This window comes from Bartonella queenslandensis (genome assembly GCF_018155095.1).
Taxonomy (GTDB): domain Bacteria; phylum Pseudomonadota; class Alphaproteobacteria; order Rhizobiales; family Rhizobiaceae; genus Bartonella; species Bartonella queenslandensis_B.
Genome location: NZ_NAAI01000010.1, coordinates 1 through 57,671, shown reverse-complemented (window position 1 = coordinate 57,671; position 57,671 = coordinate 1). Strand labels below are relative to the sequence as shown.

At 37.8% G+C, this 57,671-nt stretch carries 43 protein-coding genes, 1 tRNA gene and 3 pseudogenes (1 of these 47 running past the window's edge); 33 read left to right on the top strand and 14 right to left on the bottom strand.

The window, feature by feature from the left end; translation table 11 throughout:
• Both rpoB and rpoC read left to right on the top strand, forming a co-directional pair.
• Window positions 1–3,294, top strand: the 3' portion of a protein-coding gene (rpoB, locus tag B5V81_RS07135; protein ID WP_212112854.1) for a DNA-directed RNA polymerase subunit beta. 858 nt of this gene lie to the left of the window's left edge; 3,294 of the gene's 4,152 nt are visible here — the last part of the coding sequence; its start codon lies beyond the left edge, outside the window; it ends in the stop codon at window positions 3,292–3,294.
• A gap of 171 nt (window positions 3,295–3,465) precedes the next feature.
• Window positions 3,466–7,677, top strand: a complete 4,212-nt coding sequence (gene rpoC, locus B5V81_RS07130; RefSeq protein ID WP_212112853.1) for a DNA-directed RNA polymerase subunit beta' — start codon at window positions 3,466–3,468, stop codon at window positions 7,675–7,677.
• A 369-nt stretch (window positions 7,678–8,046) separates the two neighbouring features.
• On the opposite strand, the pseudogene B5V81_RS07125 reads toward rpoC, so the two are convergent.
• Window positions 8,047–8,308 (bottom strand): annotated as a pseudogene (locus B5V81_RS07125) (Arm DNA-binding domain-containing protein); the annotation flags it as partial.
• A 327-nt stretch (window positions 8,309–8,635) separates the two neighbouring features.
• Here B5V81_RS07125 and B5V81_RS08935 point away from each other — a divergent pair.
• The 3 genes from B5V81_RS08935 (at window position 8,636) to B5V81_RS07110 (ending at window position 11,632) form a co-directional block, all read left to right on the top strand.
• Window positions 8,636–8,869 (top strand): MerR family transcriptional regulator, encoded by a 234-nt coding sequence (locus B5V81_RS08935; RefSeq protein ID WP_244979432.1) that lies wholly within the window; start codon window positions 8,636–8,638, stop codon window positions 8,867–8,869.
• 342 nt (window positions 8,870–9,211) lie between these two features.
• Window positions 9,212–9,901, top strand: coding sequence for a nitroreductase (locus B5V81_RS07115; protein WP_212112852.1), 690 nt, complete (start codon window positions 9,212–9,214; stop codon window positions 9,899–9,901).
• 339 nt (window positions 9,902–10,240) lie between these two features.
• Window positions 10,241–11,632 (top strand): L-serine ammonia-lyase, encoded by a 1,392-nt coding sequence (locus B5V81_RS07110; protein WP_212112851.1) that lies wholly within the window; start codon window positions 10,241–10,243, stop codon window positions 11,630–11,632.
• A 1,709-nt stretch (window positions 11,633–13,341) separates the two neighbouring features.
• Here the strand turns inward: B5V81_RS07110 and B5V81_RS07105 are convergent.
• Both B5V81_RS07105 and B5V81_RS07100 read right to left on the bottom strand, forming a co-directional pair.
• The gene (locus B5V81_RS07105; RefSeq protein ID WP_212112850.1) at window positions 13,342–13,620 is read right to left on the bottom strand and encodes a hypothetical protein; all 279 of its coding nucleotides are present in this window, start codon (window positions 13,618–13,620) and stop codon (window positions 13,342–13,344) included.
• Between the two features lie 32 nt (window positions 13,621–13,652).
• Entirely contained in the window at window positions 13,653–15,002 is a 1,350-nt protein-coding gene (locus B5V81_RS07100) for an SPOR domain-containing protein (protein ID WP_212112849.1), read from the bottom strand.
• 232 nt (window positions 15,003–15,234) lie between these two features.
• Between B5V81_RS07100 and clpS the strand changes: the two genes are divergently transcribed.
• Window positions 15,235–15,624: an ATP-dependent Clp protease adapter ClpS gene (clpS, locus tag B5V81_RS07095; protein ID WP_212112860.1), complete on the top strand. Its 390-nt coding sequence runs from the start codon at window positions 15,235–15,237 to the stop codon at window positions 15,622–15,624.
• A 6-nt stretch (window positions 15,625–15,630) separates the two neighbouring features.
• Window positions 15,631–17,982 carry an ATP-dependent Clp protease ATP-binding subunit ClpA gene (clpA, locus tag B5V81_RS07090; RefSeq protein ID WP_212112848.1) on the top strand — a complete coding sequence of 784 codons (2,352 nt, stop codon included), beginning with the start codon at window positions 15,631–15,633 and terminating at the stop codon, window positions 17,980–17,982.
• A 7-nt stretch (window positions 17,983–17,989) separates the two neighbouring features.
• Here the strand turns inward: clpA and B5V81_RS07085 are convergent, their stop codons facing one another.
• Window positions 17,990–18,412, bottom strand: a complete 423-nt coding sequence (locus B5V81_RS07085; protein ID WP_212112847.1) for an HIT family protein — start codon at window positions 18,410–18,412, stop codon at window positions 17,990–17,992.
• A 128-nt stretch (window positions 18,413–18,540) separates the two neighbouring features.
• Window positions 18,541–19,002: a RidA family protein gene (locus B5V81_RS07080; RefSeq protein ID WP_212112846.1), complete on the bottom strand. Its 462-nt coding sequence runs from the start codon at window positions 19,000–19,002 to the stop codon at window positions 18,541–18,543.
• A gap of 142 nt (window positions 19,003–19,144) precedes the next feature.
• Here B5V81_RS07080 and B5V81_RS07075 point away from each other — a divergent pair, with 142 nt between their 5' ends.
• The 13 genes from B5V81_RS07075 to lpxB all read left to right on the top strand — a co-directional run bounded on the left by B5V81_RS07075 (window position 19,145) and on the right by lpxB (window position 33,162).
• Window positions 19,145–19,981, top strand: a complete 837-nt coding sequence (locus B5V81_RS07075) for an EipB family protein (RefSeq protein ID WP_212112845.1) — start codon at window positions 19,145–19,147, stop codon at window positions 19,979–19,981.
• Between the two features lie 167 nt (window positions 19,982–20,148).
• Window positions 20,149–20,928 carry a 30S ribosomal protein S2 gene (gene rpsB, locus B5V81_RS07070; protein ID WP_212112844.1) on the top strand — a complete coding sequence of 260 codons (780 nt, stop codon included), beginning with the start codon at window positions 20,149–20,151 and terminating at the stop codon, window positions 20,926–20,928.
• A 103-nt stretch (window positions 20,929–21,031) separates the two neighbouring features.
• Window positions 21,032–21,955, top strand: a complete 924-nt coding sequence (tsf, locus tag B5V81_RS07065; RefSeq protein WP_039760036.1) for a translation elongation factor Ts — start codon at window positions 21,032–21,034, stop codon at window positions 21,953–21,955.
• Between the two features lie 157 nt (window positions 21,956–22,112).
• Window positions 22,113–22,832, top strand: a complete 720-nt coding sequence (gene pyrH / locus B5V81_RS07060; RefSeq protein ID WP_212112843.1) for a UMP kinase — start codon at window positions 22,113–22,115, stop codon at window positions 22,830–22,832.
• Window positions 22,833–22,869: 37 nt separating this feature from the next.
• Entirely contained in the window at window positions 22,870–23,430 is a 561-nt protein-coding gene (frr, locus tag B5V81_RS07055) for a ribosome recycling factor (RefSeq protein ID WP_212112842.1), read from the top strand.
• Between the two features lie 653 nt (window positions 23,431–24,083).
• On the top strand, window positions 24,084–24,899 hold the full coding sequence (locus B5V81_RS07050; protein ID WP_212112841.1) for a phosphatidate cytidylyltransferase: 816 nt from the start codon (window positions 24,084–24,086) through the stop codon (window positions 24,897–24,899).
• 15 nt (window positions 24,900–24,914) lie between these two features.
• Window positions 24,915–26,063: an RIP metalloprotease RseP gene (rseP, locus tag B5V81_RS07045; protein WP_212112840.1), complete on the top strand. Its 1,149-nt coding sequence runs from the start codon at window positions 24,915–24,917 to the stop codon at window positions 26,061–26,063.
• Between the two features lie 206 nt (window positions 26,064–26,269).
• A complete protein-coding gene (gene bamA / locus B5V81_RS07040) occupies window positions 26,270–28,666 on the top strand; it encodes an outer membrane protein assembly factor BamA (protein WP_212112839.1) in 2,397 nt (798 codons plus the stop codon).
• Between the two features lie 67 nt (window positions 28,667–28,733).
• A complete protein-coding gene (lpxD, locus tag B5V81_RS07035; protein ID WP_212112859.1) occupies window positions 28,734–29,780 on the top strand; it encodes a UDP-3-O-(3-hydroxymyristoyl)glucosamine N-acyltransferase in 1,047 nt (348 codons plus the stop codon).
• A 1-nt stretch (window position 29,781) separates the two neighbouring features.
• Window positions 29,782–30,249, top strand: a complete 468-nt coding sequence (gene fabZ / locus B5V81_RS07030) for a 3-hydroxyacyl-ACP dehydratase FabZ (protein ID WP_212112838.1) — start codon at window positions 29,782–29,784, stop codon at window positions 30,247–30,249.
• Between the two features lie 24 nt (window positions 30,250–30,273).
• Window positions 30,274–31,098 carry an acyl-ACP--UDP-N-acetylglucosamine O-acyltransferase gene (lpxA, locus tag B5V81_RS07025; RefSeq protein WP_212112837.1) on the top strand — a complete coding sequence of 275 codons (825 nt, stop codon included), beginning with the start codon at window positions 30,274–30,276 and terminating at the stop codon, window positions 31,096–31,098.
• Window positions 31,099–31,100: 2 nt separating this feature from the next.
• Window positions 31,101–31,973, top strand: coding sequence for an LpxI family protein (locus B5V81_RS07020; RefSeq protein ID WP_212112836.1), 873 nt, complete (start codon window positions 31,101–31,103; stop codon window positions 31,971–31,973).
• Window positions 31,966–33,162: a lipid-A-disaccharide synthase gene (gene lpxB, locus B5V81_RS07015; protein WP_212112835.1), complete on the top strand. Its 1,197-nt coding sequence runs from the start codon at window positions 31,966–31,968 to the stop codon at window positions 33,160–33,162. Before B5V81_RS07020 ends, lpxB begins: the two co-directional genes overlap by 8 nt.
• Window positions 33,163–33,182: 20 nt before the next feature.
• On the opposite strand, the gene B5V81_RS07010 is transcribed toward lpxB, so the two are convergent.
• From B5V81_RS07010 to gltX (B5V81_RS06980), 7 genes are all read right to left on the bottom strand, one after another.
• Window positions 33,183–33,956 carry an amino acid ABC transporter ATP-binding protein gene (locus B5V81_RS07010; protein WP_244979431.1) on the bottom strand — a complete coding sequence of 258 codons (774 nt, stop codon included), beginning with the start codon at window positions 33,954–33,956 and terminating at the stop codon, window positions 33,183–33,185.
• An 80-nt stretch (window positions 33,957–34,036) separates the two neighbouring features.
• On the bottom strand, window positions 34,037–34,744 hold the full coding sequence (locus B5V81_RS07005; protein ID WP_212112834.1) for an ABC transporter permease: 708 nt from the start codon (window positions 34,742–34,744) through the stop codon (window positions 34,037–34,039).
• Window positions 34,741–35,463, bottom strand: coding sequence for an ABC transporter permease (locus B5V81_RS07000; RefSeq protein ID WP_212112833.1), 723 nt, complete (start codon window positions 35,461–35,463; stop codon window positions 34,741–34,743). The genes B5V81_RS07005 and B5V81_RS07000 overlap by 4 nt, the downstream gene beginning before the upstream one ends.
• A 78-nt stretch (window positions 35,464–35,541) precedes the next feature.
• A complete protein-coding gene (locus tag B5V81_RS06995) occupies window positions 35,542–36,294 on the bottom strand; it encodes a transporter substrate-binding domain-containing protein (RefSeq protein ID WP_212112832.1) in 753 nt (250 codons plus the stop codon).
• Window positions 36,295–36,796: 502 nt separating this feature from the next.
• Window positions 36,797–37,549, bottom strand: a complete 753-nt coding sequence (locus B5V81_RS06990) for a transporter substrate-binding domain-containing protein (protein ID WP_212112831.1) — start codon at window positions 37,547–37,549, stop codon at window positions 36,797–36,799.
• 799 nt (window positions 37,550–38,348) lie between these two features.
• Window positions 38,349–39,644: a citrate synthase gene (gltA, locus tag B5V81_RS06985; RefSeq protein ID WP_212112830.1), complete on the bottom strand. Its 1,296-nt coding sequence runs from the start codon at window positions 39,642–39,644 to the stop codon at window positions 38,349–38,351.
• 268 nt (window positions 39,645–39,912) lie between these two features.
• Complete coding sequence (gene gltX / locus B5V81_RS06980) at window positions 39,913–41,343, bottom strand: glutamate--tRNA ligase (RefSeq protein ID WP_212112829.1); 1,431 nt, start codon at window positions 41,341–41,343, stop codon at window positions 39,913–39,915.
• 115 nt (window positions 41,344–41,458) lie between these two features.
• Between gltX (B5V81_RS06980) and B5V81_RS06975 the strand changes: the two genes are divergently transcribed.
• The 7 genes from B5V81_RS06975 (at window position 41,459) to gltX (B5V81_RS06945) (ending at window position 51,685) form a co-directional block, all read left to right on the top strand.
• On the top strand, window positions 41,459–43,738 hold the full coding sequence (locus B5V81_RS06975; RefSeq protein WP_212112828.1) for a ComEC/Rec2 family competence protein: 2,280 nt from the start codon (window positions 41,459–41,461) through the stop codon (window positions 43,736–43,738).
• Window positions 43,739–44,071: 333 nt separating this feature from the next.
• Complete coding sequence (gene rpiA, locus B5V81_RS06970) at window positions 44,072–44,776, top strand: ribose-5-phosphate isomerase RpiA (RefSeq protein ID WP_212112827.1); 705 nt, start codon at window positions 44,072–44,074, stop codon at window positions 44,774–44,776.
• A gap of 96 nt (window positions 44,777–44,872) precedes the next feature.
• Window positions 44,873–45,451, top strand: a complete 579-nt coding sequence (locus B5V81_RS06965) for a DUF2059 domain-containing protein (protein WP_212112826.1) — start codon at window positions 44,873–44,875, stop codon at window positions 45,449–45,451.
• Window positions 45,452–45,668: 217 nt separating this feature from the next.
• Window positions 45,669–47,060 (top strand): glutathione-disulfide reductase, encoded by a 1,392-nt coding sequence (gene gor / locus B5V81_RS06960; RefSeq protein ID WP_212112825.1) that lies wholly within the window; start codon window positions 45,669–45,671, stop codon window positions 47,058–47,060.
• A 72-nt stretch (window positions 47,061–47,132) separates the two neighbouring features.
• On the top strand, window positions 47,133–48,512 hold the full coding sequence (locus B5V81_RS06955) for a class II 3-deoxy-7-phosphoheptulonate synthase (protein WP_212112824.1): 1,380 nt from the start codon (window positions 47,133–47,135) through the stop codon (window positions 48,510–48,512).
• A 127-nt stretch (window positions 48,513–48,639) separates the two neighbouring features.
• Window positions 48,640–50,301, top strand: coding sequence for an NAD+ synthase (locus B5V81_RS06950; RefSeq protein WP_212112823.1), 1,662 nt, complete (start codon window positions 48,640–48,642; stop codon window positions 50,299–50,301).
• Window positions 50,302–50,311: 10 nt separating this feature from the next.
• Entirely contained in the window at window positions 50,312–51,685 is a 1,374-nt protein-coding gene (gltX, locus tag B5V81_RS06945; protein ID WP_212112822.1) for a glutamate--tRNA ligase, read from the top strand.
• A 60-nt stretch (window positions 51,686–51,745) separates the two neighbouring features.
• Here gltX (B5V81_RS06945) and B5V81_RS06940 read toward each other — a convergent pair whose 3' ends face one another.
• Window positions 51,746–53,149 carry a DEAD/DEAH box helicase gene (locus B5V81_RS06940; RefSeq protein ID WP_212112821.1) on the bottom strand — a complete coding sequence of 468 codons (1,404 nt, stop codon included), beginning with the start codon at window positions 53,147–53,149 and terminating at the stop codon, window positions 51,746–51,748.
• 143 nt (window positions 53,150–53,292) lie between these two features.
• On the bottom strand, window positions 53,293–54,066 hold the full coding sequence (locus B5V81_RS06935) for an NAD kinase (RefSeq protein ID WP_212112820.1): 774 nt from the start codon (window positions 54,064–54,066) through the stop codon (window positions 53,293–53,295).
• Window positions 54,067–54,336: 270 nt separating this feature from the next.
• Here B5V81_RS06935 and B5V81_RS06930 point away from each other — a divergent pair.
• The 6 genes and pseudogenes from B5V81_RS06930 to B5V81_RS06905 all read left to right on the top strand — a co-directional run.
• A tRNA-Arg gene (locus B5V81_RS06930) sits at window positions 54,337–54,413 on the top strand.
• Between the two features lie 685 nt (window positions 54,414–55,098).
• Complete coding sequence (locus B5V81_RS08930) at window positions 55,099–55,311, top strand: YbfB/YjiJ family MFS transporter (protein ID WP_342356087.1); 213 nt, start codon at window positions 55,099–55,101, stop codon at window positions 55,309–55,311.
• Window positions 55,312–55,357: 46 nt separating this feature from the next.
• Window positions 55,358–55,801 (top strand): annotated as a pseudogene (locus tag B5V81_RS06920) (phage major tail tube protein); the annotation flags it as partial.
• A 9-nt stretch (window positions 55,802–55,810) separates the two neighbouring features.
• Window positions 55,811–56,185: a hypothetical protein gene (locus tag B5V81_RS06915; protein ID WP_212112819.1), complete on the top strand. Its 375-nt coding sequence runs from the start codon at window positions 55,811–55,813 to the stop codon at window positions 56,183–56,185.
• A 472-nt stretch (window positions 56,186–56,657) separates the two neighbouring features.
• Window positions 56,658–57,290, top strand: a complete 633-nt coding sequence (locus B5V81_RS06910; RefSeq protein ID WP_212112818.1) for a hypothetical protein — start codon at window positions 56,658–56,660, stop codon at window positions 57,288–57,290.
• Window positions 57,291–57,414: 124 nt separating this feature from the next.
• Window positions 57,415–57,671: pseudogene (locus B5V81_RS06905) on the top strand (phage tail tape measure protein); the annotation flags it as partial.

The following is a 57,671-nucleotide window of genomic DNA, read 5'->3' as shown; positions in this document are numbered from 1 at the left end:
ACCGCAAAATCTTTAGCAGAAAAGGGGCTCAAGGCGGTTAAAGTTAGTGAAGATGATTTATTAGGATGTTATCTTGCCGAAGATATCGTCAATTATGAGACAGGTGAGATTTACCTTGAAGCTGGCGATGAAATTGACGAAAAAGTATTAAAAATTTTGCTTGATGTTAGTGCTGATCAAATCAATATTCTTGATATTGATCACATGAATGTTGGTGCTTATATCCGCAATACTTTAAAGGTGGATAAAAATGAAAGTCGACAGGATGCATTGTTTGATATTTACCGAGTGATGCGTCCAGGTGAGCCTCCAACAATCGATACAGCAGAAGCAATGTTCCATTCATTGTTTTTTGATCCAGAGCGTTATGATCTTTCAGCTGTTGGACGTGTTAAGATGAATTTGCGTATGGATCTTGATTGTCCAGATACAGTTCGCGTTTTACGTCAAGAAGATATTCTTGCTGTTGTTAAGATGTTGGTTGAATTACGTGATGGCCGTGGTGAAATTGATGATATTGATAATCTTGGCAATCGTCGTGTTCGTTCCGTTGGGGAATTGATGGAGAATCAATATCGCATTGGTCTCCTTCGTATGGAGCGTGCGATAAAAGAACGTATGTCATCGGTTGAAATTGATACAGTTATGCCGCAGGATTTAATCAATGCAAAGCCTGCTGCAGCAGCAGTTCGTGAGTTTTTTGGGTCTTCACAATTGTCGCAGTTTATGGATCAAACCAATCCATTGTCGGAAATCACCCATAAGCGCCGTCTTTCTGCTCTTGGTCCAGGAGGATTGACTCGTGAACGTGCGGGTTTTGAAGTTCGTGACGTCCATCCTACCCATTATGGTCGTATTTGTCCAATTGAAACACCGGAAGGTCCCAATATTGGTCTCATTAACTCCTTAGCAACATTTGCTCGGGTTAACAAATATGGCTTTATTGAAAGTCCCTATCGTAAAATTATTGATGGTAAAGTCACCAAAGAAGTTATTTATCTTTCAGCAATGGAAGAAGCAAAGCATTATGTTGCTCAAGCAAATTCTTCATTAGATAGTGAAGGCCGTTTTATAGAAGAGTTTGTTGTTTGCCGTCATGCTGGTGAAGTTTTGATGGCGCCGCGCGATCATGTTGATTTGATGGATGTTTCACCAAAACAGTTGGTTTCAGTTGCAGCTGCGCTTATTCCCTTTTTGGAAAATGATGATGCGAATCGTGCGTTGATGGGATCGAACATGCAGCGTCAGGCAGTTCCTCTTGTACGGGCTGAAGCACCATTTGTTGGCACGGGAATGGAGGCCGTTGTTGCACGAGATTCAGGAGCTGCTGTAAGCGCAAAACGGAGTGGTATTGTTGATCAAGTTGATGCTACCCGTATTGTTATCCGTGCAACAGAAGATTTAGATCCTTCAAAATCAGGCGTTGATATTTATCGCTTACAAAAATTTCAGCGTTCTAATCAATCCACTTGTATTAATCAGCGCCCTCTTGTGCATGTCGGTGATCGGGTAGAGAAGGGTGATATCATTGCAGATGGTCCATCTACGGATCTTGGTGATTTGGCTCTTGGGCGAAATGTTCTTGTCGCCTTTATGCCTTGGAATGGATACAACTACGAAGATTCTATTTTGTTATCTGAGCGCATTGTTGCGGATGATGTGTTTACGTCAATTCATATCGAGGAATTTGAAGTTGCAGCACGTGATACAAAACTTGGGCCTGAGGAGATTACGCGCGATATTCCTAATGTTGCGGAAGAAGCATTAAGGAATCTTGACGAAGCTGGCATTATTTATATTGGTGCTGAAGTTCAACCGGGTGATATTTTGGTTGGAAAGATTACACCAAAGGGTGAAAGTCCCATGACGCCGGAAGAAAAGCTTCTGCGTGCAATTTTTGGTGAAAAGGCATCTGATGTTCGTGATACTTCTATGCGTATGCCGCCTGGGACATTTGGTACTGTTGTTGAAGTTCGCGTTTTTAATCGCCATGGTGTGGAAAAAGATGAGCGCGCTATGGCAATTGAGCGTGAAGAAATTGAGCGTTTAGCAAAAGACCGTGATGATGAACAGTCGATTCTTGATCGCAATGTTTACGCACGTCTTACCGATATGTTGACAGGTAAAGTCGCTGTAGAAGGTCCGAAAGGCTTTTCCGAGAGTAAAAAGCTTGATAGTACGGTAATGGGGCGTTATCCACGTTCGCAGTGGTGGCAATTTGCTGTTGAGGATGAAAAGCTTCAAAATGAAATTGAAGCTTTACGCAAACAATATGATGAATCAAAAGAAGCATTACAACGTCGCTTTATGGATAAAGTTGAAAAGGTCCAAAGAGGCGATGAAATGCCTCCTGGAGTCATGAAAATGGTAAAGGTTTTTGTGGCCGTGAAGCGCAAAATCCAACCAGGTGATAAGATGGCGGGACGTCACGGGAATAAGGGTGTTGTCTCACGTATTCTTCCCATAGAAGATATGCCATTTCTTGAAGATGGAACGCATGCTGATATCGTCTTAAATCCGCTTGGTGTGCCTAGTCGTATGAATGTTGGGCAAATTCTTGAGACGCATCTTGGTTGGGCATGTGCGGGGATGGGCAAAAAGATTGGTGATTTGTTGGAATTATATCAAGAGACTGGTGATATCCTTCCTTTACGTCAACGTATTGAAAATCTTATGCCTGATGATAATCATAATGAGCCAGTGCGTCAGTATGATAACGAAAGCCTTTATAAATTAGCACTTCAGATGAAGAAAGGGGTTTCAATTGCGACGCCTGTTTTTGATGGAGCACATGAATCTGATATCAACATGATGCTGGAAGATGCGGGCCTAGATAGTTCAGGGCAGGTTACGCTTTATGATGGTCGCACAGGAGAGCCTTTTGATCGTCCAGTAACGGTGGGGTATATTTACATGTTGAAATTGCATCACCTTGTTGATGATAAGATTCATGCACGTTCTATAGGTCCTTATTCACTTGTTACCCAGCAGCCATTGGGAGGTAAGGCACAGTTTGGTGGGCAGCGTTTTGGTGAAATGGAGGTGTGGGCCCTTGAAGCTTATGGTGCAGCATACACTTTGCAGGAGATGTTGACAGTAAAATCGGATGATGTTGCTGGTCGGACGAAAGTCTATGAAGCGATTGTGCGTGGTGATGATACATTTGAAGCCGGTATACCTGAGAGCTTTAATGTATTGGTGAAAGAAATGCGTTCACTCGCTCTTAATGTAGAGCTTGATGATGCGCGTGAACTTATTGCGCAGCGCGTTTTATCTGATACGGCAGAACAATAATTCAAGGAGCGCACTAGAAAAAAGTTGCGCTCTGATTACTTTAAGAAGCTCAATAACTTTATTCGAATCGTACAGATCATTTTTAAAGGTAAATGTATTTTAAAGAAGATCTGTTATGAAATAAAAAAGAGATATTACAACAGGTTCTAAGAATCTTTGAAGGAGAACAGCATGAACCACGAGGTCATGAATCTTTTCAATCCTCAAGCGCCAGCGCAAACATTTGACTCTATTCGTATTTCCATTGCGAGTCCTGAGAAAATTTTGTCTTGGTCGTATGGTGAGATTAAGAAGCCTGAGACTATTAATTATCGGACTTTTAAACCAGAGCGGGATGGTCTTTTTTGTGCACGTATATTTGGCCCTATTAAGGACTATGAATGTCTATGCGGCAAATATAAACGCATGAAATATAAGGGTATTATTTGTGAAAAATGTGGTGTAGAAGTTACTCTTTCACGTGTGCGTCGTGAGCGTATGGGGCATATTGAGCTTGCAGCACCTGTTGCGCATATATGGTTTCTTAAATCGTTACCAGGCCGTATTTCTACACTTTTAGATTTGACTTTAAAAGATATTGAGCGTGTTCTTTATTTTGAGAATTACATTGTAACCGAACCAGGGTTGACATCTCTTAAGCTCCACCAGCTTCTTTCTGAAGAAGAATATATGCTTGCTATTGATGAGTTTGGAGAAGATCAGTTCACAGCTATGATTGGTGCTGAGGCTATTTACGAGCTTTTAGCTGGTATGGAGTTAGATAAAATCGCCAATGATTTGCGTCTCGAATTAGCTGAAACAACTTCAGAGTTAAAGCAGAAAAAATTGATTAAACGACTTAAGATCGTTGAAAATTTTCTTGAATCTGGGAACAAACCAGAGTGGATGATTATGAAAACAATTCCGGTTATTCCACCGGATTTACGTCCATTGGTTCCGCTTGATGGTGGACGTTTTGCAACATCAGATCTCAATGATCTTTATCGACGTGTTATTAATCGTAATAACCGCCTAAAACGGTTGATTGAATTGCGTGCTCCTGGAATTATCGTGCGCAATGAAAAGCGTATGGTACAAGAAGCTGTTGACGCATTGTTTGATAATGGACGGCGTGGACGTGTGATTACGGGGGCCAATAAACGTCCGCTCAAGTCTCTTTCAGATATGTTGAAGGGGAAGCAAGGCCGTTTTCGTCAAAATCTTCTTGGAAAGCGTGTTGATTACTCAGGGCGTTCTGTTATCGTGACAGGTCCTGAATTAAAATTACATCAATGTGGTCTTCCCAAAAAAATGGCCCTTGAATTATTTAAGCCCTTTATTTATGCACGGCTTGATGCGAAAGGATATTCCTCAACTGTAAAACAAGCAAAAAAGCTTGTTGAGAAAGAGCATCCAGAGGTTTGGGATATCTTAGATGAGGTTATTCGTGAACATCCTGTTTTACTCAATCGTGCGCCAACATTGCACCGTTTAGGGATTCAGGCGTTTGAACCTATCTTAATTGAAGGGAAGGCTATCCAACTTCATCCTTTGGTATGTACTGCTTTTAATGCGGATTTTGATGGAGATCAGATGGCAGTTCACGTTCCACTTTCTCTTGAAGCGCAGCTTGAAGCCCGTGTTTTGATGATGTCAACCAATAATATTCTTCATCCAGCTAATGGTGCCCCTATTATTGTTCCATCACAGGATATGGTTCTTGGACTTTATTATCTCTCGATTGTCTCTGAAAAAGAACCAGGTGAGGGAATGGCTTTTGCCGATATAGGTGAGCTTCATTATGCCTTGGAAAATAAGGTCGTAACGCTTCACACGAAGATTAAAGGCCGTGTTAAGAATATGGGCAAGGATGGAAAAGAAGTTGCTAAACTTTATGATACAACACCTGGTCGTTTGATTATCGGTGAGCTTTTGCCTAAAAATCCGAATATCTCATTTGATATTGTCAATCAAGAAATGACAAAAAAGAATATTTCTAAAATGATTGATCATGTTTATCGCCACTGTGGTCAAAAAGAGACGGTTATTTTTTGTGATCGTATTATGCAGCTTGGTTTTTCTTATGCTTGTCGTGCAGGGATTTCATTCGGTAAGGATGATATGGTTATTCCCGATAGCAAGTCACGTTTGGTTGCAGAAACAGAAGCTTTGGCTAAGGAATACGAACAGCAATATAATGATGGTTTGATTACACAAGGTGAAAAATACAATAAGGTTGTAGATGCTTGGGGTAAATGTACGGACCGTGTTGCGGATGAAATGATGAAACGCATTCAAGCCGTTGATTTTGATCCTAAAACCGGTCGTCAACGGCCTATGAATTCGATCTATATGATGTCGCATTCTGGTGCCCGTGGCTCTGCTAACCAGATGAGACAATTAGCTGGTATGCGTGGGTTAATGGCAAAACCATCGGGTGAAATTATTGAAACACCTATTATTTCAAATTTTAAGGAAGGTCTAACTGTTAACGAATACTTCAACTCCACACATGGTGCGCGTAAAGGACTTGCTGATACTGCGTTAAAGACAGCGAACTCTGGTTATCTCACACGGCGTCTTGTTGATGTTGCACAGGATGCTATTATTTCAGCCGTTGATTGTGGTACGGCAAAAGGGCTTACCATGCAGCCAATTGTTGATGCAGGACAAATTGTTGCCTCCCTTGGGCAAAGAATTCTTGGTCGTACAGCCCTTGTTGATATTTTACATCCTATCTCTGGAGAGGTTATTCTTGAAGGTGGTGCGATGATTGAGGAGGCTGATGTCGTTAAGATTGAAGAAGCCGGAATTCAATCTGTTCAAATTCGTTCTGCTTTAACGTGTGAAACACGTCTTGGGGTTTGTGCAAAATGCTATGGTCGTGATTTGGCGCGTGGAACACCGGTTAATCAGGGAGAAGCCGTTGGTGTTATTGCTGCTCAGTCAATTGGTGAGCCAGGAACGCAGCTTACTATGCGTACTTTCCACTTAGGAGGAACTGCGCAGGTTGTTGATTCATCGTATTTAGAAGCCTCTTATGAGGGTACGGTGGAGATTCGTAATCGTAATGTGGCGCGTAACTCTGAAGGACATTTGGTTGTCATGGGGCGTAATATGGCTATCCTTATCAAAGATGAGTTAGGAAAAGAGCGCGTTGTGCATCGTATTAGCTATGGAGCACATATTTTTGTTGATGATGGTGATGTAGTTAAACGTGGCCAACGTATAGCAGAATGGGATCCTTATACACGTCCAATTTTAACGGAAGTTGAAGGTTATGTGGGTTTTGAAGATATGATTGATGGTTTATCGGTCACTGAAACAGCTGATGAATCGACGGGGATTACAAAGCGTTTGGTGATTGATTGGCGTGCCAATCCACGTGGTGCGGAGCTCAAACCAGCTATTATTATCCACGCGGATAAAGAAGGTAAATCCATTGCTAAATTGTATAAGGGAGGTGAAGCCCGTTATATGATGTCAGTGGAAACTATTCTTTCTGTTGAGCTTGGTGCTCATGTTAAAGCTGGTGATGTTATTGCTCGTTTGCCAATGGAAAGTGCAAAGACAAAAGATATTACGGGTGGTCTACCACGGGTAGCAGAGCTTTTTGAAGCGCGTCGTCCAAAGGATCATGCGATTATTGCTGAAGTCAGCGGTACAATTCAATTTGGCCGTGGTTATAAGAATAAACGCCGTATTATTATTGAACCAAATGATGAAACTCTTGAGCCAGTAGAATATTTGATTCCAAAAGGTAAGTTGTTTCACTTCCAAGAAGGCGATCAAATTGAAAAGGGTGATTATATTCTTGATGGTAATCCAGCCCCTCATGATATTTTAGCAATTAAGGGTGTTGAAGCTTTGGCATCTTACCTTGTTAATGAAATTCAGGAGGTTTATCGTTTGCAGGGGGTTCTTATCAATGACAAGCACATTGAAGTGATTGTTCGTCAAATGTTGCAAAAGGTTGAAATCACTGAATCGGGAGATTCTGGTTATATTCCAGGTGATAATGTTGATCGTATTGAACTTGATGAAATCAATGACAATTTGATTGCAGAAGGGAAGAAACCCGCATCTGGTAATCCCATTCTTCTTGGAATTACAAAAGCTTCTCTTCAAACGCCTTCTTTCATTTCGGCAGCATCGTTTCAGGAAACAACGCGTGTTCTTACCGAAGCAGCGGTTTCTGGTAAAATTGATACTCTGCAAGGACTTAAAGAAAACGTTATTGTCGGTCGTCTTATTCCTGCTGGTACAGGGGGCACGATTTCTCAAATCCGTCGTATTGCAGCAGTTCGTGATGATTTGATTGTAGATGAGCAACGTAAGTCTAGTAATAACGAAGTGGCCAAGGCTATGTTGACAAATATGACAGCTGAAGCCGTTTCTAAATAATTTAAAGATAACGTCACATAATAAAAGACGTCTGAATAGAAAGTTCAGACGTTTTTTTATTTCAAAATGTAAAAGTGGCATATTCTCCTGAAAAATATAAAAAATTATAGGCTAATAGTATTTCAAATATTCTTAGTCATTTATATTTGTTAATGATGCTTATCTTTTTTGTTACTTCATTTTAAAGTTTTTTATGTCTGAAGGCGGTATAGAAACTTTTTCCAAGATATGTGCAGTTTACAAGCCATATTCTAAGGAAAATAGAGGATTCTCTACAAGTGAAATAATGAATGATTTCAAATTTTAAGGAAGTTTTTGATTGATATCTTCTATAAAGATTTAAAAGGTCTTATAACGAAAGACCAATAGTCTTTTCTGTAATCTAAAAAAAATAATTGGTCTTTTGTGTAAAACAGAACGCCATTGTGTTGCTGTTTCACGGGCTTGTTTTAAGAAACATCTCTCAAGGCACCCAAGCCCATTTCGCGACGGCGCCCATGAATGGTATAACGGTAAATCCATTGAGCACCTTCATTTTTACGCTTATGAAGTAACAAGCGGGCACCATCATTATATTTGTCAGCCCCCAATGCTGCGCAGCCCTTGCATTAAGACGGTTCATAAGAGCCATTTTTAGTCCTTTCTTATATAAATTTTATCCACACACTCATCCCACTTATGATGTGAAAGCGAATGATTTTGATTGATTCAACATAAACAGGTTTGGAATGAGAGAATCTTACGTTATTCGGGACTCTCATTCAACATGCAAAACAGAGAATTATCGTTATAAATCAATCTCTTGTCGTATAATAGCTGTATAATATTTGTATGATAAGGATGTGTGCCTTTATATTTAGAGTGCGGAAAAGTAGAAGATAGAATGCTTGCCTAAAGTTTTATAAAAAATAGAAGCATTTCTTATAATAATGTAGTCTATTGAAGACAGAATAATAAAATGTACGAATCTTATTCAATTGGAGAATTGACACGTGCGTTTTCAATAACAGCTCGGACTTTGCGTTTTATTCCTTTCCGATGTAGGAATACACGACTTGGTACACAAACAGACCATCATAAGTTAAAACAAATACTGCGTGCTAAAAGAGTTAAATTCTCATTGTCTGAAATATCTTATATGTTGGCTATGGTTGGAGAACAGCCGGATGATGAGAAAAAGCTTAAGAAATAATTGCAGGAATTCATAAAAAACGAGCTGATTTAAAGAAAATGCAGCATGATATTGATGATCTTCTACAGGATTTAAAACGAATTGAGAAAATTTTTTTGAGAGCCTAGCAGAGTTTGGGGGTAATCGTTGATGATGAAATTTATTTCATCTACTTTTAGACAATTTTCTTGCTATTAAAGGAGATAAGTTGTGCTATCCTAATGGATGGTGGGTCTTTAATACTGCGTGAAATATGTAAGACATTTGAAGAAATAGAGCGTATGAAAAAAAGCAGTAAAGATATTTTCGCAATATATTGTCCTTGATAAGTAAGAAATATTTTTCATAAAGAAAGTAAAGATAATGGCAGTTTCCCCCATGAGTATTTTTCAATCTATTTTGTCGCGAAAATCGATTCGCGCTTTTACTGATCAACCAGTTAGTTTGGAAACAATCAAAGAAATCTTAAAACTTGCAGCCCGTGCACCATCTGGAACAAATATTCAGCCATGGCAAGTGATTGTTCTTACGGGAAGTGTATTACAGAAAGTAGGGCAAGAGCTTTCAAAACTTGCGCTTTCAGGTGTAAAAGGAGAGCGTGAATATCAGTATTATCCACGTCAGTGGCGTGAGCCTTATCTTTCAAGGCGTCGCAAAGTTGGTTTGGATCTTTATCAGAGTCTTGGAATTCAAAAAGGTGATGAAGAAAAAATGCTTCGTCAAAAGGCGCGAAATTTTTTATTTTTCGATGCACCTGTAGGACTCTTGTTTACAATGGATCACGACATGGAAATGGGCAGTTGGCTTGATTTTGGCATGTTTATGCAGACTATCATGTTAGCAGCACGTGGATTTGGATTAGATACTTGCCCCCAAGCAGCTTTTGCTGATTATCATAAACAGATTCGTACACTTTTATCTATTCCTTCTGATCGTCATATTATCTGTGGTATGGCACTTGGTTATCGCGATATGAATGCTCCAGAAAACAATTTTGAGACAGAACGAGAACCGTTAGAAAACTTTGTACGTTTCATTGAAACATATCCATAAAATGTTTTGCGTAATTAAGCATGTGTTTTGAATAATTTACGGCATTATGAGAAATTTTTCGGTAAGAATTTCACATTCTTATTGAATTCAGTATTGCATATTAATACTTATTTTACTACGCTTAGAAAGTTAAGAGAGCGATAACTCTCGGGGGCATTGTTCATTTTGAAGGTTGACTATGGAAAGCACGATAGAAAGACAGTGTTGGGTAGTGGCAAGACGAGCAACATTGGTGTTCATTGCTGTTATTTTTTTAGTTTATCTCGCAATTTGATTTTAAACGAGACAAACGTTATAAAAAGCGTCTTCTCAAACCATGCCGCAGTTTTGAGGTGATGCATGTTTTTATCTGTTTTTGAACTTTTTAAAATTGGAATTGGTCCTTCTAGCTCACATACGATGGGGCCGATGACGGCTGCTAATATGTTTTTGCAAAAAATACGCGATTTTTTTCAGTCATCGGATATTCAAGTTTCTCGTATACGTGTTTATCTTTACGGTTCTTTAGCTTTTACGGGTATTGGTCATGCAACAGATAGGGCTATTATATTAGGACTTTTAGGAGAAAAAGCTTCTACTGTTGATCCTGATAATATGGAATTTCTGTTAGAAAAAGTTATCCGTGAAAAAAAAGTGCAACCAGAAGACCATCCAGCTTATCAGTTTGATTTGCAACGTGATCTTATTTTTGAACGAAAGGAAATCTTACCTGGCCATACGAATGGACTAGCTTTTGAAGGACTTGATACGGGTGGGAATGTTCTGTTGCGGCAGATTTATTATTCTATCGGTGGTGGCTTTGTTGTGACTGAGGATGAATTAAGCCATATGAATGGTGAGATAGAACCAGAAGCATTTGAAGTGCCATATCCCTTTGATTCTGCGCGTACAATGTTATCCATGGCAGAAAAATCGGGACTTTCAATCGCTGAAATGAAGCGCTTAAATGAAGAAACAAAGATAGAGCGTTCTTTTCTGGATGCAGGGCTTGATGAAATTTTTTCAGCGATGACAAATTGCATTGATAGAGGTCTTTCACAAGAAGGTGAGTTACCTGGTGGATTGCGTGTTTTAAGGCGTGCTAAAAAGCTGTATGAAACGCTTTTAGAAAATCAAAAGAAAAATTACAATTATCCACTTTGGGCAAATGATTGGCTTTCAGTATATGCTATGGCAGTTAATGAGGAAAATGCAGCAGGTGGTCGTGTTGTTACAGCACCAACAAATGGGGCAGCTGGTGTTGTCCCCGCAGTTTTGCGTTACTATCTTCAGTTTAATGATGGTTCAGATCAAAAGGGGATACATAATTTTCTATTGACGGCAGCAGCTATTGGCGGTGTTATCAAACATAATGCCTCTATTTCTGGTGCAGAAGTTGGGTGTCAAGGTGAAGTTGGAACAGCATCTTCAATGGCTGCAGCGGGCTTGACTGCAGCGTTAGGTGGAACACCAGCTCAAATTGAAAATGCAGCGGAAATAGCGCTTGAGCATCATTTGGGAATGACGTGTGATCCGGTTGCAGGTCTTGTACAAGTTCCTTGTATTGAGCGTAATGCAATGGGGGCGGTTAAGGCTGTAACGGCTTCTTCTCTTGCATTATATGGTAATGGAGAACATTTTGTTTCTCTTGATGCTTGTATAGAAACAATGCGTCAGACGGGGCATGATATGAGTGAACGCTATAAAGAAACAAGTAAAGGCGGCCTCGCAGTTAATGCAATATCTTGTTAAGAGTGTGATCTCTTGTTAGGAACTGGAATGTTTTTTCAATCCATAACTGGACTCTTTGGGGAAGGATTACATCTTATTTCTAATAAAGCTCATGTTTTTTATTTGCTTATAAATCAAAATTCAAATTGAATTCAGCAACATGCTTGAGATGAGTTTGATTGAGATGGGTTGGTACTTTCTGAAGGTTTGTGCTTTCTGAACAAGTAACAGCTTTTGCATGCAAGATTGGAAGGAGAGTATTGCTCTTATATCTGTTTGATTTGTCTCAGAAAGGAAAAACAATCTCATTGGAAAAAATAAAAAAACGTAAAGTAAAATGAATAATTAATTTATCATCAAATTTAGCTGGATTTTATGGCTTTTAAAAATTTTTCTAGCAATATCTTTTAATTATACCTTGGTATCCAAGGAAAATTTGTTTTAAATTTGAATGATTGTGATGAGGTGTGAGAGAGCTGTAAAAATTAAAATAAATAAAAACGTATATACTAAAAGTATTTGTCAAAATTCTCATAAATGAGCAAGCCAATGGTGCTTTATTTTAGGTGAAGGTTATAACATCATTAAAGAATGCGATAAACAAAAGTATGCGATGACGCCTAATCTTCCTTATTTAAAGGATATTGCTTTAGATATCTTTGAAAGCCGTAAAACTGAATGAAATGGAGATGGTAAGGCTAAAGGATTTTAAAACCTCATATTCTTCCAAAATTAGGTTTTCTGCTTATTTTAGAGATTATATAAACAAGAGACATGTAATCCCTTGCTCCCATTTGGCATACAAGAGCTGCAACAGCAGGAAAAGCACTAAATCATCTTAATATTTATCTCAAAAATCTGTCTGCTTTGGGATTGGATGTTGATTTACAGGCAATAGAAAAAACACCGGTTCTCTTAGAAAATTACTCCATAAAACACAAAGTTTATCAGTAATAGGTTGAAGAGAGGAGCTTGCTTTTTATAAAAAAACTTTGCGAAATAACAAGCATAACATATTTGTCTTTGTGTTTTTTCATTATTACAGGCATTCGTATGCATTCATTGCGTTATGGTGACAGTCAGATTGGGGATGAGCTATTGGATAATTCCTGCTGAAGGAATGAAAATCGATGAGATGCTAAAGAAGAATTTTGTGTACCTTTATCATTAGAGGTAATGAAAATAATTAAAAAAGCCTGTTGCATCTCTAAAAGTGATTTTATTTTTCATCTATTCATTATTGTCCTATTTGACGTGCTGCTATGTCAAAGTATATGCAAAAATAAATTATCATTATAAATTAAAACCTTATAGAAATTGTATCATGATATTTAATCTGATAATTTCTTTTACATTTTTTAACCGATAGTATTTGTCTTTTCAAATTTGCTTTGTTGGTTGAAAAAAATAAAAGTAAAAGGACTTAAATTGTTTTTTACTAGAGTATTTATGTTGTAGGGAAAATCGTCATTAAGAGGGTTTTTCTTTGTTGCACTTTTACAAGAACCTCTAAAGTGAAAAAATATCAAGAAAACTTTTTGATACTAAATTGAAAAATATTTGGTATTTTTTGTGTCCTAAAAAACGGTTTTCTTGGAAGGTTGAAGATATCTATTGGAATCCTTGAAAAAGCTATCAGTACATCCCTACGATTTAAGAAAAAGGCACATCTATCAAAGAATTTTCTAAGACTTCAATAATACAATAATTTTTGAAAGAGGTTTGTAAGATTAAATATTTGTTGCTCCTAGACGGATTTTAATAGGTACATTACCAGTTTGACTGGCAACGCGTAAATGAATGCGTACAGGAGGCATCATGAGTCGACGGTTACGCATTATTTGGCAAATGAGAAGATTAACAAGAAATTGTGTATCTAATGCAGTTGAATTATATTTTAAGCCAGTAAGTTTTGCAGCAGCACCGTGAAGAGAACGCAATGCAAGGAAGGATGATTGCTTCAATAATTTTTCTTTTTCATGGAATGAAGCAAAAGCATTATCCGTCATAATACTATCCTTAACGCAAAATTCAAAAACTTTTAGTAGGCTACAGTATAGCAGTTAAAATTCGCTTTCTTTAATGTAGAACACGCATCAAATGCAGCTTTTTTGGATTGAAATCCCGTAAATCGGGCCCGATAATAACGTTGCCCATTTTTTTCAAACAGTTGCATATGTGAAGAGGCGTTCTTTAAAGTAGAAAAAGCTGTATTTTTTGCTTTTAAAAGCAGAGTATTTGCTTGTTCTTTACTAGGAAGAGAACCAATTTGGATAGCCCATCCAGCATTTGTAGATAAAGAAACATTTACAATTTTATGAGTCTCAACTGGTATAGCTTTTTGAGGGTTGGGTATTGGTACAATTACCCTATTTACAGCCGTTATTGCGATATTTGAGTTTTTAGGTTGTTCTGCAAATGCTGTCAACATAGTCGAAATTTCATTATCAAAATCGCTTGAATCAGCTTTAATGGTTGGTATAGGAGTCTTTGCGCCAGTGGGTAAGTGATAATGTACAGAGACCATTAAACGTTCCCCACTTTTCATTTGGTTTGCTTTGGGCAAGTATTGATTCAATAAGCTAGCCATGTGCTCATCACGTGCAGTAGATGATTTACCGCCCATAACAACAGCGACAATGGAACGTCCCTCAAGACGCATCGAAGTTGCTAAATTAGAACCTGACATTTGTGTGTAACCTGTTTTAATTCCATCGACACCTTCCATGACTTTGACGAGTTTATTGTGGCTATTAATTGTATGTCCACGGAAATTAAAACTTTTTGTTTTGAACAATTTATATTGTGTTGGAAAATGTTTACGTAAGGCTAATGACAAAGTAGCTATATCTCGTGCCGTAGAATAATTGTGCACATCCGGAAGTCCTGAAGCATTGGCGAAATGTGTATGTTTCATACCAAGTTTGCGAGCTTTTTCTGTCATCATACGAGCGAATTTTTTTTCACTTCCTCCAAGATACTCTGCAATGGCTGTTGCAACATCATTTGCAGATCTTGTAATGAGTGCCTTAGCAGCTGCTTCTGCAGAAATTGTTTGGCCTGCTTTAAATCCAATTTTTGTTGGTGGGCGCATTGCTGCATAATGTGAAACAGGAATTGGAGTATTGGGTGTTACACGGCGCATCTGCATAGCTTCAAACAGTAGGTACAATGTCATCATTTTTGTTAAGGAAGCAGGATAACGTTTCAGTGTTGCATTGGCTTGAAAGAGAGTTTTTCCCGTAGTGGCATCTATAACAATAGCTGCATACTTATCAGGATAGGCTCCTTGAGGTGTTGCTGATGCCCAACAGTAAGAAAAAACGAACATAATGAAAGAAATTGCTATCTTTTTATAGCAGCGCATAATTTTTTGATCGTTAATATACACTTGTCGTATCCTATTTCTCCATTTTCCCTGAAAAACTTCTATACAGCTTCCTTTTCTGTAACGAGTTAATGCAGTTTAGATGAATGGTATTACTAATTTGTTTACAGAAGTTATCTTATGAGTGACTTAAATCTAATCATAGGGGGAAAGTTTTTTCTGATGCGAAAGAGGTATTGCAATAGTTGTGAAAGAACTTAAAATTAATAAGAAATTTGCTGCATGGAAAATAATAATGGGACAAACACTCATAATAAACTCTATACCTCATATTACGCATAATAAAGGTATTATACATAATAAAAAGGGCAAGAATTGGGATGAAGGTAGGCATGGTGCGGTTATAATACCTAAGGCTAGAGAAAAAGTTAAAAAACCTAAATTATATCGCATTCTTTTACTTAATGATGATTATACACCTATGGATTTTGTTGTTTTCGTTTTGAAGAACTTTTTTAAAAAAAGTTTCGAAGAAGCTACACGGATTATGTTAAATGTTCATCACAATGGGATAGGCGAATGCGGAACTTATACTTATGAAATTGCTGAAATGAAAATAGTACAAGTTAGGGAGTGTGCACGTCAAAATGAACATCCGTTACAATGTGTAATGGAATGGAAGTGAGGAATTATGCCATCTTTTACACCTAGTCTTGAAGAGGTTTTGCATCGTGCATTAACAATTGCTACTCAAGCGCGGCATGAATATGCAACATTAGAGCATCTTCTCCTTGCGCTGTTAGATGATGCTGATGCAAATTCCGTTATTCAGGCATGCCAAGTAGATGTGGAGGAATTGCGCGAGCGTTTAACCAATTATATTCGCTCAGAGTTAGATGAACAGATTAGAGCTGATGAGGATACAAAACCTACAGCTTTTTTCCAACGTGTTATCCAACGTGCGGTGATTCACGCGCAATCTGCTGGAAAAGATGAAGTGTCAGGGGCAAATGTTCTTGTTGCAATTTTTTCTGAACGTGAAAGCCATGCTGCCTATTTTCTTCAAGAGATGGGCATGACACGCTATGATGCTGTACGTTTTATTTCACATGGTATTACGCGTGATGATGGATTATCCATGTTACTTGAAGGTCTTGAAGAGCAATTAGATCAGCAGATTTCAGACAATGGTGAAAGGATAACAAGTGCTTTAACGAGTTATTGTGTGGATCTCAATTGTAAAGCACGGAATGGAAAAATAGATTCATTAATTGGTCGTGAAAGAGAAATTTCACGGATGATTCAGATTTTATGTCGAAGATCAAAAAATAATCCGCTTTTGGTTGGTGATCCTGGAGTAGGAAAAACCGCTATCATTGAGGGATTGGCAAAGCGCATTGTTGATGGGCAAGTGCCTGAAGTTTTATCAAATGCAACGATATTTTCTCTTGATATGGGGGGACTTGTTGCTGGTACACGTTATCGCGGTGATTTTGAAGAACGATTAAAGCAAGTTATTAAAGAGTTTGAGCTATATCCAGATGCTATTTTATTTATTGATGAAATTCATACCTTAATTGGTGCAGGAGCAACATTAGGGGGAAATATGGATGCAGCAAATCTTTTAAAACCTGCATTATCTTCTGGAGCTATGCGATGTATTGGGTCGACCACTTACAGAGAATATCGAAAATTCTTTGAACAAGACCGTGCTTTAGAGCGCCGTTTTCAGAAGATTGATATTAATGAACCTTCTGTTCCTGATGCGATTAAGATTTTGCAGGGAATGAAGACTTACTTTGAAGATTTTCATCAGATCAAATATACAGATCAGGCGATGAAGGCATCCGTAGAATTGTCTTCACGCTATATAGTTGATCGTAGGTTACCTGACAAAGCAATTGATATTATTGATGAAAGTGGCGCAGCACAAAAGCTTTTGCCACAAAAACAGCGAAAAAAGACGATAGGTGTTAAAGAAATTGAAGCAACTGTTGCTACAATTGCAAGGATTCCACCCAAAACAGTTTCGCGGAATGATCAGAAGATATTGAGTAAGCTTGAAAGAGAACTCAAGCACGTTGTTTATGGGCAAGATCAGGCAATTTCCGTCTTAGTTTCATCCATAAAATTGGCACGAGCAGGTTTACGCGAGCCAGATAAGCCAATAGGAAGTTATTTATTTTCAGGACCAACAGGTGTTGGAAAAACTGAAGTTGCAAAACAGCTTGCATCATCTTTGGGCATTGAATTATTACGTTTTGATATGTCAGAATATATGGAGCGTCATACGGTAGCGCGCTTAATCGGTGCTCCTCCAGGTTACATAGGGTTTGATCAAGGAGGCCTTCTTACAGATGCAGTTGATCAGAAGCCTCACGCAGTCCTATTGCTCGATGAGATTGAAAAAGCTCATCCAGAGTTATTTAATATTTTATTGCAGGTCATGGATTATGGTCGATTAACAGACCATAACGGCAAGAAAATTGATTTTCGCAATATTATTTTGATTATGACAACCAATGCTGGTGCTTCAGATATGGCAAAATCAGCTATTGGATTTGGAAAAGTCCATCGTGATGGTGAGGATATAGAAGCAATCAATCGGTTATTTACACCAGAATTTCGTAATCGTTTAGATGCAATTATTCCGTTTGCGCCTTTATCTTACTTAAGCATCAATCAGATAGTGCAAAAATTTATTTTTCAGCTTGAAGCACAATTGGCTGATCGGGAGATCAGTTTTGAATTAAGCCCTTCTGCTACTTTATGGCTGTCCAATAAAGGATATGATTCTCAAATGGGAGCACGTCCATTAGGCCGTGTTATACAAGAATATATTAAAAAGCCATTAGCAGATGAAATTTTATTTGGAAAGTTACGCAATGGTGGCATTGTTCGGGTATTGACACAAAAATCAAGTGGTGAAAAAGAAAAATTACAGTTAGAAATTTCTTCTTCCGATCTATCTTTTAGCTCAAAGAAAAGTAAAACGCAAAGTTTTACAAAAAAACATGCTGGAAAGAAAAGAACAACATCTTAAGAGCATGTTACAAGGCAGCACGAATTTTTTTTGCATTTTCCTCAAGTATTTCTGTAGGTGTTATCACCTCACTGTGAGGGGTAAGTTCTATTCCTTCCATACGTGGTATAATATGGAAGTGGAGATGATAAACGGTTTGTTGACTAGCCGCTTCATTGAATTGCATGATCGTTATACCATCTGCTTGAAAGGCCTTTTTGACGGCATTGGCAATTTTTTGAACAGCTTTAATAACAGGAAATAATACTTCAGTATCGGCATCAAGTAAGTTTCTAGAACCTTTTTTGGGAATGACCAGCGTATGTCCTGGTGCTTGTGGCATGATATCCATGAAGCCAATAACATCATCATCTTCGTAAACACGAACAGAAGGGATTTCATTACGAATTAATTTAGCAAAAATATTGTTATTGTCATAATCTTGTTTCATACAAATATTTCCTTTTATTGTAAGTTTAAAATTCTAATTTCAAAATGGAAAAATGCAAGGTTTATCGAAAGACAAAAAATATTTTGACTTCAGTTACCTTTAAGAGACGCACTATTTTTAATGAAGATTTAGATTTCTATCATGGCTTCAACTTCTACAGGAACATCCATAGGAAGAGAGGCAACACCAATAGCAGAACGGGCGTGTTTCCCAATTTCACCAAGAATGTTGACGAATAAATCAGAAGCTCCATTGGCGACAAAAGGGATATCAGTAAAATGAGAATCGACAGCCACAAAAACAGTAATTTTGACCACGCGTTTTATTCTATTGAGATCACCCAAAGTTGCTTTGAGTTGAGCGAGAATATTGAGAGCACAAGCTTCAGATGCTTTTTGGGCTTGTTCGGCATTCACAGTTGCTCCAACTTTACCAATAGCTATTGGTTTTCCATTTATAAGAGGGAGCTGCCCAGAAATAAAAAGTTGATTGCCACTTTGTGAAGTTGTGATGTAATTGGCAAGGGGTTGCGTTGCTGCAGGAAGAGTGATTCCAAATGTTTCTAAGTTTCTTTCAATCACATTGGTCATAATTTAAACTCCATAGCTGTTCTATATATTCATTGCATAACCTATTTTTTAATTTAAGGAAATGTGTGGTTAATTGAGAAATTAGCCTTTTTTGCCTTATTGTATGATGTTATGCAACGGGGAGAAAGTTTGGAATTTGGGAATGATTAGAGCATTATTTATAATAATTTTATATATTGTTTTTTTCTGTACAGCGAGAGCTGAAGAGCCTATTTTTATTGTACCTCATCGAGCAATTTATGATTTTCATCTCGATAGTGTTTCTCATGAAATGACAATTTCTGGGATGTCAGGGCGAATGGTTTACGAGCTCACTGGTTCGGCATGCCAAGGCTATAGCACACGTTTCCGTTTTATTAGTCGCCTTCATATTGAAGATATGCCGGTCCGTTTAACGGATCAACGGACGACGAGCTATGAAACAGGTGACAGCCGTACATTTCGTTTTAATATTACCGATCAAGAGGGAGAAGAGGTTTCACATCGTGCCGAAGGGGTCGCGGAGCGAACGGGAGATGGTATTACGGTTACCTTAAAAAAGCCAAAAGAAAAAAAATATAAGCTCGCAATGGCAGAATTTCCAATGATGCAACTAAAGAATATTATCCGCCATGCAAAAGCAGGGGATCATTTTTATAATGTTACTGTATTTGATGGGACAAATAAAGCAGATAAAGTTATAAAAGAAAGTATCGCCATAGGGGAAAAGAAGGCGCTTTTATCTGACAGTGAGACGGAAAAAATGAGAAAATTGGATGAAGAAGAATATTGGCCTGTTACAATCTCTTATTTTGATGATAGTGAAAATAAAGATGGCTTGCCGGTTTATCGAAGCAGTTTTCTCTTGCATGAGAATGGTGTTATGCGTGATCTTCATATAGATTATGGAACTTTTTCAGTGCGTGCAAAATTGAACAGTCTTGAATTCCTGGAACTTGGAAAAGATCTTGATCAATGTGCAAATGTAAATATTAAATGATTGAAGAAAATGACTTGAAAAAGAATCAAATATCAGTATGTTTGCGCTATTCCACACGCGGAGTTTGGGTGCCTATAGATGATCTGTGAGAAAAGTCTAGCAAGCATCCGCCGGTAGTAGGTTTTCCTGCTTTTTCCGCGGAGGTTGAACCGGAAAGGATAAAATTTATGGCACTACCCGATTTTACTATGCACCAGCTTTTAGAAGCAGGTGTTCATTTTGGTCACCAGACTCATCGCTGGAATCCCAAAATGGCCCCCTATATTTATGGTCAGCGTAATAACATTCATATTATTGATCTTGCTCAGACCGTTCCACTTTTACATCAAGCGCTTAAACTTGTTTCAGATACTGTTGCGCGTGGTGGCCGTATTCTCTTTGTTGGCACAAAACGGCAGGCATCTGAAATTATTGCTGATGCAGCAAATCGCTCCGCCCAATATTACGTTAATGCGCGTTGGCTTGGCGGTATGCTGACGAACTGGAAAACAATTTCCAATTCAATACATCGTTTGCGGAAGCTTGATAAAATTCTTGCTGCTGAAGCGCAAGGCTTTACCAAAAAAGAACGTTTAAATCTTGAACGTGATCGTGAAAAGCTTGATCGTGCGCTTGGTGGTATTAAAGATATGGGATCTGTTCCAGATCTTATCTTTGTTATCGATACAAATAAAGAAAATATTGCACTCCAAGAAGCAAAACGTTTAGGTATTCCAGTGATTGCTATTATTGATACCAATTGTGATCCCGATGATGTAACACATCCAATACCAGGTAATGACGATGCTTCACGTGCAATTTCTCTTTATTGCGATCTTTTTGCTCGTGCTGCTCTTGATGGTATTGCTCGTCAGCAAGGTGCAATGGGTATCGATCTAGGAGCTCAAGTTGATGCGCCTATGGAGCCTGTTTTGGAAGAAAGTGCGGTTTTGGCAGTTTCTGAGTGATATAAAACACCTAATTAAGGTACTTTATATTATCTAAAGAAGAAGTTATAGGCGTGCAGAGGAAATTTGCACGGTTTCACTGTTATAGAATAAAGAGGCAAATATGAGCGTTACTGCTGCACAAGTAAAAGAACTTCGAGAATTATCTGGCGCTGGAATGATGGACTGTAAAGCCGCTCTAGCAGAAACCAATGGTGATATGGAAGCTGCTGTTGATTGGCTTCGTAAAAAAGGGATAGCTAAAGCAGATAAAAAGGCTGGTCGTACAGCAGCTGAAGGATTAATCGGCGTCATATCAAAAGATTCACATGCAGTTTTGGTTGAGATTAACTCTGAAACAGATTTTGTTGCACGCAATGATGGATTCCAAGACATTGTGCGTAACGTAGCAACTGCTGCTTTAGATACGCCAGGTGATGTTGAATCTGTTTCTGTTTCTCTTTATCCAGGCTCTGAGAAGACTGTAGAGCTTACAATTAAAGATGCAATTGGTACAATTGGCGAGAATATGACATTTCGTCGTTCCGCTAAATTGTCTGTTGAGAATGGTGTTGTTGCGACTTATATACACAATAGTGTGGCTGATGGGCTTGGAAAACTTGGTGTTTTGGTTGCAATTGAAACAACGGGAAATAAGGAAGCTGCTCTTGCTTTTGGTCGGCAGGTTGCAATGCATATTGCGGCAACCAATCCATTAGCGCTTACAGCACAAGATGTTGATTCTGGTGCTGTTGAACGTGAAAAAGCAATTTTTTCAGATCAAGCACGTCAGTCTGGAAAGCCTGAAAATATCATTGAGAAAATGGTGGAAGGACGTATGCGTAAGTTTTTTGAAGAGGTTGTTTTGCTTTCTCAAGCTTTTGTTATGAATCCTGATATAACTGTTGAGGCTGCTTTAAAGGATGCTGAGAAATCAATTGGTGCTCCAGCAAAAATTACGGGCTTTATTCGTTTTGCACTCGGAGAAGGTGTAGAAAAAGAGGAGTCTGATTTTGCTGCAGAGGTTGCGGCAGCTGTAAAAGGCTAGTTATTGCAAACTCTTGATCAGAGATTTAAAATCATCATTGGTTTTAGAAGCTCTGATGGGAATAGCGTAATTGTTGTGAGGGCGTCACGTGAAAAAAAGTGGTGCCCTTCGTGGTGTCAAAAGCAAAAAAGTAAATGTGCTTTTGGGGAGATTATGAATGGCATTAGCACGTCCGTATAAACGTATTCTTTTAAAGGCTTCTGGTGAAGCTCTTATGGGGGGACAGAGTTTTGGCATTGATGTTTCTGTTGTCGACCGTATTGCCGCAGATATTGCGGAAGTGCGCGCAATGGGGGTAGAAGTTGCAGTTGTTATTGGTGGGGGAAATATTTTTCGTGGCGTTGCTGTTGCTTCACATGGTGGGGATCGCGTGACAGGTGATCATATGGGAATGCTTGCAACAGCCATTAATTCTTTAGCATTGCGAACATCATTGACAAAACTAGGAGTTGAAACGGTCGTGCTCTCTGCGATTGCTATGCCACAAATTTGTGAAAGTTTTTCGCAACGTAAAGCAATAGCTTATATGAATCAGGGAAAAGTTGTTATTTTTGCGGGTGGTACAGGAAATCCCTTTTTTACCACTGATTCTGCTGCGACTTTACGTGCAGCAGAAATTGGTGCAGATGTTCTTCTTAAAGGAACGCAAGTCGATGGTATTTATTCAGCCGATCCAAAGATAGATCCTACAGCTAAGCGTTTTGACCAATTAACACATGTTGAAATTTTGCAATGGGGATTATCAGTTATGGATTCAACGGCGGTCACTTTAGCCCGTGAAAACAATGTACCGATTATTGTGTATTCCATTCATGAAAAAGGCGGTTTAGCAAAGGTCTTGAATGGAACAGGGCGCTTTACAATGGTATCGGAATAAGGGTAAGCTTCAAAGGACAATTGAAGGAGACAGAAATATGAATGTTGCATCAATTATGGATGATCTGAAACGTCGCATGGATGGCGCTATTACGGCTTTTAAACATGAATTAGGTGGCTTACGGACGGGGCGGGCATCGGCGAGTTTATTAGATCCGTTAACTGTTGAATCTTATGGTTCTGTTGTACCCATCAATCAGGTTGCTAATATTTCTGTTCCCGAACCACGGATGCTTTCCGTTTCTGTATGGGATAAAACGATGGTAGGCGCTGTTGAACGCGCTATTCGCGATTCTGGTCTTGGTTTGAATCCCATAACTGATGGTACGAATTTACGTATTCCTTTGCCTGAGTTGAATGAAGAGCGCCGTAAGGAGCTTGTAAAAATTGCGCATCACTATGCAGAGCAAGCGCGTGTTGCTACACGTCATGTTCGTCGTGATGGTATGGACAATTTGAAAAAGTTAGAAAAAGAAGGTGAAATTGGACAAGATGAAGCCCATAGTTTATCCGATAAAGTTCAAAAACTCACAGATGAAACTATTGCTGATATCGATAAAATTTTAGCCGTGAAAGAATCTGAAATTAGGCACGTTTAAGACGGTTTTTTGCTAAAAAAATATTCTACTCCTAGCGTGTAAATTATTTTTATGGATAAAGGGTATAGAGTTAATGTTCACTATGATAGCAAGGTGTGATACAGGGGGCTATTTTATCGTTTGATCGTCTTGATAGAGGAAAGATTGATTTGAAAGGGTTAAAGTTTTTTATTCTTTAATCTGCAAGTGAGTTCCGCCCTTTATTTATGAACACTGTTATAGTATGGTGAGATTTTTTTGTTCGGCATGTCTTTGTCAAACTGCATGATGAGAAACATTATGAGAGATTACTCAAATAATGAGGCTGGGAAATACTATAGTGCAAAAATAATATTTCACTCTTACCGTCCATTATAAAACATGCGCAGAGGATGGAGAAAGCAGAGGTTATAGGGTGTAGATAGCTGCTGTTTCATTTTATGTCTGAAAAAATATTTGAAAACTTATTTTAGGATTGACCTTGATAAGGGAGATTTTTGAAGCTGTTTTCATTGATTATTCGTCTTATAAGCGCTATCTTGGTAGACTAGATCATTTATGGTAAATTATAAGAGAAATTTGTACAAGTATGAAATAAAAATACTGGAGAGGGCAATTTTTCTTGCATCAATTTTAGAGTTTGTATTTTCTATTTTTATTGTTTGGATGTTGTTTTGTCTAATTTAGTTTATCGTGTTCTAACAGCTTTTGTATTTGGCGTTATTGCTTTGTATCTGACATGGTTGGGAGGAACCACTTTTTTTCTTTTTGCATGGTGTATTGGCGGTTTTATTCTTTATGAGTGGATGAGTATTACTCAAGAGAAGTGGCGTTTTTTACAAAAGATATTAGCAAGTATTTTTTATTTTCTCTTTGGCTTTTTTTTAGTATTGAATGTATCTGCTTTATTGGTTTTTTGTGCTTTAATCGTATTGGCTGCAGTGTTGGCTGTTATATCTATAAAAAACAGTGGTTGGGTTTTTTGTGGTTTTTTATATGCATCTTTTCCTGTTGTGGCTTTATGCTTTTTACGGGATCATGAGATGTTGGGGTTCCAAGTTGTTATTTTCTTATTTACGATAGTATGGGGAACCGATATTGGTGGATATTTTATCGGACGTGCATTAGGGGGGCCTAAATTAGCACCACGATTTTCTCCTAATAAAACATGGTCAGGAACACTTGGTGGTACATTTGTTGGTGTTTTCGGTGGTATATGGGTTGCTTTTGGATTTTTTGATATAAACTTAGCAAGTTTTTTTGTTCCACTCCTTACACTTGTTTTGTCAATTGTTTCACAATTGAGTGATTTAGGGCAATCGTGGCTTAAAAGACGGTTTTCTGTTAAAGACTCCAGTTCTTTATTGCCTGGACATGGTGGTTTTATGGATCGTATGGATGGATTGGTAGGGGCAACTTGTCTTCTTTATTTAATCGGTTCATTGATATCTGATATGGATGCACCTTTTAATCTTTTTAGTATGATTTAATGGGGAGAAGATATTTTGGGACTTTTAAATCATATGGTCACGATGGGTGATTTTCTTTTAAGAAGTTTGAGTATTCTTTTCATCATTATGCTTATCATTTTTGTGCACGAACTTGGGCATTATCTCATTGGGCGGTGGTGTGGTATTAAGGCGTTAGTTTTTTCACTTGGATTTGGACCACAAATAGCCAGTTACACAGATAAACATGGCACGAAATGGCGTTTAGCACTTATTCCCCTAGGAGGTTATGTAAAGTTTGTTGGAGATGAGGAAAAAAACGATAAGCTATTATCCCCATCATCTCCGATTGTTGATGGTTCATTTGCCAGTGCGCATGCTTGGAAAAAAGCAGCAACTGTTTTTGCTGGTCCTTTTTTCAATGCTCTTTTTACTGTTGTTATTTTAACGTTTTTTTTCTTTATTTATGGTCGTGTCGTCATTGAACCCGTTGTTGGTTCCTTGGTAAAAGATAGCCCTGCTATTCAGTCCGGTTTGGAAGTAGGAGACCGTTTTGTTGAAATGGATGGTCGACGGGTTGAAAGTTTTGAAGATTTGATGAATTACGTAGCTTTTCACGGAAAAGAACCGATAGAGTTTAAAATAGAACGAATGGGGCACATGTTTACAACGGTCATTACCCCGAAAGTCGTTGAGCGAGATGATGGGTTTGGGAATCGAACACAAAGTGCTATGATCGGTGTAGGTGTGCCTGTTGATTCAAATAATCCTGCACATTTAGATCCAACTTATATAAAAAATATTCACTATGGTTTTGTAACAGCTATAAGAGAAGCATTAAACCGTACTGCGTTTATTACCACTCAAACTGTTCTTTTTATGAGTCGTTTAATCGGAGGAAAAGAAGACCGTTGTCGGCTAAGTGGACCTTCTAAAACCGTTAAGATTGCTTGGAAAGTGAGCGAGTCAGGTTTTATTTCTTTGTTGAATCTAGCTGCTTTTCTCTCAATAAGCATTGGTTTTATTAACCTTTTTCCGATTCTACCGCTTGATGGGGGGCATCTTTTATTTCATGTCATTGAGGTCATTACTGGGAGAAAAATATCCACTAAAATTCAGGGAGTCTTTTTTCGTTTAGGTTTCTCCCTTCTTCTTCTTTTCATGATTTTTGTCTTCTTTAATGATTATTTTTGTTGGTTTAGCTAATTAAATTATGGAAAACGCTTTGTAAATTGGGTAATAATAGCAAAAATAAATTGAGGGTTGTTTACCATGTCTGCAAAATAGTGTGGCATTGTGCATTATAAAATGAGTAATTAAGGGATGATAAAGTCTCGCTGTAAAAAGATTGCCATGGCAGTTAGCTTTTTAAGGCATCATGTCCAAGGAATAAGAGTAAGGTAAAAAAGTCAATGACTACGAATTCAAAGTTTTTAAATGCGGCATCTGTGTTGGTGTTAAAGATGGGGATGATTGCCCCAGCGACGGTTTTTATGTCAATTGCTGCGGTTGGAGAAATACAAGCATCTGTAGTCCGTTCTATTGAGGTTCGTGGGAATAAATTTGTAAGTTCTCAGGCGATTCGAGACAATATGGGTATTAAGGCTGGACAAGGGATCTCCAGCGGCGATGTTGATCATGCTGTGAAGAATCTTTTCGAATTAGGTTTATTTTATGATGTTAAAATAAATCAAGTGGGTGATAAATTGGTCGTATTCGTAAAAGAATATGAGGTTGTCAATCAAATATTATTTCAGGGAAATAAATCTTTTAAAGATCCAGATCTTAAACGATTTATTTCTTTAAAACCAAATGAGCCTTTTAATTCTGCTAAGCTTTCTGCTGATATCAATACAATTCGTGAAGCTTATAAAACTCTTGGTCGTAATAATATCACTGTTAACGTTCAAACGATTAACCTTGGAAAAGGGCGTGTTAATGTGGTGTTTAATGTTGTTGAAGGACAAAAAACAAAGATTGGTGATATCACTTTTAAGGGAAATAGTGTCTTTGCAAGTCGTCGGTTGCGTGATGTGATTTCAACAAAATCTTCAGGAATTTTTTCGAAGTTGTTGGGAGGCGATGTTTACAGTGAAGAACGCCTCGCTGCTGATGAAGAAGCTTTACGTCGCTTTTATTATAATCGTGGTTATGCAGATTTTCGTGTCGTCTCTTCTAAAGCAACTTTTGATGCAGCAAGCAATAAGTATAGAATTTCTTTCATTCTTGATGAGGGTGTGCGCTATAAAATTAGTGATATTCAGGTTGAAAGTGATGTTGATGGAATTGATGTTCAATCTGTAAAAGGGATGCTTAAAACACAGCCAGGTAATGTTTATAGTGCAGAAGATATTGAACAGTCTGTTGCAATTATTAATAATAAGGTTGCTGATTCGGGATATGCTTTTGCTAAAGTTGAACCACGGGGAAACCGTAATTTGGCAAATCATACAATTTCAATTTCATATAATATTGAACAAGGTACACGTGCTTATATTCAGCGTATTGATATACGTGGCAATGAGAAAACGCGTGATTACGTCATTCGTCGTGAGATTGATTTAAACGAAGGGGATGCCTACAATCAAACTTTATTACAGCGGGCGAAGCGCCGTTTAGAAAGTTTAGGTTTCTTCAAAGCGGTTAATATTTCGATGGTTCCTACCGAGCAATCTGACCAAGTTGTTCTGGTGATAGATGTCGTTGAAGCTTCAACAGGAGATCTCTCTCTTTCTGGAGGATATACAACGGGAGGAACAAGCCCTGGTATGTCACTTGAAGTCTCTGTTACTGAGCGTAATCTTGGGGGACGTGGTCAGTACGTTCGTTTAGGGTTAGGAGCAGGGCAAGAAAAATCCCGTAATTATAATTTATCATTTGTTGATCCTTATTTCTTAGGGTACCGTTTATCAGCTGGCGTTGATGTTTTTCGTAGCACTTATCGTGCTGATAAAGCCTATGATGTACGACAGACAGGGGGATCGCTACGGTTTTCGTTACCTATTAATAATCAATTATCTGCGAATGTTGCTTATTCTTATGTACAGGAAGAATATGATTTTGGTGGAGAGTATGATTTCGACAAAGAGAGTGATATAATAGAATTATATGGGAAATATTCTGGTGCAATTGTTCAAGCAGCTAAGCATAGCCCTTGGAAGCGTTCATCAATTAGTTATGGTTTTACCTATAATACGATTGATGATATGAGAAACCCCCATGATGGATGGTATGTGAATTTTCTTCAGGAATATGCAGGACTTGGTGGGAGTGCGAAGTTTTTGAAGACCACGGGTAAAGCGATGATGTATAAGACTCTTTCTGATCAAAGGGACATTGTTGGTTTACTTTCCTTTGGCGGTGGGTATATCCACGAAGTAGGCAAAGAAGGTGTTCGTATTTTCGATATGTTTAAGGCGAATACTGATATGATCCGAGGGTTCAAATACAATGGGATAGGTCCACGTCAGGTTTCCAGCAAAGGTGAAGTTTATTTCTTAGGGGGAACGACATATATGAATGCGACTGCTGAAGTACAGTTTCCTATTCCTGTTGTGCCTGAAGGATTCGGATTGCGCGGTGCTTTATTTGCGGATGTTGCTACGCTCTATGGCAATAATTATAAAGCCGCCTTTAAGGGTGAACCGCCTGTTACCAATACCAAAAGTGCTTGGCGCTCATCTGCAGGTGTGAGTTTGATGTGGGATTCTCCGTTTGGTCCTTTGCGTTTTGATTATGCTTGGCCAATAACAAAGCAGGAGGGAGATCGTTTGCAGCAATTGAATTTTGGTATTTCTACGAAATTCTGATTTGAGTGGTTTTTAAAGAAGGAAAAACTTGAAGAGAAAAGCTCAAGCTGGGAGAGAAAGTGTTTTGATGGCGGATACATTTTTTTTTACGCCGTCCCGGCGATTGACAGTTGCAAATGTTGCTGAGTTGACGGGTGCAAAGCTTCTTAATCCAGAGTTTTCTCATAAAGTTATCAATGCTCTTTCTTCACTTGAGAGTGCTGTGGAAGGTTCTCTTGTTTTTGTGGAGCATCGGAAGTTTTCTGATGCTCTACAGAATAGTTCTGCTATTGCTGTTTTTTGCACGAATGATATTGTTTTTAAAGTTCCTGACACGATGGCAATTTTGGTGACATCCACACCGCAGCGTGATTTTGCTCAGGTTGGTCGTATTTTGTTTCCTGATTCCGTCAAGCCAATGCCTTGGTTAGGGCAGAAGGGGATTTCATCGCACGCGCATATTCATCCAACGGCTAAGTTTGCCAATGATGTATGTATTGAAGCGGGAGCTGTTATCGGTAGAAATGTTGAAATTGGTGCCGGAACTCTTATTTCATCCACAGCTGTTATCGGTGAAAATTGCCGTATTGGACGTGACTGCTATATTGCTCCTCAAGTAACTGTTCAGTGTTCTTTAATAGGTGATAGGGTTCAGATTTATCCTGGTGTTTGCATTGGGCAAGATGGTTTTGGTTATGTTGGAGGAGAAGCTGGAATCGAGAAAATTCCACAACTTGGTCGCGTTATTATTGAGGATGGTGTAGAAATTGGTGCGAACACCACGATTGATCGAGGAACATTTCAGGATACTGTTATTGGAGAAGGAAGCAAGATTGATAATCTTGTACAAATTGCCCACAATGTAAAAATTGGTCGTTATTGCCTTATTGCCGCTCAATGTGGAATTGCTGGAAGTACATCTATAGGGGATATGTCTCAGCTTGGAGGGGGAGTTGGAGTAGCAGATCATATCGTAATAGGTAAATGTGTTCAGATTGCTGCTCGTAGTGGTGTTATGAATGACATTCCGGATGGTGAAAAATGGGGAGGAAGTCCAGCACGACCATTTAAACAATGGTTTCGTGAAGTAGCGACGTTACGCAGTATGGGAAAAGTTAAAAAGGAGAGAAGCTGATATGATCAGCACTGAAGGAATTAAAGATTTAGAGGCTGTTGATATTGAAAAATTGCTATCAATATTACCGCACCGTTATCCATTTTTGTTGATCGATCGTATCGTTAATATTGATGGAGAACAAGAAGCAATTGGTATTAAAAATATAACGATTAACGAACCACATTTTACGGGACATTTTCCTGCAAAACCAGTTATGCCTGGCGTTTTGATTTTAGAGGCTATGGCACAAACGGCAGGAGCAATAGCCCTTTTAAATTTAGGCAATAAGCAAACAAATTTAGTTTACCTTATGACGGTTGATAATGCCAAATTTCGTAAGCCGGTTATGCCTGGTGATCAGCTTAAAATTCATGTTCGGCTTTTGAAAAAACGATCTGGTATGAGGCGTTTTTCGTGTGTTGCAAAAGTAGAAGATGTCCGCGTCGCTGAAGCAGAAATTGCTGCGATGATTGTTGAAGAAGAATAAACGATATTTAATGGGAATTTTAAAATGTCCGGTACGAAAATCCATCCAACTGCTCTTGTGGAGAAGGGAGCGCAGCTTGGTGAGAATGTACGCGTTGGACCATTTTGCCATATTAGTTCAGAGGCTGTTATTGGTGATGAATGTAGTTTGACAAGTCATGTTGTAATAATGGGAAAGACAACGTTAGGAGCCAAGAGTAAAGTATTTTCTCATGCAGTCTTAGGGGCTGATCCGCAAAATAATAAACATAAAGGGGGGAGGACGACTCTCTCTATTGGTAAGAATTGTACGATTCGTGAAGGCGTAACAATGCATAGAGGATCGGATTCAAGTGAGGGAATGACCGTTGTTGGTGATAATTGCCAATTTTTTTGTTATGCGCATGTCGCTCATGATTGTCATGTAGGCAATCATGTAACCTTTGCTAATAATGCAATGATTGCCGGTCATGTTACGATTGGTGATTATGTGATTATCGGTGGTGGTGCTGCTGTTCACCAATTTGTTCGTGTTGGGCATCACGCATTTATCGGTGGTGTATCTGCACTGGTAGGTGATTTGATTCCTTATGGAACAGCTGTTGGTGTGCAGGCAAAACTTGCCGGACTCAATATTATTGGTATGAAGCGTGCAGGGCTTGAGCGTCAGGATATTCACGCACTCCGTCATGCGGTTGTCATGCTTTTTGATCATAGAAAACCATTTAAAGAGCGTGTCAATGATGTTGCTTATTGCTATCCTTCTTCTCGTTCTGTTGCTGACGTTGTTCGTTTTATTAAAGAAGAAGGAAAACGTTTTTATTGTACACCAAAATTTGAGGGTGATAGAATAACAGAACATAAGGATTAAAAATGCCGGTTTGGGGAGCCAGAAATTTTCTTACAGGCCGTACTGCTATTATAGCAGGAAGTGGTGTTCTGCCGATCACTGTTGCGCAGGCTCTTGAGAAGAGTGGCGAGAATCCTTTTCTTGTGCTTTTGCAGGGTGAGGCAGATTCTGTTCTTTATCGCTATGAACATTGCGAGCTATCAATTGTAGAGTTAGCGCGACTCGTTAAAGTTTTAAAAGAGGCTGGAGTTTATAATGTTGTTTTGGCAGGTGGTGTGAAAAAACGACCACTTCTTACACAATTGCGACTGGACTGGACGACATTTTTAGCTCTTCCCAAGTTGATCGGAGCTTTGAGAAAGGGGGACGATGCATTATTAAAAGCTTTTATACGGGTTATTGAGGCGCATGGTTTTTGTGTTATTGGTGCTCACGAAATAGTCCCAGATCTTTTAGCACCCGTAGGATTTAATTTAACAGTACGGCGTGCTACACAGAAAGAGAAGAAAGATATTTTTTTAGCAGCACGAGCAGCAAAGCTTTTAGGTCAATTGGATATCGGGCAAGCCGTTGTCGTTGTTCAAGGAAGGGTGGTCGCTCTGGAGGGCGCTGAGGGAACTGATAATATGTTGTGGCGTGTTTGTGAAATGCGAGAAAGAGGGCAAATCCCCCCTAAAGGTGGTGTTCTTGTTAAATGTGCAAAACCACAACAGGATAATCGCGTTGATTTGCCATCAATTGGGCCCACAACAATAATGAATATTGCAAAGAGTGGTTTATCCGGTATTGCAGTGGAGGCAAATAGAAGTCTAATATTATCGGTAAAAACAACAATAGAAAAAGCCAATAAACATTCTCTATTTATAGAAACATTTGAAAAGGTTGGTCATGAGTGATCGTCTTTTAAAGATTGCTGTAGTTGCGGGTGAGGAATCTGGTGATTTTCTTGGGGCGGATTTAATTTCTTGTTTATCACAACAAGTAGAATGCAATATTCATTTGATCGGGGTTGGGGGGAGGCATTTAAAGGCTTTAGGTTTAAAAAGTTTTTTTGATTCTCATGATATTGCTTTAATAGGTTTAAAGGAGGTATTGAAAAAATTACCGTTGTTGTTGCTCCATATTCGCAATTTATCCAAATTTATCGCACAAGAACAACCTGATTGTTTAATTATTATTGATAGTCCTGATTTTACGCATCGTGTTGCAAAAAAGGTACGCGCTCTAGCGCCTTCTATTCCGATTGTTAAATATATTGCACCAACCGTTTGGGCATGGAGGCCAGAGCGTGCAAAAGCTATGCGGGAATTTGTTGATCATGTTTTAGCAGTTTTTCCTTTTGAAGAAAAGGTTATGCAGGATTTAGGAGGTCCTGCTACCACCTATGTTGGACATCGCCTTTTGACATATCCGCCCCTTTTGAGAGTTCAGTCAGAAAAAAAATGCCAAGCAGAACAAAGACATTTGTGTGATCAACAGACATCATCACCTACATTGGTTATTTTGCCAGGATCACGCAATTCAGAGCTTCGCTCTTTAATGCCTATTTTTCGAGAAACAGTAGAGCTTCTTGTACAGAGAATCCCTCATTTACAGATTATTTTACCAACTTTACCCCATTTGGTGGATAAAGTCCGTGATTTTGTGCAGGGCTGGAAAAGCAAAGTAGAAATTGTTGTTGGTGAAGATGAAAAATGGCGTGCTTTTGCACAAGCAGATGTCGCTCTTGCTGCCCATGGAACGGTTTCGCTTGAATTAGCCTTAGCAAAAATTCCTATGACTCTTTGCTATAAGCTTGATCGTTTTGCTAAATTATTTATTTTTCCTAAAATAATGTTATGGAGCGCTGCTCTTCCAAATATTATTGCTGATAAGCCTATTGTTCCAGAATATTTGGATGAATTTATACGTCCTGGCATGTTAGCAAGACAGATAGAACAACTTTTATCTAATCCTTTATTGCGTCAGGCTCAACTCGATGCTTTTGAGATGGTAGAACAGAAAATGAAAACAGAAGTCCCATCGGGGATTGTCGGCGCGCAAAGAATTATCACTCTTTTAAAAAGTAGGGGCAAAATTGTATAAATAAAGCAATATTTTGATGACTAATGTTTAATTTTAGCAAGAAAATCGCGGGCACGCTGACTTTCAGGGTTGGTGAAAAATTTTTCAGAATTTGTATCTTCAACAATTTTTCCATTTTCTAAAAAGAGTATTCTTTCTGAGACTTTTCTTGCGAATCCCATTTCATGGGTAACGCAAAGCATTGTAATCCCTGTATTGGCCAATTGAGCCATCACTTCCAAAACTTCTCCTACACTTTCCGGATCAAGGGCAGAGGTTGGTTCATCAAAAAGCATGACTTCAGGTTCCATACAAAGTGCACGGGCAATCGCAACACGCTGTTGTTGTCCACCAGAAAGTTGTAAAGGATATTTTTCACAGTGTTTTTCAATACCGACATGCGTTAAGTAACGAATTGCCCGTTCTTTTGCTTGTTGTTTGGAAAGTCCTTGAACTGACATAGGGGCTAAAATACAATTTTGTATAACGCTCATGTGGGGAAATAAATTAAAGTTCTGAAAAACCATTCCTATCTTTCGCAGGACATTTTTTTGCTGTTGTATAGGAGCGGTATGGATATCAACGTTATGAATATAGATTGAACCTTTTTCTGCTTGTTCTAATTGGTTAATACAACGAATTAACGTTGATTTTCCTGATCCGGATGGCCCACAAATAACGATATGTTCACCAGCTTGAACATCAAAATTGATATCGTGTAAGACCTGAAAATTTCCATACCATTTATTAAGGTTTCGAATAGAGATCACAGAATTTTTACTAGGGGAGATCGATAGATTATTTTCTAAATTCATCTTGTTTTATTCTTTCATTGATGAATAAGCTGATTAATTGAACATTTTGGTTTGGTAAAGTTTTTTATGATCATTTTATTTTATCGTAAATATCGTGTGAGGTGATGTTCGATAAAAACAATAAAACGATGAATGAGTTCAACAATAAAAAGATAGATAAGAGCGGCCCAAACGTAAACTTGAAAATCGAATGTACGTGAATAAGTAAGTTTGGCAATCCCCATTAAATCATAAACAGTAACAAGTGAGGCAATGGCACTTGATTTAATCATTAAAATCAGCTCATTTCCTAGGGGACGTAATGCAACAATCATTGCTTGTGGAAGAATAACTCTAAAAAATGTAACAGAATGACTCAGCCCTAAAGCTTTTGATGCTTCCCGTTGCCCAGTTGTTACGGATAGAAAACTTCCTTTAAAGATTTCAGATTGATAAGCAGAAGAATTGAGTGTGAAAATAAAAAGACAACAATACCACGCGTTTTGAAAAAACCACCATAGACCAATCTGTTGCCAAAAATTATTCATTGAACCAAGCCCATAATAAAAAAGAAAGAGTTGGGCTAATAAAGGAGAACCACGAAAAAAATAGACATAAGCATTTGCAAAATATTGTAAAAATATATTCGTTGATAAACGTGCAAAAGCAATAAGCATACCAAGGAAAAAACCAAGAGAACAAGAGATAGTGACAAGTTCAATCGTAACAATAAAACCATCAATAAATTTAGGTCCATAACGGTTTAAAAGATCAGGATTTAAAATGAAATAAAGCCACTCAGGAATCATTGACTTGTTACCTTTTTATAGCCTCTTTGAGTGTATGTTTCCAAATGGCGTAAGATTACAGAAAAAAATGCTGAAAATAATAAATAGAGTAAACATGCGACAAGGTAAAATAGCATGGGTTTATTGGTCGCAGCGACAGCTAAATTCGTTTGTCGCATAAGATCAACAAGCGCGATGGTTGAAACGAGGGATGTATCTTTCAGTAAAGTAAGCCAATTATTGGAAAGTCCTGGCAGGGCATTTCGGATGAGCTGAGGAAAGACAATACGAAAGAATGTGGTTGACCGTGAAAGGCCTAAAGCTTTGGCGGCCTCATATTGCCCTTTATCAAAAATGTTGAAGGCTCCAAGCCAAACTTCACAAGAAAAAGCGGCAAAAACCATACTCAATGCAAGAACACCAGCAACGAAAGCATTGATACTGAACATGACTTCAAGATTAAAATAGTCAAAGATATTTTGAATGAGGCTTTGTAACCCGTAGTACACTAAAAACAAGGTTAAAAGTTCTGGTAGCCCACGAAACACCGTTGAAAAGAGACGCGCCATAGCTTTAGCCATCTTAATATTGGATCGAATCATCACAGCATTTAGAAGCCCTAGAGGGAGTCCTAAAAGTCCACAACATAACGCCAACGACAATGTCATTCCTGCACTAGAAAGTATAACCATTCCCCATCCACCATTGCTAAATGATAGCAATGCTAAATTTTCAATCATCCTCGTGTTCCTCATGAAAGGGTTAGATAATGTTTTTAGAAATAAACAGTGGGCTTCATTTAAATATTACAGTGATATTTAATAAACATCGCTTGCAAAATATCTTTTCATAATTTTCTCATAAGTTCCATCCAAACGGATCTCTTTTAGAGCTTCATTGAACTTATTTTTAAGATCATTATTGTTTTGACGGATGGCAATTGCAACAGGAAATTTTGTTTCTTCCAGAGTTCCTAAGAGGAGACAGCAATCTCTTCCTTCATTTTTAAGCCAGTTTAATGCTTGTAATTTATCCACAATAATCAAATCAAGTCGATGATTTAAAAGGTCACGATTCACTTCTATCGTGGAAGGGTAGAGCTTGATCTTGATCCCTTTAGAGGCATAATGATCTTCTGCATAAGCAGCTTGTGTTGTATTTGATTGCACACCAAGATTTCTACCTCTAAAGCTTTGTGTCGAGATTTCCTTAATTCCCGAATCTTTGGTAACAATGACAGCCAGTGCTGTATCGTAATAAGGATCTGTGAAGTCAATTTTTTGTAAACGCTCTTGTGTATGAGAGAGGGAAGCTACAATCGCATCATATTTTTTTGCAATAAGTCCGGGGATCATTCCCTCGAAATCTTGCGTGACAATGGTGCATTCAACATTCATTTTTTTACAAAGTGCATTAGATATATCAATATCAAATCCTTGTAGTTGGTTATTTGAGTCAATATAACTAAAGGGAGGATAAGTGCCTTCACTCGCGATTTTTAATGTTTTCGCATCAGCCAATTGGGTGAATAGCACGGCACTTATTATAAGAGCTCCTGCGAGTAGTTTCATGATATTCTCCTATTGGATAAGCGGGCAAATATGAAATCGTCACATTTTTATAATCTGTAAGCTTTTTTTGAGCAATGCAAAAATTTATCGGTATTTATTTTAGATTATTATGTTGGACATTATGATCAAAAAATCACCTTTTTTATTGATTTAAAGAATTTTATTGATTTAAGAAGAATAAATATTTTATGGCTGTATGAGCTTAATTTTCATGAAATGATGTGGGGTTATATTATTTCACGAGTAAAAACTGAGGTCTTTTCTTTAAAAATTAAGGCTATTCATTTTGAATATAAAAAAAATTGAGATAAGATAAAAATACAACCCCATTGTTTTCATTAGATTTCATAAACATTTAATTATTGAGAAACAATTAAAAATTAGTTTTTTGATAAATATAAATTTTTCTTATGAAAACGCTGAATCTCCAACAATTTTTTCCTGTTCAAAAAAAATTAAAAGATATTTTTGGAAAAGGTGCAGTTTTAATTGATGGTAATATTTAATTGATATCGAATGTAAAATATTTTCTCATGATTTTATTATAGGTTCCATCAGCGCGGATCTCTTCTATTGCTTTATTAAAACTGTTTTTAAGATCATGATTATTTTGACGAATCGCAATTGCAATAGGAAATTTTGTGTCTTCTAATGTTCCTAGAAGCTTACAACAATCTTTTCCTTCATTTTCAAGCCAATTTAATGCCTTTAATTTATCAAAGATGATGATATCAAGCCGATGGTTTAAAAGATCACGATTCACTTCTATTGTTGTAGGATAAAGTTTGATATTCACCCCTTCAGGGGCATAATGATCTTCTGCATATGCAGCTTGTGTTGTATTTGATTGTACACCAAGGTTTTTACCTCTAAAGGCTTGTGTCGAGATTTCTTTAATTTCCGAATTTTTGGTAACGATGACAGCCAGTGCTGTATTGTAATAAGGATCGGTAAAATCAATTTTTTGTAAGCGTTCTTTTGTAGGAGAAAGGGAAGAAACAATAGCATCATATTTCTTGGCTAGAAGGCCGGGAATCATTCCCTCGAAGTCTTGCGTGACAATGGTACACTCAATATTCATTTTTTTACAAAGTGCATAAGATATATCAATATCAAACCCTTGAAGTTCGTTATTTGAGTCGATATAACTAAACGGGGGGTAGGAAGCATCACTTGCTATTTTCAACGTTTGAGAATTAGCTGATAAGGTAAACAATGTTGCACTTATTATAAGAGCTCTTGCTAATAACTTCATAATGTTCTCCTATTCAATAAGCTGGCAAATATGAAACCATGAGATATTTTTATAATCTGTAAGCTCTTTTGGAGCAATGTAAAAAATTTATCTGCCTCTATTTTCCTATCATTACGCTAGATATTGCTGTCAAAAAAATGATTTATTCGTATCAACATGGGGGAGAAATACAGGAAGGAAAGCTCTTGTTAATGAGGGGTTGAATTTTAATAATTTTATTTAAAATCAACTAATTATCTTTAAAATAAAAACTATTCGTTTAAATGTAAAGAAAATTTCAGTTCTTAACAGGATAAAATATTCTCATCTATTGCGTGAAAGGTCTCGGTATTAAAGGATATAAAAATAAATTTATTTTCCGGTATTTGGAAAGATTTTTCTTGTAAAAAGAAGTGTGATTTTAGCAGATAATGATAAGATGAGACTTGTACGAGATATAATCCTTATAAAGTGATTTTTATGAAGTTTTTAGCATGGTAAAAGAGCACTTAAGGGATTTTTCTTATTGAGGGGGAAATACAGAGTGAAATATAGGGTTTTCAAAGATGAGGGATACGCTTCATTAAAGATAAATAGGGTAAAAATTTTTAATTTCCTTTAACCTTTGACTCATTTCCAAAAGAATGCTCTCAATTTATTTACAAAGCCAAAACTTAAAGTTTTTTCATAAACTTTTATGATTCTGTTATCTTTGTAGATAAGAGTTTTAAAATAAGATTTTGTAAAAAAATTTAAAGGATGTTTAATCATTTTCAATAAAGCTTTAGTAAACTAAAGCTTTATTGATTGAATTATTTCTTTAATTTACACGTTTATCTATAGGAACGTAGTCACGCATAGCATGGCCTGTATAAAGTTGTCGAGGACGACCAATTTTTTGAGCAGGATCTTCAATCATTTCTTTCCACTGTGCAACCCATCCGACACTGCGCGCTAATGCAAAAAGAACAGTAAACATTTCGGTCGGAAAACCTAAAGCTTTCAATGTAATACCGGAATAGAAATCAACATTGGGATAAAGCTTTTTTTCAATAAAATATTCATCACTTAAGGCAATTTTTTCAAGTTCTATTGCAATATCAAGAAGTGGGTCATCTTGAATGTTGAGCTCCTTTAAAACCTCATGACAGGTTTTTTGCAAGATTTTTGCACGTGGGTCATAATTTTTATAAACACGGTGACCAAAGCCCATAAGGCGAAACGGATCATTTTTATCTTTTGCACGAGCAATAAATTCAGGAATTCTTTGAATAGAACCTATCTCCTGTAGCATTTTTAAACATGCTTCATTGGCACCACCATGTGCTGGTCCCCAAAGGCATGCAACACCTGCTGCAATACAGGCAAACGGATTAGCACCTGATGATCCAGCAAGACGTACCGTAGATGTAGAAGCATTTTGTTCGTGATCTGCATGAAGGATAAAGATTTGATCCATCGCCCGAGCAAGCACAGGGTTTGTTTTATATTCCTCACAAGGAACAGCAAAGCACATACGAAGAAAATTTGCAGCATAACTAAGATCATTGCGTGGATAAACAAATGCTTGTCCAATACTATATTTATAGGCCATAGCAGCAAGTGTTGGGACTTTTGAGATAAGACGAACAGAAGCGATCATTCTCTGGTGAGGATCTGTAATATCAATAGAGTCGTGATAGAACGCAGACATAGCACCAAGGCAGGCAACCATGACGGCCATTGGATGCGAGTCACGACGAAAGCCATGGAAAAAGCGTGCAAACTGTTCGTGGACCATGGTATGCTGCATAATACATCGATCAAAATCATTTTTTTCTTGTTGTGTTGGGAGTTCTCCATAAAGAAGAAGATAACAACTTTCGAGAAAATCTCCTTTTTCAGCCAACTGATCGATAGGATATCCCCGATAAAGCAATATGCCTTTATCGCCATCAATATACGTAATTTTTGATTCACAGGAAGCTGTTGAAGTAAAACCAGGGTCATAAGTAAAAATATTGGTTTTTTTGTAGAGAGAAGAAATTTCGATAACCTCAGGTCCACTTGTGCCTTTACGTAGGGGGAGTTCTACTTTTTTATCATTCACAATAATATGTGCGTTATTCTCAGACATTCGGTATTCCTTTCAGATCATTCTCTTCTAAAAATTAAGAATCTGCTTCATCAGAGTATGAGATATATAATAACTGAAGCTTTTTTTACTTATATTGAGGGTAATTTGCCTCTAAAAGTGAGCACATGCAATCTTAAAATATTCCCTTATTAATCATTATTACTCAATAAAAACTGTATTTCAATGATATAAGATAGAAAAAACTCTTTTGAGATTACGTTGAAATATCTACATAGAGAGCCATTTTATGAGATATATTCAGTGCACATTATGAACTTATTGTTGTAATAAGTTGGTCATTGATGCGATGAAGGGATTCATCGCGTCCCAATAAAATAAGAACATCCAAGACACCTGGCGATGTCGTGCATCCTGTAAGAGCTGCACGAAGAGGTTGAGCGATAGATCCAAATTTTAGATTCTGTGTTTGGATATAAGAGCGAAGAGTTTCATCGAGGGCTTTTGTATCCCAAGAGGGGCAAGCTTTCAGGGCAAGATAAAGATCGTTTAAAATGATTCGTCCATTTTCATCTAAGAGCGTTTGTGCTTTTTCGTTAAGCTGTAATGGTCGTTGCGCAAAAATGAAGGAGGCATTATCAATCAGTTCGCATAATGTTTTTGAACGTTCTTTCAAATGTGGGATTGCTTTTAAAAACTGAACACGGCGTTGTTCATCAAGTCTTTCAATGATTTGTGGTCCCCCAGGGGTTTCTGGTAAAACATTAAGAGCAGCATCAAAAAGCTCTTGATCATTGCTCATGCGCATATAGTGCCCGTTGATGGAATCGAGCTTTTTTAGATCGAAACGAGCAGCACCTTTGTTAATATCGTCAATATCAAACCAAGAAATCATATCTTTAAGTGACATGAGTTCGTCGTCACCGTGGCTCCACCCTAAACGGACAAGGTAATTGCGCAAAGCAGCAGGAAGGTATCCCATTTTTCGATAAGCATCAACACCGAGCGCTCCATGACGCTTTGATAATTTTGCACCGTTTTCACCGTGAATAAGAGGAATATGGGCCATAACAGGAATATCCCATCCCATAGCTTTAAAGATGATCATTTGTCGAGCTGCATTGGTTAGATGATCATCTCCACGTATGATATGCGTGACGCCCATATCATGATCATCAACAACAACCGCATGCATATAGGTGGGTGAACCGTCAGAACGCAAAATAATAAAGTCATCTAAATCTTTATTAGGAAAACGGACATCACCTTGCACATGGTCGTGTACAATTGTTTCTCCATCTTCAGGAGCTTTTATGCGAATAACAGGTTTGATACCTTGAGGAGCTTCAGAACGATCGCGGTTACGCCAACGTCCATCATAACGTGGTGGGCGTCCTTCTGCACGGGCTTTTTCACGCATTTCAGCTAACTCTTCAGGTGAGGCATAACAATAATATGCTTTGCCATTCTGGACTAACTGTTCGGCGATTTGGCGGTGACGTTCTGCACGTTCGAATTGCGAAATAGGGGAACCATCATAACTAAGTCCCATCCAGTGCAAGCCATCTATAATGGCTTTTACAGCTGCTTCTGTTGAGCGTTCTCGGTCTGTATCTTCAATGCGTAGAAGCATTTTTCCACCGGTATGTTTTGCATAAAGCCAATTAAAAAGAGCAGTACGAGCACCACCAATATGAAGGAAGCCAGTGGGTGAGGGGGCAAAACGAGTAATAACAGACACGAATATTTTCCTTTAAATTGAGATATTACTTATGGAACTTTATAGAAAGGTTATGTTAACATAGGTGACAGGGTGTGCAATAGCCGCATTGCAAGTTTAAAGTGGGGATTTGCGGATGTTTAATCAAAGTAAAGTTAAAGAGGGTTTATCCGTAAGATCTGTTACAGAAAGAAAAAGGTCATGTCAAATAGGGTTGGATGTCTTTTCTAAGTGTGAAGCTGCGAAGAATGGCAGTTATAGCCAACAAAGAATTTTTTTATTTAAACTCTTAAAAGAAGCAATTATTTTTTTTAGAAAATGGTTAGCGGATTGTATCAATAAAGAGGTTTCTTTTGGTATCCTTTTTTCACTGATTTTATTCTTTTTTTCTCTAGGGATCATTTTTTATTTTCATTTAGAGGAGGAACCAAGTTGGGGACAATTGGGGGCATTGGTCAGTATTGTTCTAACAATATTCTATGCTGCACGTTTTTATCGAAAAATATGGATTCCTACGGGATTTTTATTTTGTATTGTATTGGGTGTTTTGGCGGCAAAAATAGAAACGTGGCGAATTGCAACACCCATGTTAAGCTGTGACATTGTTACGACATTGACGGGAAGAATTGTTTCTATTGAAGCAGTTGCCAAAGGGGGATTTCATTTAGTCTTGAATGTTTTGAATACAGAAAAACCCATGTTACGCCATAGTCTTCATCGTGTTCGTTTATTGGCAAGACATTTGCCATCGGGATTAGCAATTGGTGATGGCCTGTATGGGAAAGTTAAAATTCGTGCATTTTCTGGGCCAGTGCGTCCAGGAGGTTACGATTTTAGTTTTCATAGTTATTTTAAAGGGATTGGGGCTCAAGGCGTTTATCTAGGAAAACCAAGAAAAATCTCCGTTTTGCAGCATGATGGAATATTGGCTATCGTTCTACAGAAAATTGAAAATTTACGCATGAAGATGACACAAAGAATCCGTCTTGCTCTTAAAGGGGAAAAAGGGAATGTTGCGGCTGCTCTCATAACAGGACAGCGTGCTGGTATTTCAAATGAGACAAATGAAGCATTGCGTGTGGCTGGATTAGCCCACATTTTATCAATATCAGGTTTACATATGGCTCTGTTGAGCGGACTCGTTCTTTTGAGCATCCGTAGTTTTTTAGCATTTTTTCCAGTTTTTTCTTCCTATTATTCCAGTAAAAAATTTGCTGCTATCGTTGCATTTATGACAACGGCTTTTTATTTGCTCTTGTCGGGCTTAGCAATATCAGCACAAAGAAGTTTTGTGATGATTGCTGTTATGTTGGTTGCTATATTGTGTAATCGTTCTGCCATAACAATGCGTAATTTTTCTATTGCGGGGTTGATAACTTTAGCGATTAGACCCCATGAAATATTAGGCCCTAGCTTTCAAATGTCCTTTTCTGCGACAGCTGCTTTGATTGCTTTTTTTGATTGGTGGAGCGGAAGATCAATTTTTCGTAAAAGAAAAATAGTCTCCTCTTATGTAGGAGGAGTGATAAATTTTGTTGTTTTATCGATACTTTCAACATGTGCATCTTCCTTTGTAGCGGGGAGTGCAAGTGGAGTTTATGCTGCTTATCATTTTTCTAATACGGCATCTTTAAGTATTATCAGTAATGCTTTTGCTTTGCCTATCATCTCAATTTTCGTTATTCCTTTTGGATTAATCGCAGTTCTTGCAATGTTAGGAGGATTAGAATGGCTGCCTCTTCAAATTATGGGATTTGGTGTTGATCTTGTGATAGAGATTGCACGTGCCATCAAGGCTATTTCTCCTGATTTAAATCCTGGTTTTATGCCATTGTCTGCATTAGTTTTATTGAGTATAGGTTTGGTAGGGCTGACTTTTTTCAAAACATCCATCAGGCTCTTTTTTAGTCTTTTTATCTTGGCAGGCATTTCTATTTATGTAACACATTCACCTGTACAATTGATAATAGCAGATAATATGCGCCTTGTGGGGGTTATCCATAATGAAAAATTATATATTGATCGTTATAATTACTCTAAGTTCACGACATCCATATGGAAAAAGTCATTTCGTTTGAATGAAACGATTAAATTAACAAAGTACGGACCTTCGTTTCACCAACAATTTATGTGTGATCGTCATGTATGTGCATCTTTATTGGACAATGGATTAAAAGTTATCGTTTTACGTGGAGAAATAGATCAATGTGTCGAGGCAGATATTCTTATTCAGACATTTGCAACTGCAAGACATAATCCAACTTGTCACAAGAAGGCAAAAATAATATTTACTCCTCAGAAATTGTTATCACGAGGAAGCGTTATGATGACCCAAAATGGTGATATCATTTGGTCTTCGCTAGGATTTCATAGACCATGGAATATGCACAGACAGTATCCACAAAAAAACATATAATTTATCGCATTTTTCTTCATATCTGAACAATGACAGAATAAAAAAAATAATAAAAGATTTTTCTGATATATTTTTGCGTTTTTTAAATTGATCAGTTTATCAATTTCATTGTGAATGAGAAAAGTACCAACAAATTTTCTCGGAAAAAAGATAATTGTTGATTATTCTATTTTATTCTTACCATATATTTCTATAACGAGTAACATCTCTTCAAGGAAAAGATGACGGTTAAGTTTAGGTAGATTGAGTTGAAGAGGCTGCCTTTTATTATCATTTTTATTGGTGGTAAGAGTAGTGATAAATATTGTTTGCGGATAAAAGGTAAAGTCATTCATGGATGTTCAGCAGTTAAAAAAAAGGGCCGCTGTTAAAGCGCTTGAATTTATTGAAAATGATATGCGGCTTGGTATCGGATCTGGTTCAACTGTTAATGAATTTATTCGTCTTCTTGGTGAGCGTGTTGCGGATGGTCTGCGAGTGACAGGTGTTGCTACTTCACGATATTCTGAACAACTCTGTCATAAGTTTGGAGTGCCTGTTAGCACTTTAGAACAAATACCTGAACTAGATCTTGATATTGACGGAGCAGATGAAATTGGTCCTGAGATGATGCTCATTAAAGGGGGAGGGGGGGCATTGTTGTATGAAAAAATTGTCGCATCGGCATCTCGCACAATGCTTGTCATTGCCGATGAAACAAAGATGGTCAAAAGACTTGGTGCTTTTGCACTACCGATTGAAGTGAATCCATTTGGTGTCCATACAACATGCAAAGCCATTGAAAAAGTTGCTGAAGATTTAGGACTTTCTGGAGAAATTGCATTGCGAATGAATGGAAAAAATCCTTTTAAAACAGATGGTGGTCATTTTATTCTTGATGCATCTTGGGGATGCATTTTGCAGCCTAAATTATTATCGGATGCGCTTCTTGCCATTCCTGGCGTTGTTGAGCATGGCCTTTTTTTAGGGGTGGCTTCACGTGCAATCGTCGCTATGGCAGATGGTCAAATAAAAGTTTTAGAACCATTTGATTTTTAGAAAAGGCTTTTACATGGTGATATGTTAGCACAATAAAAAAGATTTTGAGTAGAATAACGAATTTGAATTATAATTAGCGATTGGGGTAATCATTCAATGAGAATAATATTTTCTTTGCAGCGTTTTTTCATATATTTTGGTGCAGTTGCCGTTTTTTTTGTGAATATTGGAATGGTTTATGCACAGGGTGTGAGTGATCAACATTTAGATTCAGCCCGAAAGACGATTAGGGCCATTCATGCAACGGATCAATTTGATAGTTTTTTACCAAATGCAGTCCATGATTTCAAAAATCAACTGATCAGTGATGATCCGAATTTGGCAACAGCTATTTCTGATATCGTTGATAAGCACGCACTTGCTTTAGTTAAAAAGCGCTCTGATCTAGAGAAAGAGGTTGCTCATGTGTATGCAAAATATTTTACTCAAAAAGAGCTTGATGCAATTACAGCATTTTATAATTCTGATACGGGTAAAAAGTTTTTGACAGAAGTTCCCAATATTGCACGTGATTCCTATTCTGCATTTGATGTATGGCGTTCTGCTCTTATGGAGGAACTTGTAGAAAATGTAAAAAAAGAAGTGTCTGAAACACTTCATTTGAATAATTCTACGATTCCTACAAAATCAGAAGCTTCAGAAAATAAATCAAAAGATTCAGAAAATAAAAAATAACTTGATTAATATCATGATAGTAATTGGCAGTTTCTGATTTTTTAAAGAGCGGCGGTTTTCCCGCCGTTTTTAATATTTTAATTAAGAGTCTATCCTTTTAGACTATTGCTTTATAAAAAAATGCTCCTTTAAAAGAAAAAAAGACTTTCATTTGATAATAAATGACCTTAGCCTATCGTTGCAAATATATGAGAAGATATATGAGAAGGAATAGTTCGTGGGCTCTTTTGATTTTGATTTATTTGTTATTGGAAGTGGTTCTGGCGGGGTGCGTGCAGCACGGCTTGTTGGGGGGCTTGGTAAACGTGTCGCTATAGCAGAAGAATATCGTATAGGGGGTACCTGTGTTATTCGTGGTTGCGTTCCCAAAAAGCTTTATGTTTATGCTTCACAATATGCAAAAGAATTTAAGAAAAGCGTTGGTTTTGGATGGAAATATGCGGATCCAATTTTTAGTTGGAAAAAGTTGGTTGCGGCTAAAAATAAAGAAATATCAAGATTAGAAGGGCTGTATCGTCAGGGGTTAGAAAATAACAATGTGCATATTTATGAAAGTCGGGCTACTTTTATCGATGATCACACATTAGAGCTTTCTGCTACGGGTGAGCGGGTAAGGGCGGAAAAAATTTTGATTGCAACAGGGGCAAAAGTTGCACCAAATACGATCATAGAAGGTGGTGATTTTTGCCTAACTTCTAATGAGATTTTTGATCTTGATGAACTCCCAAAATCAATAGTCATTGTTGGTGGAGGGTATATTGGTGTTGAATTTGCTAATATTTTTCATGAGCTAGGTGTAAAAACAACACTGCTTCATCGTGGTGATTTAATTCTCCGTGATTTTGATCATGATTTGCGGCAATTGCTCAGCGATGCAATGATTGAAAAAGGGGTTTCTATTCTCTATGGAGTAACAATTTCTAAAGTGCAGGCTGCCGGAAATTGTTATGATGTTGTTTTATCAAATGGGCAAACGATCAGCACTGACCAAGTTCTGTTAGCTACGGGACGGATGCCCAATACCACCGGTTTAGGACTTGAGAGAGCAGGTATAGAAGTTAATGAGTTTGGGGCTGTTGTTGTTGATGAGAAAATGACAACAAATATCCCTCATATTTGGGCTGTAGGGGATGTAACGGGTCATATTCAATTAACACCTGTTGCGATCCATGATGCAATGTGTTTCGTTAAGACAGCATTTGAGAATATTCCCACAAAACCCGATTATGATTTAATTACAACAGCAGTTTTTTCACAGCCCGAGATTGGAACCGTAGGTCTTTCAGAAGAAGTGGCGATACAGCGTTATAAGCGTCTTGAAATTTATCGTACGGTTTTTCGTCCTATGCGTAATGTTCTTTCCGGTAGTTCAGAGAAAATGTTTATGAAGCTTATTGTTGATGGTGAAAGCCGCATTGTTGTAGGGGCTCATATTTTAGGAGAAAATGCTGGTGAGATGGCACAACTTATTGGAATATCTCTCAAGGGCAAGCTGACGAAGGATATTTTTGATGAAACGATGGCAGTGCATCCAACGATGGCAGAAGAATTAGTAACGATGTATAAACCAAGTTATATATATGAAAATGGGGAAAAAATAGAAAGTTAAACAACACCCCATAGTATGGGTAAAATTTTTTTGACATGCCAAGCTGTAAGCTTAATTTTTAGAGAGAGTGTAATGATAAAAGAATGGGCACCTGACTCTTGGAGAAAAAGGCCAATTAAACAAGTTCCGACTTATCCGGATAAGTCTATATTAGAAGATGTCGAGCGAAAACTGAGAAGCTATCCTCCTTTGGTTTTTGCTGGTGAGGCACGTGATTTAAAAAATGAATTAGCGGCTGTTGCAAAAGGACAGGCTTTTTTATTACAAGGTGGAGATTGTGCTGAAAGCTTTGCAGAACATGAAGCTGATAATATCCGTGATTTTTTTCGTGTTTTTTTACAAATGGCGATTGTTCTAACTTTTGGTAGTTCTAAACCTGTTGTTAAAGTTGGTCGTATTGCTGGTCAATTTGCAAAGCCTCGCTCTTCTGATATTGAAAGCAAAGAAGGAGTTGAATTTCCTGTTTATCGGGGGGACATTATTAATGGCATTGAATTTAGAGCCGATTCTCGTATTCCAGATCCGCAACGGATGTCTATGGCTTATCGCCAATCTGCGGCAACACTTAATCTATTGCGTGCTTTTTCACAAGGTGGCTATGCTAATTTAGAAAATGTTCACACATGGATGTTGAGTTTCGTTTCTAATAGTCCACAGGGGGAACGTTATGAATTATTGGCAGAGCGTATTTCTGAAGCCATTGATTTTATGCGTTCCATAGGAATTACATCCAAAACGCATTCTTCATTGCGTGAAACATCTTTTTATACCAGTCATGAAGCGCTTTTGCTTGGTTATGAAGAAGCTTTGACGCGGATTGATTCAACTTCAGGAAATTGGTATGCAACATCTGGCCATATGTTATGGATTGGGGACCGTACACGGCAGATTGATCATGCTCACGTTGAATATTGCCGCGGCATTAAAAATCCTATAGGACTAAAGTGTGGTCCTTCTATTGAACCTGATGAGCTTTTAAAATTAATTGATATTTTAAATCCTGAAAACGAACTAGGGCGGCTTACTCTTATTACGCGCTTTGGTTGTGATAAGGTTGAAAGTTATCTGCCTAAACTCATCCGTGCCGTTGAACGCGAGAAGCGTGAGGTTATATGGTCATGTGATCCAATGCATGGCAATACAATTACTGCCAATGGTTATAAGACCCGTCCCTTTGAATATGTTTTAAAAGAAGTCGAGAATTTTTTTGCAGTGCATCGTGGAGAGGGAACGTATCCAGGAGGCATTCATATTGAGATGACAGGTCGTGATGTCACTGAATGTACGGGTGGGGCACATGCTATTTCTGTAGATGATTTGTCTGATCGTTATCATACACAATGTGATCCACGATTAAATGCAGATCAAGCGTTAGAATTGGCTTTTCTTGTTGCTGAACTCCTTAAAAAAAATCGTACAACTGACTCCTTAGCAGTTGCTGCTGGTGGGTAGAACAAAATTCGCCCAATATTTTTTACTTTAGATCATTATAACAGAAGAGAACTTTTTAAAAAGTGATATTTTTGATGATAAAGAATAAAGTTATCGTTGCCAAACTGATGAAGTGATACAAAGGTTTATGAAAAATAATTTTCGGGTAGCAGTTGCCCAATTAAATCCTGTTGTCGGTGATATTGAAGGGAATTTTTCTCTAGCTGTCATGGCACATCAAAAAGCTCAAGAAGAGGGGGCTGACCTTGTTTTATTCACGGAGCTTTTTATAAGTGCTTATCCACCGGAAGATCTTGTTCTAAAACCTGCTTTTACAACAACATGTGAAGAGGCTGTTAAAAAATTAGCAAAAATAACCGTAGGCGGTCCAGGAATCATTATTGGTCTTCCATTAAGACGTAATGGCAAAATTTATAATGGTCTCATGCTTCTTGATGAAGGACGTGTCATTGCTGAAAGCTTAAAATTTGATTTACCTAATTATGCTGAGTTTGATGAAAAGCGTTTATTTTCTTCCGGTCCACGTCCTAAGCCTATTGTTTATCATGGAATTCAATTAGGAATAGTTATTTGTGAGGATCTATGGAATGACTTCTCTCTTAGTACAGAGCTTAAAGATAAAGGCGCTGAAATTATTCTTGTTCTTAATGGATCTCCCTACTATCGTAATAAAATCTTAAAACGTATGGACGTTGTTCATACGCATGCTCTACAATCTGGAGTGCCAATTATCTATGCTAATCAAGTTGGAGGTCAAGATGAGCTGGTTTTTGATGGGGGCTCTTTTGCCTTGAATGGGCAAGGTAAAAAGGTGTTTCAAATGAAACACTTTGAAAAACATATTGCTTTGAGCCATTGGCAACGTACAACGACAGGATGGAACTGTACTTCAGGTGTTAATGAAAATCTTCTCAATGGATTAGCTGCCGATTATCAAGCTTGTGTTTTGGGTTTGAAAGATTACGTTAATAAAAACGGCTTTAAGGATGTTATTCTTGGTCTTTCCGGAGGAATTGATTCAGCACTTTGCGCGGCAATGGCGGTGGATGCTCTTGGTGCTGAGAGGGTCCGCACTGTTATGATGCCCTATCATTATACCTCGCAAGAATCATTAAAGGATGCTAAAGAATGTGCCGATCTTTTGGGATGTCACTATGAAATTATACCGATTGCACAACCAGTTGAAGCATTCTTGAATACAATGGCACCTGTTTTTTTAGGGTTGTCTCCTGATGTCACAGAAGAAAATCTTCAAAGTCGTATACGTGGTACACTTTTAATGGCTCTTTCAAATAAATTCGGCTCAATGGTGGTAACGACAGGCAATAAATCAGAAATGGCTGTAGGATATGCAACATTATATGGTGATATGAATGGCGGATTTAATCCTCTTAAAGATATTTATAAAATGCAAGTTTATGCATTAGCTGAGTGGCGCAATAAAAACCACTTGCATAATTTGAGAGGACCAAAAGGAATTGTCATTCCATCCAATATTATAGAAAAAGCGCCTTCTGCAGAGCTACGGGAAAATCAAAAAGATGAAGATTCTCTTCCGCCTTATCCTATTCTAGATGATATTCTACAATCTCTTGTAGAAAATGACATGAGTATTGGTGATATTGTTCAACGTGGGTATTTGCGGGAAACTGTTGAGAAAGTTGAACAGCTTCTTTATACAGCCGAATATAAAAGGCGCCAGTCTGCCCCTGGTGTAAAAATCAGTTATAAGAATTTCGGACGCGATCGTCGTTATCCCATTGTCAACCATTTTCGCGATAAAAGTTGAGTGTTATTTTATGGTTAAAGTTCGTTTTGCTCCCTCTCCAACAGGTTATCTTCATATTGGCAATATCCGTAGTGCCCTTTTCAATTGGCTTTATGCGCAAGCGCATAAAGGAGAATTTATTTTACGCTATGATGATACAGATGTTGAACGTTCTAAACAAGAATATATCGATGCTATTACTGTTGACCTTGAATGGCTTGGTATTCAACCAGATGCAATTTATTACCAATCTAAGCGATTTAATCGATATGATGAAGTGGCAGAAATTCTCAAAAAACGTGGTCTGCTTTATCCTTGTTATGAAACAACAGAAGAATTAGAACGGCGTCGTAAAATCCAGCTTTCACGCAAATTGCCTCCCATTTATGACCGTGCAGCATTGAAATTGACAGAGGAAGATAAGAAAAACTTTGAATCACAAGGTCGTAAACCCCATTGGCGTTTTCTTCTTCCTAATTTTGAAAATGATCCTTTGCAAACAAAGAGAACAGAAGTTTGCTGGAATGATGCCGTAAAGGGAAAGCAGACGATTGATTTGGCTTCTCTTTCAGATCCTGTTCTTATTCGTAAAGATGGCACCTATCTTTATACATTACCATCTGTTGTGGATGATATAGATATGGCCATTACACATATTATTCGTGGTGATGATCATATTACAAATACAGGTGTTCAGATTGCACTTTTTAAAGCTCTCGATGCAGAATTACCTGTTTTTGGTCATACCAATTTATTGGCAACAGTTTCAGGAAAAGGATTTTCAAAACGTAATAATGATCTTTCTATTCGTTCTTTACGAGAAGAAGGATTTGAATCGATAGCTGTTCAGTGTATTGCTGTTTTGATCGGGACATCACAAAATGTGCATCCCTATCCTCATCAAGCAGCGCTTTTAGAGCATTTTAATTTACAAGATACATCAAAATCGGTTGCAAAATTTGATATTGCAGATCTTTGTACTTTGAATAGTCATCTTGTTCATGAACTAAATTATGAGGACGTTAAAACACGTCTTAACAATCTTTCTATTGAAGGAGAAAAAGCGGAGTATTTCTGGAATGCGATAAGAAGCAATATTGGTAAAGTCAACGATGCTGTCTTATGGTGGAAAATCATTCACGATGAAAAAAGTTTTGATACAGTGGCAGTAGAGGACCGTGAATTCGTGCAGCAGTCACTCAATTTCTTACCTGATGGTGTCTTGAAGGATGAAAGTTGGCAAGTTTGGACGACAGCATTAAAAGAAAAAACGGGTCGGAAAGGGAAGTCTTTATTTATGCCATTACGTCAAGCACTTACGGGCATAGATCATGGACCTGAAATGGGAAAGCTTTTGCAGCTTTTAGGGCGCGAAAAGGTAATAGAAAGACTCTCTAAGAAATAAGAAAAACTTTTTAAAGGCGCCTTTTATTTATTTTATGCTTACAGAAAGTAAAGAACGAGTCTATTTACGCGTTTTTATGAGCATGAATGCAGGAATATCATCACCAAATCCAAGGGGTGTGTAATTCTTATTTTTTCGAAAGCGTCGTTGCTCAGATGGATTTTCTGTGTCTTTCATGTTTTTAATATAATCTATTTTATTCTCTTTTACAGTTCTTTTAGGGTGAGCAGTAGGCTCCTTCGGAGCAGTTTTCTTTGATGGTTGTGAAGATTTTTTCTTTAAAACAGTATCTTCTGTTTGATCATCGATTATTAAAGTCGAAAGATCTCCATTGAGCCATTCAATTTTTTCATTACTCATTTCCTCAATAGCGTTGATATATTTTTGATCAGCTTTTGTGACGATTGTAAAAGCTTTTCCACGACGATTTGCACGTCCTGTACGACCAATTCGATGAATGTAGTCTTCAGCATGTGTAGGAACATCATAATTAAACACATGACTTACCGCTGGGATATCGAGTCCACGGGCAGCAACATCAGAAGCGACCAAGAGTGTCAGTTTATTATTTTTAAAATCGGCTAGGGTATTCATGCGTGAATATTGATCCATATCTCCGTGAAGAGCACCTACATTAAAGTTATGTTTGACGAGTGATCTAAAAAGCTCAGAGATATCTCTCTTTCGATTACAGAAAATAATAGCATTTTGAAGCACGGCACCTTCATTTTGGATAAGTTCTCGTAAAATCGCTCTTTTATCCCATGACTTATTTCCAGATTTAACAAGTCGTTGTGTAATTGTGGTTGCTGTTGAGGATGCTTTTGTAACTTCAACAGATACAGGAAAATGTAAAAATTGTTTCGTTAGCTTTGTAATTTCTGGCGCCATTGTTGCGGAAAAAAACAAAGTTTGACGCGTAAAAGGGGTTAGTTTACAGATACGTTCAATATCAGGAATAAAGCCCATATCCAACATGCGATCAGCTTCATCAATAACAAGGATTTCAACGCCCATCAGGAGTAATTTACCACGCTCAAAATGATCAAGAAGACGTCCTGGTGTTGCGATAAGAACATCAGCTCCTCGTTCAAGTTTACGATCTTGGTGTTCAAAAGAAACCCCACCAATTAAAAGAGCAACATTTAAACGATGATTTATTCCGTATTTATCAAAATTTTCTTCAACTTGAGCTGCAATTTCTCGCGTTGGTTCTAAGATGAGCGTACGGGGCATTCGTGCTCTTGCACGACCTTTTTCAAGGAGAGTGAGCATAGGCAATACGAAAGAGGCGGTTTTCCCCGTTCCTGTTTGAGCAATTCCTAGGACGTCTTTTCTTTGAAGGACATGAGGAATTGTTTCACTTTGAATAGGTGTTGGAACTGTATATCCCGCGGACTTTACTGCATTAATAACCTTTTCGGAAAGACCTAAATCATCAAAACTATTCAAAGATGGTATCATTTTTTATCAATTGCTCTGTGCTTTTAACTTCGCTATCTCAATGATAAGTACAACAAATATTCTCCACTCTTAAAGAGTGTTAAGATGCTTTAAAAAAAGCCAACTATAACAATCATATACATATAAACCGCATAATACAATCATTAATAGCGAAATTGTTCTGATAAAATGCGCTCATCCCATGAATGACTTGAGTCAAAAAGGATTGAAGCTTTTACTTCTGTTGCCATTGAAATAGTCACTGAATGGACAGATTTAACTTCAACGTTATCAGCAGCAGCATTGACAGGGCGTTTGTCAGGTTCAAGCATATCAAAACGCACCGTTACTGTATTGGGCAGCAATGCACCATGCCAACGTCTTGGGCGAAAAGGGCTAACGGGAGTAAGAGCCATAAGGGGGGCCATAAGGGGGAGAATAGGTCCTTGTGCTGATAAATTATAGGCAGTTGATCCTGCTGGTGTTGCGACGAGGACGCCATCACAACTTAATTGTTCCATGCGTACGTTATTATCAATGGTGATACGAATTTTGGCTGCTTGATAAGATTGCCGAAAAAGGGATACTTCATTAATTGCAAGTGCCTCGATAGATTCTTGACATTCAGCCTTTGCAATCATGCGTAAGGGATGAATTTCTTTTTTGTAGGCGACAGCAATACGATTGGGCAATTTTTTTTCATGAAATTCATTCATAAGAAATCCTACAGAACCTTGATTCATGCCATAAATAGGCTTTCCAGTATTCATAACGTCTCGTACGGTTTGTAACATTGTTCCATCACCACCGATTGCAACAACAATATCAGTTTCTTCTAGAGAAGAATGACCATAAATGGAAATTAATTTATGCGTAGCTTTGATAGCTTCCTCAGTCTCTGCGGAAATAAAATGAAAGCGACTTGGTAATTTAGTCATTTAAGAATTATCCTGATAATTATAACTTATCTTGTAACTTATTTTTTGAAAATTTTGAAGTTGTAATAAAACCTCCTTTTATAATAAAAGGGTATTGAAGACAAAAGGAGAAGTTATTTCAAGATAAAGTATCATCGTAGAAAAAAGAAGATTATGCGTCGTTATATAATTTACAAATAAGTAATTTTTTTACCAGAATGCTAATTTAGCATTGAAGCTAAGAGTATGATTAGTTAAAAGACCACAACTGATTTTAATAATCAATTTGAAGCACCCGTAGCTCAGCTGGATAGAGCGCTGCCCTCCGAAGGCAGAGGTCACAGATTCGAATTCTGTCGGGTGCACCAAACTTCTCAACTTGATATCGTCCTAAATAACAATATCACCTAAAAAGAAAAAAATTCCTCTTTTATGAAAATAGCCGTTTGAAGGGTTTATTGAGTTTCACAGCGAATAAGCAAATGATTTTAAAATGAAGTAAAACCTATGGCTGACTCTCTAATTTCCCAGTTAGCCGTTTTAAATATCGAGATAAAAACCAAGAATATCTCAATATGCTTGAAATCTAATTATGAACACATGTAACATAAAAATACATTTAATTCAATATTTTATTGTATAACTAATTCAGTAATCAGTAATGTTGACAATAATCACTCAATATGTCCGTTTAGTTTCTTAAATAAATGATTAGATTTTCTTTTATTCTCTTAGATTAAGTTATTACTATGATGAGGTAAAATATAGATGAGAACAAAATGATCAGTGAAGGGAATAAAGGGAATGAGGGAGAAAATAATCATCAGGATTTGAATCATTTTTAAATAGCTGTATTCGTTATGGTTATTATGATTTTGGGGATAGGGATTGGGCGATTTTTCAATACACCAATATTTCCAGTTATGTTGGGTGAAGGAGACTGTTCACCTTTAATCAACTCTCTTATATAGTGAATGCTAATTATGGCGGTTATTTAGTTGGGAGTTTGTTTTTTCATTTTGCAGAGTTGGGAATATATCCCGTGCTCCCTACGTGTTATTTGCTGCAGCCATAGTAACGAGTGTACTTATTTTTGCAGTGACGTTAACAACAAACTTTTACTTGGTTGTCTTGATCCGCTTTTCTGCTGGTATTGCAAGTGCAGCAATGATGATTTTTGGTTCTATTACGGTTATGCAGCATAATCACAATCTGCGGGTTATTGCTTCGCTTTATGCTATAGGAGTTGGTATTCTATTTGGGTAATGAGTAGTTATTATCGGTTTGAGTAGATCACTGGATGCCAAAACCCCTCAAATTGCCTACGTTAGAAGAAATCACAGAAACCTATCAACTGGGGGGCTCTGATATGCAAATTGATGTGAGCGGTCTTGGTGTCAAAGCATTAAATTTGCCAATGAAAATCCGAAGCCACACCCCTGAGGTCATCGGTATCTTTGGTGGTCCTCCTGGTTTTCGTCATAAATTTACCGGCAAAAAACATGTGGTGTCTGAAGAAGATGGGCGCGAGCATGAACATTCCATTGATGTGACAGGGCGATTGGTCAAGGTGGATAGCGAAGGCTTAACGGCTGGAAAAGCCACAGGCTATGATTGCGAGATCAAAAATATTTGGGATTATACGGAATTTTGGGATGGTTCTGTTTTGCACCGCTTTTCCTTTAAACGGGGTAGTTGGCTTGTGCGCAACGGGCAAGAGATTGGTTCCCGTCGGCGCTCTATTCTCAATTTATAGGAATTGATCATGCAAAGTTTACAAACCAGCCTTGATGTAGAGCTCCAAGTTCCCCTTGTTTATAAGGAGAGTGATGGCAAAGAATCGATCCGGCACAAATTGACCTTTTATCGTCCAAACTTCAAGCAAGCACGCCAATTAGCCGTGTTGATTGGACCGCAGTTGGCAAAGCTTGTTCTGCTTGGCTTAGAAGAGGATAAGACAACATTGAGCAATGATGTTCTCATTCTTAAGCTTTGTGAGGCATTACTCACCCATGAGGCTATGGAAGGAATAGCCGTGCTTTTAGCCGATATGTCTCATGAATCTGTTGAATGGATTAATCGTCTTGATGTTATCGATATTGCTGCAGTGTTTAAGGCTTTGATCACGTTGCTTTATTGATCTGCGAACAGCGCAGAAAAGCTACGGTGAGAGTAGTTTTGATGAAGTGAGGAGGAAATTAGTGTTTAGCTGCAAGATGATTGGCATGTGCGTATATTTTCTGATCAAGGCCAGCCACTTAATATTGCTTAATTACATTGAGGATCGAGAGTAAAGGCAGCTCTGAGTACCCAAGAACGTCATGTTGGAGTTCAGATAAACGAGTATAATAAAGAGCTTTAACCTTACTAGCATCATTGTATAATAAAGCTTAAGGATTTTTGTTTTGTGAGACAATTATTGCTAAATATCTATCTAGAAATTAATTAATATAAATATATTTGTAAATGGTTGAATAACTATTCTCATGACTGTCTTGTTTTCTGCATGTATTTATAATTTTTTAATGGGAAACTGCTTAAAAGAGAGTTGGCAACGCACATTATTGTTAGCAAGATGTTCTTTATTTATAATTGAAAATAGGGAGCGAGGGATGAAGAAATTTTATAAACAGATGACGATAGAAGAGTTTGATAGGACATATTTTTATGCTACAGAACTTAGAGAGATCGCTAAATTATTAGGCATTCGTGTAGATAGTTTGAAAAAAAATGAACTTGAGCAGCATATTAAAGCTCATTTATTTGGCTTTGCGATGCCGCTACCAGTCGCTGTTCCTAACAGACAAAATAACGGAGCTCGTGATAGATTGGCCTTAGACACACGGGTGGTAAATTATGTTAGTGATAAAGAAACAAAATCTTTTCTACAGGAGAATGTTGAAAAGAAATTTGGTGCGTTGCGTGATAAATCTGGGCAATGGTATTGGCTGAACCATTGGAGAAAGGCGTGTGTTTTAGAGGGTAAGCGCATTTACTATAGTGATTTGGTTGATCACCTTGCTGCTTTAAAACAGACGCAGGGACGGTTGCCGCAAATTCCTTCTACTCAAATGAATAACTTTATTAGCGATTTTCTTGCGGATGATCAAAACAAGATACATGGAAGGAAAAAAGCATTAGAGGAATGGTTTAAACTTAAGAATACTTCTCTTTCAAAGAACTATCGTGCCTATAAACATGCAAAAGAGATAGGGGAATGGCCTATACTAACGGGTGATGTATAGGCATTTTGGATAGAAAAAACTCGTGTATCGTTTTGAATACTTTTTTTGCAATAGATTAATATTTTATTTATTAGATAATTGCATTTATTAATGTTTTGCTGACTCTTTTGGCTGGATAGGGACAGTGATCGAAGTGGTTGGGGCAGGTATTTCCTCTGTTGTGGGGGGGATTTTTACCCCGATTGGGGCGGTCATTGCTGCTGTTGTGGCTGTCATTCTTGCTGCTGGTTTTGTTTTGTGGAAATATTGGGATCGTTTTTCTTCTTTTGTCAAAGGCTTTGCACGGGGGATCATACAGGCTTTTGGGCGTGCCTTTGAAGCCGTCATGCGTTTTTTTGGTGCTGATACCACTACCATCACCCGATGGAAAAACATCATTGC

What these genes read in the sequence shown, in the direction of transcription:
- rpoC (WP_212112853.1), top strand. Translation starts at nt 3,466, where the DNA reads ATGAACCACGAGGTCATGAATCTTTTCAATCCTCAAGCGCCAGCGCAA.
- B5V81_RS08935 (WP_244979432.1), top strand. Translation starts at nt 8,636, where the DNA reads ATGTACGAATCTTATTCAATTGGAGAATTGACACGTGCGTTTTCAATA.
- B5V81_RS07115 (WP_212112852.1), top strand. Translation starts at nt 9,212, where the DNA reads ATGGCAGTTTCCCCCATGAGTATTTTTCAATCTATTTTGTCGCGAAAA.
- B5V81_RS07110 (WP_212112851.1), top strand. Translation starts at nt 10,241, where the DNA reads ATGTTTTTATCTGTTTTTGAACTTTTTAAAATTGGAATTGGTCCTTCT.
- B5V81_RS07105 (WP_212112850.1), bottom strand. Translation starts at nt 13,620, where the DNA reads ATGACGGATAATGCTTTTGCTTCATTCCATGAAAAAGAAAAATTATTG.
- clpS (WP_212112860.1), top strand. Translation starts at nt 15,235, where the DNA reads ATGGGACAAACACTCATAATAAACTCTATACCTCATATTACGCATAAT.
- clpA (WP_212112848.1), top strand. Translation starts at nt 15,631, where the DNA reads ATGCCATCTTTTACACCTAGTCTTGAAGAGGTTTTGCATCGTGCATTA.
- B5V81_RS07085 (WP_212112847.1), bottom strand. Translation starts at nt 18,412, where the DNA reads ATGAAACAAGATTATGACAATAACAATATTTTTGCTAAATTAATTCGT.
- B5V81_RS07080 (WP_212112846.1), bottom strand. Translation starts at nt 19,002, where the DNA reads ATGACCAATGTGATTGAAAGAAACTTAGAAACATTTGGAATCACTCTT.
- B5V81_RS07075 (WP_212112845.1), top strand. Translation starts at nt 19,145, where the DNA reads ATGATTAGAGCATTATTTATAATAATTTTATATATTGTTTTTTTCTGT.
- rpsB (WP_212112844.1), top strand. Translation starts at nt 20,149, where the DNA reads ATGGCACTACCCGATTTTACTATGCACCAGCTTTTAGAAGCAGGTGTT.
- tsf (WP_039760036.1), top strand. Translation starts at nt 21,032, where the DNA reads ATGAGCGTTACTGCTGCACAAGTAAAAGAACTTCGAGAATTATCTGGC.
- pyrH (WP_212112843.1), top strand. Translation starts at nt 22,113, where the DNA reads ATGGCATTAGCACGTCCGTATAAACGTATTCTTTTAAAGGCTTCTGGT.
- frr (WP_212112842.1), top strand. Translation starts at nt 22,870, where the DNA reads ATGAATGTTGCATCAATTATGGATGATCTGAAACGTCGCATGGATGGC.
- bamA (WP_212112839.1), top strand. Translation starts at nt 26,270, where the DNA reads ATGACTACGAATTCAAAGTTTTTAAATGCGGCATCTGTGTTGGTGTTA.
- lpxD (WP_212112859.1), top strand. Translation starts at nt 28,734, where the DNA reads ATGGCGGATACATTTTTTTTTACGCCGTCCCGGCGATTGACAGTTGCA.
- fabZ (WP_212112838.1), top strand. Translation starts at nt 29,782, where the DNA reads ATGATCAGCACTGAAGGAATTAAAGATTTAGAGGCTGTTGATATTGAA.
- lpxA (WP_212112837.1), top strand. Translation starts at nt 30,274, where the DNA reads ATGTCCGGTACGAAAATCCATCCAACTGCTCTTGTGGAGAAGGGAGCG.
- B5V81_RS07020 (WP_212112836.1), top strand. Translation starts at nt 31,101, where the DNA reads ATGCCGGTTTGGGGAGCCAGAAATTTTCTTACAGGCCGTACTGCTATT.
- lpxB (WP_212112835.1), top strand. Translation starts at nt 31,966, where the DNA reads ATGAGTGATCGTCTTTTAAAGATTGCTGTAGTTGCGGGTGAGGAATCT.
- B5V81_RS07010 (WP_244979431.1), bottom strand. Translation starts at nt 33,956, where the DNA reads ATGAATTTAGAAAATAATCTATCGATCTCCCCTAGTAAAAATTCTGTG.
- B5V81_RS07005 (WP_212112834.1), bottom strand. Translation starts at nt 34,744, where the DNA reads ATGATTCCTGAGTGGCTTTATTTCATTTTAAATCCTGATCTTTTAAAC.
- B5V81_RS07000 (WP_212112833.1), bottom strand. Translation starts at nt 35,463, where the DNA reads ATGATTGAAAATTTAGCATTGCTATCATTTAGCAATGGTGGATGGGGA.
- B5V81_RS06995 (WP_212112832.1), bottom strand. Translation starts at nt 36,294, where the DNA reads ATGAAACTACTCGCAGGAGCTCTTATAATAAGTGCCGTGCTATTCACC.
- B5V81_RS06990 (WP_212112831.1), bottom strand. Translation starts at nt 37,549, where the DNA reads ATGAAGTTATTAGCAAGAGCTCTTATAATAAGTGCAACATTGTTTACC.
- gltA (WP_212112830.1), bottom strand. Translation starts at nt 39,644, where the DNA reads ATGTCTGAGAATAACGCACATATTATTGTGAATGATAAAAAAGTAGAA.
- B5V81_RS06975 (WP_212112828.1), top strand. Translation starts at nt 41,459, where the DNA reads ATGTTTAATCAAAGTAAAGTTAAAGAGGGTTTATCCGTAAGATCTGTT.
- rpiA (WP_212112827.1), top strand. Translation starts at nt 44,072, where the DNA reads ATGGATGTTCAGCAGTTAAAAAAAAGGGCCGCTGTTAAAGCGCTTGAA.
- B5V81_RS06965 (WP_212112826.1), top strand. Translation starts at nt 44,873, where the DNA reads ATGAGAATAATATTTTCTTTGCAGCGTTTTTTCATATATTTTGGTGCA.
- B5V81_RS06955 (WP_212112824.1), top strand. Translation starts at nt 47,133, where the DNA reads ATGATAAAAGAATGGGCACCTGACTCTTGGAGAAAAAGGCCAATTAAA.
- B5V81_RS06950 (WP_212112823.1), top strand. Translation starts at nt 48,640, where the DNA reads ATGAAAAATAATTTTCGGGTAGCAGTTGCCCAATTAAATCCTGTTGTC.
- gltX (WP_212112822.1), top strand. Translation starts at nt 50,312, where the DNA reads ATGGTTAAAGTTCGTTTTGCTCCCTCTCCAACAGGTTATCTTCATATT.
- B5V81_RS06940 (WP_212112821.1), bottom strand. Translation starts at nt 53,149, where the DNA reads ATGATACCATCTTTGAATAGTTTTGATGATTTAGGTCTTTCCGAAAAG.
- B5V81_RS06935 (WP_212112820.1), bottom strand. Translation starts at nt 54,066, where the DNA reads ATGACTAAATTACCAAGTCGCTTTCATTTTATTTCCGCAGAGACTGAG.
- B5V81_RS06915 (WP_212112819.1), top strand. Translation starts at nt 55,811, where the DNA reads ATGCAAAGTTTACAAACCAGCCTTGATGTAGAGCTCCAAGTTCCCCTT.
- B5V81_RS06910 (WP_212112818.1), top strand. Translation starts at nt 56,658, where the DNA reads ATGAAGAAATTTTATAAACAGATGACGATAGAAGAGTTTGATAGGACA.